This window comes from Actinomyces sp. ZJ308, from assembly GCF_011752065.1.
GTDB lineage: Bacteria > Actinomycetota > Actinomycetes > Actinomycetales > Actinomycetaceae > Actinomyces.
On sequence record NZ_JAAIJY010000026.1, the window covers coordinates 1 to 50,896 of the forward strand.

The 50,896-nt window shown below is 70.4% G+C and carries 35 protein-coding genes; 11 read left to right on the forward strand and 24 right to left on the reverse strand.

Annotated features, from left to right (window positions below):
* Window positions 1-123 precede the first annotated feature (123 nt).
* Window positions 124-2,202, reverse strand: a complete 2,079-nt coding sequence (locus HCR68_RS10790; protein ID WP_167149359.1) for a serine/threonine-protein kinase — start codon at window positions 2,200-2,202, stop codon at window positions 124-126.
* A 371-nt stretch (window positions 2,203-2,573) separates the two neighbouring features.
* Here HCR68_RS10790 and ugpC point away from each other — a divergent pair, with 371 nt between their 5' ends.
* The 3 genes from ugpC to HCR68_RS10805 all read left to right on the forward strand — a co-directional run bounded on the left by ugpC (window position 2,574) and on the right by HCR68_RS10805 (window position 6,527).
* Window positions 2,574-3,701: a sn-glycerol-3-phosphate ABC transporter ATP-binding protein UgpC gene (gene ugpC, locus HCR68_RS10795; protein WP_010613314.1), complete on the forward strand. Its 1,128-nt coding sequence runs from the start codon at window positions 2,574-2,576 to the stop codon at window positions 3,699-3,701.
* Between the two features lie 251 nt (window positions 3,702-3,952).
* Entirely contained in the window at window positions 3,953-5,329 is a 1,377-nt protein-coding gene (locus tag HCR68_RS10800; protein WP_167149360.1) for a DUF4032 domain-containing protein, read from the forward strand.
* Window positions 5,330-6,065: 736 nt separating this feature from the next.
* On the forward strand, window positions 6,066-6,527 hold the full coding sequence (locus tag HCR68_RS10805; protein WP_167149361.1) for a hypothetical protein: 462 nt from the start codon (window positions 6,066-6,068) through the stop codon (window positions 6,525-6,527).
* A 97-nt stretch (window positions 6,528-6,624) separates the two neighbouring features.
* On the opposite strand, the gene HCR68_RS10810 is transcribed toward HCR68_RS10805, so the two are convergent.
* The 4 genes from HCR68_RS10810 to ispF form a co-directional block, all read right to left on the reverse strand.
* The gene (locus HCR68_RS10810) at window positions 6,625-7,866 is read right to left on the reverse strand and encodes a hypothetical protein (RefSeq protein ID WP_167149363.1); all 1,242 of its coding nucleotides are present in this window, start codon (window positions 7,864-7,866) and stop codon (window positions 6,625-6,627) included.
* Window positions 7,867-8,010: 144 nt separating this feature from the next.
* The gene (gene rlmB / locus HCR68_RS10815) at window positions 8,011-9,009 is read right to left on the reverse strand and encodes a 23S rRNA (guanosine(2251)-2'-O)-methyltransferase RlmB (protein ID WP_167149365.1); all 999 of its coding nucleotides are present in this window, start codon (window positions 9,007-9,009) and stop codon (window positions 8,011-8,013) included.
* A 108-nt stretch (window positions 9,010-9,117) separates the two neighbouring features.
* Window positions 9,118-10,761 (reverse strand): cysteine--tRNA ligase, encoded by a 1,644-nt coding sequence (gene cysS, locus HCR68_RS10820; protein ID WP_167149367.1) that lies wholly within the window; start codon window positions 10,759-10,761, stop codon window positions 9,118-9,120.
* A 207-nt stretch (window positions 10,762-10,968) separates the two neighbouring features.
* The gene (ispF, locus tag HCR68_RS10825; protein WP_243859065.1) at window positions 10,969-11,625 is read right to left on the reverse strand and encodes a 2-C-methyl-D-erythritol 2,4-cyclodiphosphate synthase; all 657 of its coding nucleotides are present in this window, start codon (window positions 11,623-11,625) and stop codon (window positions 10,969-10,971) included.
* A gap of 700 nt (window positions 11,626-12,325) precedes the next feature.
* On the opposite strand from ispF, the gene HCR68_RS10830 reads away from it, so the two are divergent.
* Window positions 12,326-13,213, forward strand: a complete 888-nt coding sequence (locus HCR68_RS10830) for a DUF559 domain-containing protein (protein WP_167149369.1) — start codon at window positions 12,326-12,328, stop codon at window positions 13,211-13,213.
* Window positions 13,214-13,547: 334 nt separating this feature from the next.
* Here the strand turns inward: HCR68_RS10830 and HCR68_RS10835 are convergent, their stop codons facing one another.
* Window positions 13,548-14,225: a uracil-DNA glycosylase gene (locus HCR68_RS10835; RefSeq protein ID WP_167149371.1), complete on the reverse strand. Its 678-nt coding sequence runs from the start codon at window positions 14,223-14,225 to the stop codon at window positions 13,548-13,550.
* Between the two features lie 126 nt (window positions 14,226-14,351).
* Between HCR68_RS10835 and HCR68_RS10840 the strand changes: the two genes are divergently transcribed.
* From HCR68_RS10840 to groL, 3 genes are all read left to right on the forward strand, one after another.
* A complete protein-coding gene (locus tag HCR68_RS10840) occupies window positions 14,352-14,993 on the forward strand; it encodes a LytR C-terminal domain-containing protein (protein WP_167149374.1) in 642 nt (213 codons plus the stop codon).
* A 16-nt stretch (window positions 14,994-15,009) separates the two neighbouring features.
* Window positions 15,010-16,497 (forward strand): glycoside hydrolase family 15, encoded by a 1,488-nt coding sequence (locus HCR68_RS10845; protein ID WP_167149376.1) that lies wholly within the window; start codon window positions 15,010-15,012, stop codon window positions 16,495-16,497.
* A 294-nt stretch (window positions 16,498-16,791) separates the two neighbouring features.
* Window positions 16,792-18,414 carry a chaperonin GroEL gene (gene groL / locus HCR68_RS10850; protein WP_167149377.1) on the forward strand — a complete coding sequence of 541 codons (1,623 nt, stop codon included), beginning with the start codon at window positions 16,792-16,794 and terminating at the stop codon, window positions 18,412-18,414.
* 197 nt (window positions 18,415-18,611) lie between these two features.
* Here the strand turns inward: groL and HCR68_RS10855 are convergent, their stop codons facing one another.
* From HCR68_RS10855 to HCR68_RS10885, 7 genes are all read right to left on the reverse strand, one after another.
* Window positions 18,612-18,971 carry a WXG100 family type VII secretion target gene (locus HCR68_RS10855; protein WP_167149379.1) on the reverse strand — a complete coding sequence of 120 codons (360 nt, stop codon included), beginning with the start codon at window positions 18,969-18,971 and terminating at the stop codon, window positions 18,612-18,614.
* Window positions 18,972-19,187: 216 nt separating this feature from the next.
* A complete protein-coding gene (locus tag HCR68_RS10860; RefSeq protein ID WP_167149381.1) occupies window positions 19,188-20,585 on the reverse strand; it encodes a hypothetical protein in 1,398 nt (465 codons plus the stop codon).
* 171 nt (window positions 20,586-20,756) lie between these two features.
* Window positions 20,757-22,355, reverse strand: coding sequence for a HAMP domain-containing sensor histidine kinase (locus HCR68_RS10865; RefSeq protein WP_167149383.1), 1,599 nt, complete (start codon window positions 22,353-22,355; stop codon window positions 20,757-20,759).
* Window positions 22,355-23,092, reverse strand: a complete 738-nt coding sequence (locus tag HCR68_RS10870; RefSeq protein ID WP_003785315.1) for a response regulator transcription factor — start codon at window positions 23,090-23,092, stop codon at window positions 22,355-22,357. The genes HCR68_RS10865 and HCR68_RS10870 overlap by 1 nt, the downstream gene beginning before the upstream one ends.
* A gap of 242 nt (window positions 23,093-23,334) precedes the next feature.
* A complete protein-coding gene (locus HCR68_RS10875) occupies window positions 23,335-23,937 on the reverse strand; it encodes an NYN domain-containing protein (RefSeq protein WP_167149385.1) in 603 nt (200 codons plus the stop codon).
* 242 nt (window positions 23,938-24,179) lie between these two features.
* On the reverse strand, window positions 24,180-25,028 hold the full coding sequence (locus HCR68_RS10880; protein WP_167149387.1) for a PspA/IM30 family protein: 849 nt from the start codon (window positions 25,026-25,028) through the stop codon (window positions 24,180-24,182).
* Window positions 25,029-25,252: 224 nt separating this feature from the next.
* On the reverse strand, window positions 25,253-27,445 hold the full coding sequence (locus tag HCR68_RS10885; protein WP_167149389.1) for a TPM domain-containing protein: 2,193 nt from the start codon (window positions 27,443-27,445) through the stop codon (window positions 25,253-25,255).
* A 112-nt stretch (window positions 27,446-27,557) separates the two neighbouring features.
* Between HCR68_RS10885 and HCR68_RS10890 the strand changes: the two genes are divergently transcribed.
* On the forward strand, window positions 27,558-28,466 hold the full coding sequence (locus tag HCR68_RS10890; RefSeq protein WP_167149391.1) for a type 1 glutamine amidotransferase: 909 nt from the start codon (window positions 27,558-27,560) through the stop codon (window positions 28,464-28,466).
* A 184-nt stretch (window positions 28,467-28,650) separates the two neighbouring features.
* On the opposite strand, the gene HCR68_RS10895 is transcribed toward HCR68_RS10890, so the two are convergent.
* The gene (locus tag HCR68_RS10895; RefSeq protein WP_167149393.1) at window positions 28,651-30,333 is read right to left on the reverse strand and encodes a DNA repair helicase XPB; all 1,683 of its coding nucleotides are present in this window, start codon (window positions 30,331-30,333) and stop codon (window positions 28,651-28,653) included.
* A gap of 309 nt (window positions 30,334-30,642) precedes the next feature.
* Between HCR68_RS10895 and HCR68_RS10900 the strand changes: the two genes are divergently transcribed.
* Window positions 30,643-33,150 carry a helicase-associated domain-containing protein gene (locus HCR68_RS10900; RefSeq protein ID WP_167149395.1) on the forward strand — a complete coding sequence of 836 codons (2,508 nt, stop codon included), beginning with the start codon at window positions 30,643-30,645 and terminating at the stop codon, window positions 33,148-33,150.
* A 469-nt stretch (window positions 33,151-33,619) separates the two neighbouring features.
* Here HCR68_RS10900 and HCR68_RS10905 read toward each other — a convergent pair whose 3' ends face one another.
* The gene (locus HCR68_RS10905) at window positions 33,620-34,288 is read right to left on the reverse strand and encodes a zinc transporter (protein ID WP_243859069.1); all 669 of its coding nucleotides are present in this window, start codon (window positions 34,286-34,288) and stop codon (window positions 33,620-33,622) included.
* Between the two features lie 146 nt (window positions 34,289-34,434).
* Window positions 34,435-35,181 carry a DUF6318 family protein gene (locus tag HCR68_RS10910; RefSeq protein WP_167149413.1) on the reverse strand — a complete coding sequence of 249 codons (747 nt, stop codon included), beginning with the start codon at window positions 35,179-35,181 and terminating at the stop codon, window positions 34,435-34,437.
* Window positions 35,182-35,571: 390 nt separating this feature from the next.
* Between HCR68_RS10910 and HCR68_RS10915 the strand changes: the two genes are divergently transcribed.
* Complete coding sequence (locus HCR68_RS10915) at window positions 35,572-37,308, forward strand: DUF3027 domain-containing protein (protein ID WP_243859066.1); 1,737 nt, start codon at window positions 35,572-35,574, stop codon at window positions 37,306-37,308.
* Window positions 37,309-37,324: 16 nt separating this feature from the next.
* On the opposite strand, the gene HCR68_RS10920 is transcribed toward HCR68_RS10915, so the two are convergent.
* Window positions 37,325-42,517 (reverse strand): DEAD/DEAH box helicase, encoded by a 5,193-nt coding sequence (locus HCR68_RS10920; RefSeq protein WP_167149396.1) that lies wholly within the window; start codon window positions 42,515-42,517, stop codon window positions 37,325-37,327.
* An 84-nt stretch (window positions 42,518-42,601) separates the two neighbouring features.
* Window positions 42,602-43,732 (reverse strand): DUF418 domain-containing protein, encoded by a 1,131-nt coding sequence (locus HCR68_RS10925; RefSeq protein WP_208320588.1) that lies wholly within the window; start codon window positions 43,730-43,732, stop codon window positions 42,602-42,604.
* 161 nt (window positions 43,733-43,893) lie between these two features.
* Here HCR68_RS10925 and HCR68_RS10930 point away from each other — a divergent pair, with 161 nt between their 5' ends.
* Window positions 43,894-45,387, forward strand: a complete 1,494-nt coding sequence (locus HCR68_RS10930) for an NCS2 family permease (RefSeq protein ID WP_208320589.1) — start codon at window positions 43,894-43,896, stop codon at window positions 45,385-45,387.
* 102 nt (window positions 45,388-45,489) lie between these two features.
* Here HCR68_RS10930 and HCR68_RS10935 read toward each other — a convergent pair whose 3' ends face one another.
* The 6 genes from HCR68_RS10935 to HCR68_RS10960 all read right to left on the reverse strand — a co-directional run.
* The gene (locus HCR68_RS10935) at window positions 45,490-46,119 is read right to left on the reverse strand and encodes a hypothetical protein (RefSeq protein ID WP_167149402.1); all 630 of its coding nucleotides are present in this window, start codon (window positions 46,117-46,119) and stop codon (window positions 45,490-45,492) included.
* Between the two features lie 43 nt (window positions 46,120-46,162).
* Window positions 46,163-46,648: a Tox-REase-5 domain-containing protein gene (locus tag HCR68_RS14545; protein ID WP_167149417.1), complete on the reverse strand. Its 486-nt coding sequence runs from the start codon at window positions 46,646-46,648 to the stop codon at window positions 46,163-46,165.
* A 293-nt stretch (window positions 46,649-46,941) separates the two neighbouring features.
* Window positions 46,942-47,475 (reverse strand): DUF6301 family protein, encoded by a 534-nt coding sequence (locus tag HCR68_RS10945; protein WP_167149404.1) that lies wholly within the window; start codon window positions 47,473-47,475, stop codon window positions 46,942-46,944.
* A gap of 13 nt (window positions 47,476-47,488) precedes the next feature.
* Window positions 47,489-48,880: a hypothetical protein gene (locus HCR68_RS10950; protein WP_167149406.1), complete on the reverse strand. Its 1,392-nt coding sequence runs from the start codon at window positions 48,878-48,880 to the stop codon at window positions 47,489-47,491.
* Between the two features lie 125 nt (window positions 48,881-49,005).
* A complete protein-coding gene (locus tag HCR68_RS10955) occupies window positions 49,006-49,635 on the reverse strand; it encodes a hypothetical protein (protein ID WP_167149408.1) in 630 nt (209 codons plus the stop codon).
* A gap of 50 nt (window positions 49,636-49,685) precedes the next feature.
* A partial coding sequence (locus HCR68_RS10960; protein ID WP_243859067.1) for a Tox-REase-5 domain-containing protein occupies window positions 49,686-50,896 on the reverse strand: 1,211 nt, incomplete at its 5' end.

The window sequence follows — 50,896 nt, forward strand, 5'->3', positions numbered from 1 at the left end:
CACGCAGCCAGGACTCAAGCACCTCCAGGTCACCCTCACGCACAACCAGTCCAGGAGCAGGTCTATTCGCCATACCCCCATCATCCTAAGCACCAACCACAAAACAACTAACGACACGCGACACTAGCCGCCGAGGAATGGGGAGGAGTCGGGTGGCGGCATCAGACCGGCGAAGGTCAGCAGAAGCGCGATGACACCAATGGTGAGCAGGATCGTCATCGTGCGCCGTCTGCTGTGCTCACTGGGGACGAGCATGTTGACGATATGGGCGCCGCCCCGTCGGGTCGCCGCGCCCCACGGCACCAGCCACATAACAAGAAGACAGGTGGCGATCTCCACCAGGAAGAAGAGAACGAAACGGGTAAGGAGCGGAACCGAGCTCAGAGTCGAGGAGTTCTCCCCTATCAGTCCAGACGAGGAGGAGACCGATAAGATGAGGGCGCCGATCGCCAGGGCGATGAGAAAGGCGAAGCCGACAGACACCAGCGAGCGCAGGAGGTACCACGGGGTCGCCGCCCACATGCGAGAGGTGTCGCCCGGCGAGGTGGAGCCGCGCTGGAGCCGGTTCCAGCGCCGAGCATCCTGAGCTCTCCCCACGGTGCCGGCAATGACCGCTAGAAGCGCTGCGAAGATCGCCATCCAACCCGGCCTTGTGATGCCCGTTGCGGACATCGCGAACCAGAGGGCCATCATCACCTGCGGGCGGCGTCGCGGCTCCTGCGCCCACTCCGGTAAGTCTCCTGTTCGGGCGGGAGCGCTGAAGCGACGAACCTGCGCGGGTCGCGCACCGGTCATCATCGGCCCCGTCATCGCGCCGGTCGCCGGCGCGGCCACAGGGCGGGGGGCGGACTGGGCGTAGCCGGCCGGGGAGGCGGTCGGCTGGTACCCCGAGTAGGGGAACATCGGTACCTGCCCGGATGGCGCGGGCCGCGGATAGGCTCCCGACGGCGTCACAGGGGCGGGGCTCCCGACGCCGTACTGCATCGACTGCGCCTGACCGATCGGCATTGAGGCGCTGTTCCGGTACCACGAGCGAGGAGGAATGGCCGGTGGGGGCTGAACCGACGCGGTGGAGGACGCCGACGGCGCGCCGTAGCCGTACCCGCCCTCAGCGGCCGAGCCTGCGGAGACGGGGCTGCCGTACGCGGCCGGAGACGCGGAATGTGCACTGCCGGCGCTCTGCTGAACGCCGTAGCCCGGTGCGACGCCGTAGCTCGGGCCGGCGCCGTACCCGGGGACGAAGGTGCTGGTACTCGTCTCCGACTCCTCGGAGCCGTCTTCCGGCTCCTGCGGCCCCAGGAGACGGTCGACGGCCTCCTGGCCGGTGCCGCCCTCGGCGATCTCGTCGAGCACCTCCAGCAGGCCGTCCGGGCTGAGCCGGTCCTCCGCCTCCGGGGCGAGCGCCGCCGTGAAGGCCCGCGCCAGCGCAGGATTCTCCTGCTCCAGATTGCCCAGTTCCGGAGTGCCCGCGTAGACGCGGCGGAAGACCACCTGCCACGCCCCCGAGCCGAAGGGCGCCAGCCCGGTGACGGTGAACAGGAGCACGCCCGCGCAGGCGTACCAGTCGACCTCGGCGGTCGGCTCCCCGCCGTCGAGCATCTCCGGCGGGATGAAGCCGGGCGTGCCCGTGACCTGACCGGTCTGGGTGAGTCGGACGTCGTCGGCCACCTGGGCGATGCCGAAGTCGATGAGAACCGGGCCCTGCGCGCCGAGCATGACGTTGGAGGGCTTGAGGTCGCGGTGGATGACGCCGGCGGAGTGGACCGCGCGCAGCGAGTCGACCAGCCCGTGAGCCAGGTCGGCCAGGTCCCGGGCGTCGGTGGTCAGGTCGTAGACGCCCTCGTGCTCCACCTCGTGCTGCAGGGTGGGGCCCTCGACGAGCTCGGTGATGACGAAGGTGATGCCCTGGGACCCGTCCCCGGTCTCGATGTCCAGGATCCGGGCCACGCGCGTGTCCCTCACCCGGGCCAGGACGCTGGCCTCGCGGTCCAGGCGACGTCGGGCCGTGGGGTCCGCGGCGATCTGGGGGTGGAGGATCTTCATGGCCACGTGGCGGCCGCCCTCGTCGGCGGCCTCCCACACCACGCCCATGCCCCCGGCGCCCAGGCGACGCAGAAGCCGGTAACCCCCTACCAGGGTGCCGGCGCGCAACTTGCTCAGGGTGACCGGCTCGCCCGGCTGCGCGTCGAAGTTCTGCGTCATGACCCCCACAGTACCGGGCTATATCGGCTCGCGGGCTCCCCGCCCCTGTGGGGCTCTTCGCCCGACTGTGGGCCATATCGCGGGACAAAAGCCAGCGCTGGAGCCGCATTCCCGGCGGTCGGGGAGGCCGTCGGCGGCGGCCGGGATGGGGAGGGCTCCACCCGCCGGCGCGGGGCCTTTCGCCGCCATCACCGCAGAAGATCATGCTGAAAGTTCGCTGTGAATCGCTGGTCAAAGCCGGGAACGTGTGTCAAGATGAGCCCGTCCACGGTCGAATGGCTGACCGCGGTACGTGTCAATGCGGACACGCATCGGCACCTTTCACGACGGATCGTCCGGCACGTACCTGCCGGTGAAGGGAAGCACCACCCATGGCAACTGTTACTTTCGAGAACGCCACGCGCATTTACCCGGGCAATGACCGCCCCAGTGTTGACGCTCTCAACCTCGAGATCGCCGATGGCGAGTTCCTCGTGCTCGTTGGCCCCTCCGGCTGCGGTAAGTCCACCTCCCTGCGCATGCTCGCGGGCCTGGAGGACGTCAACGCCGGTCGTATTCTCATTGGTGACCGCGACGTCACCGACGTTCAGCCCAAGGACCGTGACATCGCCATGGTCTTCCAGAACTACGCGCTCTACCCGCACATGACCGTCCACGACAACATGGGCTTCGCCCTGAAGATCGCGGGCACCCCCAAGGCCGAGATCGACAAGCGCGTGCGTGAGGCCGCCAAGATCCTGGGCCTGACCGAGTACCTGGACCGCAAGCCCAAGGCGCTCTCCGGTGGTCAGCGTCAGCGTGTGGCCATGGGGCGCGCCATCGTGCGCAAGCCCAAGGTCTTCCTCATGGACGAGCCGCTGTCCAACCTGGACGCCAAGCTCCGCGTCCAGACCCGCACCCAGATCGCCTCGCTCCAGCGCTCGCTGGGCGTCACCACGGTCTACGTCACCCACGACCAGACCGAGGCCCTCACCATGGGCGACCGCATCGCGGTCCTCAAGGACGGCGTGCTCCAGCAGGTCGGCACCCCGCGCGAGATGTACGACCACCCCGCCAACGAGTTCGTCGCAGGCTTCATCGGCTCGCCGGCCATGAACCTGGGCCAGTTCACGGTCAAGGGGGACGTCGCCACCGTCGGCGCCGCCAAGATCCAGCTGTCCAAGGCGACCCTGGACGCCATCACCCCCGAGGACGGCGGCAAGGTGACCATCGGGTTCCGGCCCGAGTCGCTCGACGTCGTCTCCGCCCAGGACGAGCACTCCATCCCGGTGCGCCTGTCCTTCGTCGAGGAGCTGGGCTCCGACGCCTACATCTACGGCGAGCTCGTGGGTGCCGAGGAGTCCGAGGCCAAGCTCGGCTCGGGTGAGGACTCCAGCCAGATCATCGTGCGCGTGCCCCCGCGTACCGCCCCCGAGCCGGGTGAGACCGTCTACGTGCGGATCCGTCCCGGTCAGGAGCACATCTTCTCCGCCTCCACCGGCAAGCGCCTGCCTGCCTGAGGATGCTGACGACGACGGCGCCGTTCCCTCTCGCGGGGGCGGCGCCGTCGTCGCGCTCACCGGGGCGGGGTCGGTCCGGGGCACCGGACCGGCCGTGCCGACCGGCGGGCGGCCGCGCGGCGCCGTCGGACACCGGACTGGAGACCGCCCCGCTCGGTGAGAAACGGATCGCCCCCCGACGCCGTGAAGGGTGTGGGCTGCCGCTCACGCCTCGAAAGGCGAAGGGGGCCCTGGCCTGAAAGAATGACGTCATGTCCCAGTCCATGAAGATCACGGCGGCGACGATTGACCCGGCGCTGCTTGACCTCCCTTGGGAGACGGCCCTGGAGGAGTGGCCCACCGAGGTCCTCGCCGCGCTGCCCCGTGGTCTGTCCCGCCACATCGTGCGCTTCGTCAACCTCTCCGAGCGCGTCATCGCGGTCAAGGAGATCGGCGAGTCCGTGGCGCACCGCGAGTACGAGCTCCTGCGCGACCTGCTGCGGCTGGGGGCGCCCTGCGTGCAGCCGACGGCGGTCATCACCGGCCGGCGCAGCGTCAGGGGGGAGGAGCTCAACTCCGTGCTCATCACCGAGCACCTGTCCTACTCCCTGCCCTACCGGGCGCTGTTCAGCCAGTACATGCGGCCCGAGACCGCCACCCGGCTCATCGACGCGCTCGCCGTGCTGCTGGTGCGCCTGCACCTGCTGGGCTTCTACTGGGGGGACGTGTCCCTGTCCAACACGCTCTTCCGCCGCGACGCCGGCGCCTTCGCCGCCTACCTCGTGGACGCCGAGACCGGTGAGCTCCACCCCGAGGGGCTCACCGAGGGCAAGCGCCTCTACGACATCGACGTGGCCCGCACCAACATCATCGGCGAGCTCATGGACCTGCAGGCCGGCGCCCTGCTGGAGCCGAGCGTGGACACCATCGAGGTCGGGGACCGCATCGTCAGCCGCTACACCGAGCTGTGGGACGTCCTCACCGCCGAGGAGTCCTTCTCCATGGATGAGCGCTGGCGCCTGCGCCGCCGGGTCCAGCGACTCAATGAGATGGGCTACGACGTCGCCGAGCTGACCATGAACACCGATTCCCAGGGCGAGCACATCACCATCCAGCCCAAGGTCGTCGACGCCGGCCACTACCACCGTCAGGTGATGCGGCTGACCGGCCTGGACGTCCAGGAGCGCCAGGGGCAGCGCATGCTCAACGACCTGGAGGCCTACCGGGCCATGTCCGGGCGCAGTGACGACCCCATCGAGCTCGTGGCCCACGCCTGGCTGGCGGAGGTCTTCGAGCCCACCATCCACGCGGTCCCCATGGAGATGCGCCGCAAGCTCGAGCCGGCGGAGATCTTCCACGAGATCCTGGAGCACCGCTGGTACATGTCCGAGGCGCAGGACCGCTACGTCACCACCCAGGAGGCGGTGGACGACTATGTGGCCACGGTGCTGCCCCAGCACCGTGACGAGCGGGCCTACCTCGGGGTCGGGGACACCCAGGAGATGGAGGCGATCGTCGTCGACGACGAGTCCGAGGAGCCCCTGCCCGAGGACGACGCCGAGTTCGCCGCCCGCGACGAGCAGACGCTGGCCGACTACGCGGCCAACCCCTTCGGCTTCACCGCCGGCATGAAGTTCAAGGGGGAATAGAGACGGGGGAGCGGCAGGCAGGGAGCGAGTGCGCCGTCGGGCCTCCCGCTTCAACCGTAATCCGGGAGTGCTGACGTTCCAGAAGCTCGAGGGCCCCACGCCTTCTGAGCGCAGGGATGCCGCCACGATGAAAACCATGTTCATCGTCCTTCTTGGCGGGATGCTTCTCACGATGATCCCTATCGCATTGCTCGCGTGGTTCGTGAGCAGCCTGGGGCCGCCGTAACCTGATGAGAGAGAGTGTTCGGCCCGGTTAAGGACTTGGAGACAGGCGGAGTGATGACGAGAGAGGCATCGGTGTGACGGCGAATGTCCCCGCTTTTCAGGCCCTGACCGGGGTGTCTGTTGGCCGGTGCGATGGATGTCGTAGCGGAGGCAGGGGCTTGACCCCTGCGTTCACATGGTCGTCGAGGCCGCACCTCGAAGGCTCGAACCGGAGAGCCATGGATACGGCACTGGGACAAGGGCTCGGCGGCCTCGGATCACCAGGAAGCCCGCGTCACGTCGCCGGGGTGTCCACAGGAATGACATTGGACCCCCAGCCCACAGATTCGATCCGGCGGATCGGCGTGATTCCAACGATCTGCCCGCCCCTCGCGAGCCGGGATCCTTCTAATGTCATTTCTGTGGACACCGAAGGACTGGCGCGCTCACCGCAGGTCGAGGAATACGGCAACCATGCAGCGGACACTCCAATGAATAAGCCTTACGGAGTGACGACGAGAGAGGTATCGATATGACGGCGAATGTCCCCGCTTTTCAGGCCCTGACCGGGGCGACGCCGGAGAACAGTGCCTTCATCGACCTGTACTTCGACCCGTCCGTCTCGCTGCCAGGGAAGAGCACCGTGTCCGTCACGATCAACAGTTGGCAGCTGCGCCTGTCCGCGGGCCAGTCCGTGAGGATCGCGGTACCGCCGGGGTCGGTGAGTGTGGTCGTCGACTGTTTCACAGCATTCCTGAGCCCTAAGCCGCGTCTTCAGTTCGCGGTGCAGCCCGGTCAGATGGTCCCGGTGTTCTACCGCGCTTCCATTCTCCGAGGCGATCCGGGCGCCCTGAGCTTCGGAAAGCTCCGCGGTATGTCCCGCTCCGAGAAGGGATCGCTGATCTTCGTTCTCGTTGTGCTGCTGATGATCCTGATGACGGCGTTGCCTATAGCGTTGGTCAGCTGGTTCACGATGCGTTCGGTCGCTCCGTAGGTCACGCGGTGCGTCCAGTCTGCCGCCCTGGCGGCAGTCATGACGACGAGCTCGTGAACAGGCCCCTCCATACGCTCGAGCCGGCTGGCTCGGGCTCTCAGGCGCCGAGCTCCTCGGCGACCAGGGCCATCTCCTCGTCGGCGCGCCGACGCAGCTCGCGGTGACGCGTCCAGGAGGCCAGGGAGACCTCCGTGATGGCGTCCACGAGGAGGAAGGCGCCCACCGCGGCCACCCCGCCCGGAAGGTTCCCGGTCGAGCGGCGACGGCGCACAGCGGCCCCCAGGAGCGCGCCGCCCAGGCCCGCCTCCAGGAGCGCGGCGCCCCGCACGGCCCACGGCTTGTCCGTCACGGTGCGCACGTAACCCTGCCAGAAGGCCGATCCCGGGGTGGAGGGGTCGGCCAGCAGCAGGCCCACGCTGCGACCCACGGCGTTGGACAGTCCGCGCGGCTCGTGCACGACGACGCCGGGGACCTCCACCGGGGCCAGGCGGCCGGTGAGGACCTCCAGCACCCAGTCGGGCAGCCCCAGGGCCTGGAGCATCGCGGCGAAACCGTCGATGCCGGGTTGAACGATGGCGGCGGTCGCGGCCTCCAGGTCCGCTCCCGGGATGGCGTCAACGATCCCCGAGGCGTCGGTCAGGTCCGCCAGGAGCTCGTCGACCAGGGACCTCAGGGCCGGCCCGGGCTCGTCGACCCCGCCCCAGACGTAGCGCGAGGTCATGCCCCAGGAGAAGACGGCGTCGTCCTCCGGGTCCCCGGTGGGGATGGCGCGGATGGACATGTCCTCGGCGTCGGCGGTCAGCACCAGGGCCGGCAGGGACTCGTCGTCCCAGCCGAAGGTGCCCAGGTCCGTGCCCTCACCGGAGTACATGACGATGCGGCGGTCCAGGCTCGGGGTCGAGGCAACGGCCAGCGGACGCTCCAGCAGCGTGGCCTGCAGGGGCACCATGTAGGCGCTCATCGGGGAGACCACCACGGTGCGGGCGCTGGCCGAGCCGTGGCTGGAGATCGTGGGCAGCTCGACGTCGTCGGGCAGGGCGTTGAAGGTGGCCGGCCCCACGGCGACGTCGGCCGTGAACTCCCGGGCCAGGGACTCCACGAGCTCGCTGACGCGCGGGCCGGGCACCACACCCCCGCGCGAGGGGGGCGTCACCGCGACCCGGCCCTCGACGTCGGTCATGAGGGTGAGGCTGAGCAGGTGGGTGGTGGCCGGGAACCACTCCAGACGCACGACCACCCCGCGCGCGGCGAAGGCGTCGGCGACGGCCTCCGGCGTCGTGCCCGGCGCGATGAGTACGCCGTCGGTGCGGTTCCAGCGCTGCGAAGCGTCCTGGGCCATGGGGACCTCCTGTGGATCGGATGCGGCCCATTGTGTCAGCAACGGGGCCTTCATGGGGAAGTGTTCGGGTAATGCCGGGCGTTTGTGACCAGGTCAGCCGGAGCGATTGGGGCAGACGGCCCGGCCGGATCGGTCGGGCCGGGGTCAGCCGGCGCTGCCGGCGGCCCTGCGCCGCAGGCGGTCGACCTCGTAGAGGCTGATGCCCGTGGCGACGGCGGCGTTGAGGGACTCCACGCTGCGGCTGATCGGCACCGAGGCCAGTACGTCGCAGGTCTCGCGCACCAGGCGGGACAGGCCCGTCCCCTCCGCGCCGGTGACGAGTACCAGGGGGGAGTCGGCCAGGGTGAGGTCCTCGATGGCGGTGCTGCCCGAGCCGTCCAGGCCGACGACGAAGCAGCCCTCCTTCTTCAGCTGCTCCAGGGCGCGCACGAGGTTCGTCTCGCGGGCCACGCGCACCCGGGCGGCGGCGCCGGCGGAGACCTTCCAGACGGTGGCGTTGACACCGACCGAGCGGCGCTCGGGGATGATGACGCCGTCGGCCCCGAAGGCTCCGGCGCTGCGCAGGACCGCGCCGAGGTTGTGGGGATCGGTCACCTGGTCCAGGGCCACCAGCAGCGGCGTGCGGCCCAGCGAGCGGGCGCGGCCCAGCAGGTCACGGGCGGTGGTGTACTCGTAGGCGGGCACCTCGATGGCCACGCCCTGGTGAGCGGCGGAGTCGGTCAGGGCGTCCAGGTCCAGCTTGGTGGTCTCCAGCACCGGGGCGCCCAGCAGGGCGGCGCGGCGCACGACGGCGCCCAGGCGCTCGTCGGACTGGGCGGAGACCGCCATGAAGACCCGGGTGATGGGCACCGAGGCGTAGGCGGCCTCGGCCACCGCGTTGCGCCCGCACAGGATCTCGTGGTCCTCGGGCACGTCGAAGCGGCGCTTGAGCTTCTCGAGCTGCTTGGCCCGGGTGGGCTGGGAGGCCCTGGCCTCGGCGCGGGCCCTCGCCCGGGCCTTGGGGTGGCCGACGCGGTTCTCCGCGCGCGGGGTGGGGCCCTTGCCCTCCAGGCCCTTGCGGCGCTGGCCGCCGGAGCCCTTCGTGGGGCCCTTCTTCGAGCCGGGGCGGCGCTTGGCGCCGGGGTACTGCTCGTTGCCGGGCATCCGGGGCCTCCTGTTCGTGATGGTGCTGAGGTGATTCAACGTGGGCGGGGAATGTGCGGGGAGTGTGCGGGGAGACGGTCGCCGCGGGGCGGCGAGGTGCTGGGCCGCTCAGGCCAGGTGCCAGCGGGCGCCCGACGGCGAGTCCTCGACGACGACGCCGGCCTGGGTCAGCTTGTCCCGCAGGGCGTCGGCGCGCGGCCAGTCCTTGGCGGCGCGGGCCCGAGCCCGCTCGTCGAGGTCGTGCTGGATGAGCCGGTCGAGGGTCTCCATGGCGGCGCCTCCCTGGGAGGAGCCGACGCCGTCGAGGACGTGGGTGCGCCAGGGCTCGGCCAGCGGGTCCAGGCCCAGGACGTCGAGCTGGGAGCGCAGGTCCAGGGCCAGGCCGGTCACCGTCTCGCGCAGGTCTGCGTCGGCCCCCTCGCTGCCGCCCGACCCGGCCTCGGCCTTGGCGAGAGCGACGTTGAGGGCCTTGAGGGTGGCGTGGACGACCGCCATGGCGCCGGCCAGGTTGAGGTCCTCGTCCATGGCGGCGGTGAACTCACCGGGCAGGGCCCGGGCGCGCACCTGCTCGGCGGGGGCGTCGACGGGGCTGGGCCCGCCGGACGCGCCTGGGGCTCCGTCGTCGGAGCGGGGCTCGGTGAGCTCATAGGCCCGCAGGATCGCGCCGGACAGGCGCTCCCACAGGGCCTCGGCGTCGGCGAGGGTCTCCTCGGAGAACTCCACGGTGGAGCGGTGGTGGACGGTGCCCAGGGCCAGGCGCAGCACGGCGGCGTCGTAGCGCTTGAGCAGCTCGGCCACCACCAGGGAGTTGCCCAGCGACTTGCTCATCTTCTCGCCCTTGATGGTCACCCAGGCGTTGTGGACCCAGTGGCGGGCGAAGCCCCAGCCGGCGCCGTGGGACTGGGCCTGCTCGTTCTCGTGGTGAGGGAAGCGCAGGTCGATGCCGCCGCCGTGGATGTCGAAGGTCTCGCCCAGGTAGCGGCGCGACATGGCCGAGCACTCCAGGTGCCAGCCGGGCCGGCCCCGGCCCCAGGGGGCGTCCCAGGCGGCGTCGGCCGGCTCGGTGGGCTTGGCGGCCTTCCACAGGGCGAAGTCGCGCGGGTCGCGCTTGTCGGCCTCGACGTCGTCGTCCAGCTGGGACTCGTCCTCGGTGGTGGCCAGGTCCTCCAGGCGCTGGTTGGTCAGCGACCCGTAGCCGGGCAGGGAGCGCACGTCGTAGTAGACGTTGCCGGACTCGCCGATGTAGGCGTGGCCGGCGTCCAGCAGGCGCTGGACCAGGTCGATCATCTCGGGGACGTGGCCGGTGGCGCGCGGCTCGTAGGTGGGGGCCGCCACTCCCAGGGCGCGGTAGGCGGCGTCGAACTCCCGCTCGAAGCGCTGGGCCCAGGCCCACCACGGCACCGGCGGCTCGGCGTCGGCCGACTTGCTGAGGATCTTGTCGTCGATGTCCGTGACGTTGCGGATGAGGCGGACCTGCTGGCCGCTGCGCTCGAGCCAGCGGCGCAGGACGTCGAAGGCGATGCCGCTGCGCATGTGGCCGATGTGGGGAGAGCCCTGGACGGTGGCACCACACAGGTAGATCGTCACCAGGCCGGGGGTGGCCGTGGGGGCCAGCGGCACGACGGCGCGGGCGGCGGAGTCGTACAGGCGCAGGGCCGGCTCGGCCGCGCCCACGGGCGAGGCGGGCGCCGCGGGCGCGATGGGCTCGGCGGGCTCGGCGGACCGAGTGGGCTCAGTGGGTGTGGTGCTCACGGGCACAGGCTACCTGGCCGCGTGCTGTCCACCGGGTCTCAGGGCCTTTCCCCGAGGCTCGTGCCAGGGCGTGCTGAGAGGCGGGCTCGCGCGGGGCGCGCGGGTCCTCGTGTCCGGGACCGTGCCGTACGGGGCCGGGGCCGGTCCGGGAGCCCCGGGAGCTCAGACGCCGGCCCGTCAGGTGCGGTCGCGCGCCTCTCCGGTGGGTCAGTCGCGCAGGGCGGCTCCGGGGACGGGGTAGACCAGGGCGGTGGCGACGGCGAGCAGACCCTCGGTGCGGCCCAGGAATCCCAGGTGGTCGGTGGTGGTCGCGGTGAAGGAGACCCGGGCCGACGCCGCGTCGGACAGGGCCCGGGAGGCCTCAGCGGTGCGGGCGGCCACGCGCGGGCGCTCGCCCACGAGCTGGACGGCGATATTGCCGATCTCGAAGCCGGCCTCGCGCACGCGGCGGGCGGCCTCACCCAGGAGCGCGGCCCCGGAGGCGCCCTTCCACCGCGGCTCGGCGGTGCCGAAGTTGGAGCCCAGGTCCCCCAGCCCGGCGGCGGAGAACAGGGCGTCGCAGCAGGCGTGGGCGACGACGTCGCCGTCGGAGTGACCGGCCAGGCCCACCTCGCCGGGCCACTCCAGGCAGGCCAGGTGCATGGGGGTGCCCGAGTCGGGGGCGGCGAAGGCGTGGACATCGGTGCCGATGCCGGTGCGCGGCAGGTACTGGGCGATCTTGTCCAGGTCGATCGTGGCCGGGCCGGCGGCGTGGCGCGCCCTGGGGCGGGTCGGGGCCGGCGTGGCGGGGGCGCCGTCGGCGGGCGTGGGCTGAGCCGGGGGCTGAGAGGGCTGAGGGGACTGCTCTGAGTGGCGTTCGGACATGGGCCGTGTCTACCAGACGGCTTCCGGTTGAGTGTCACGCGGAGGTGTCTGATCGTCGTCGGCTATCTGGGGAATATATGAGGGGCTTGGGGTGCAGGCGACATCTGCGGCCGCGCCGTCAGCCAGTCGGAGAGTGCACTGCACGGGGTCTGGGTGGTACTGGAGGACGGTTAGCGGTAATGCACGAACCCCTAACCGTCGTGCAGTGCCGCTAACCGTCCTCCATTGGAGTCTGAGCGTCGTGGAGCAGGGCGGGAGAGAGAAGGCCCGGGCCCAGTGGCGTCCGAGCCGCCAGAGCAGCCCGACGTAGCTGGCGTACGACGTCGTTACGAGCCAGTTCCGAAGTTCCGAGGAGGACGCGGAGCCACAGCTCCCAGTCGTGCACCCTTGGTCCACAGAGCTCGTTGCGAGACGTGCCTGGCGGCCTCGCGGTGCGCAGTCTTGAGTCATGACACCGCGATCACCGTCCCCCGGATCCGATATCGATCTGCGACCACGCCTGGTACGCACCTCGAGCCGGTCTCCGGGAGGCTGTCTTCCTTCACTCGCCTACGTCCGTCTGGCGCGTGGTTACTACTGGCTGCCGAATCGTGATGCTGAGCGCTGGCAGCACCGTCACACGCTGTCGCTGGCGCGAGCCATAGTCGCTCAACTCAGCCAGTTCTCGGCAGTCTCCCTCTCGCACGCCTCCGCTGCCCTGGTGCTCGACCTTGACATGTTCTCCCAGGAGCCCGATGTGTACCTGGCGGTGTCCAGTACCCCACGTCAGGTCCACGTCACTCTGCCCCGCATCTGGGTGCCGGACCACGGCACACCTATGCCGATTCCGGACAGCTCCGCAGACTCCTCTCCCTGCCGGGACATCACCCTGTGGCGACGACATCTCACCCTGGCCCCAGATGAGGTCGCACCGGTGGGGCAGGTGGCGGCGACGACGGCGGTGCGCACCGCCTATGACTGCGCCTTCGACGAGCCGGCGCACAATGCGCTGTCCATCGCCGACTCCGTGCTGCGCCGCTACTGCCACCCTCATAGGGAGCGGCCCGAGCTCTGCACGACGACGATGACCCGAGTGAGGCGGGAGTGGGCGCGCATGCTCGAGCGCGAGCCGAGGCGCCGTGGGATGGCGCAGGCTCGGGCGGTGCTCAGTCTGGCGACGCCATTTGCCGAGTCCGCGCTCGAGAGCGCGGTGAGGTGGCTGGTACTGGTCCTTGGATTATCGATTCCTCAGTTGCAGTACCCCATTGACACGTCCGAGGGGTGCTGGTGGGTAGATCTGTGCTGGCCCGGACAGAGGCTCGTCCTGGAGGCCGACGGCAGGAAGAAGTACCGGAGCTCCGCGGATCTGTGGAAGGAGAAGCGTCGTCAGGATGCGCTTGAGGCTCAGGGATGGACGGTGCTGCGCGTGTCCTACGGCGACATGATGCGACCGGACCGACTTGGCGCGAAGGTCTTATCGAAGCTGTCGCCTCAGGAGATCTCGGGTCTACGTCCTCGCCAGGAGCTGGCCTGGACAGGGATGCATCTGGACGCGGGGCTGCGCGAGGCCTCGATGCTGGGGCGCCGGCTTCCCCGGGGAACAGGATGAGGATGTTTCGCGGGACGAGGCCGTTCGTCGTCGGCTGTCTCGGAGGTGCGGGACCCCGCGGGGCGATTGAGGGGACCGACGACGCCCGGGCCCACGCGATCGGCCAGTGGGAGAGTGCACTGCACGGGGTCTGGATGGCACTGGAGGACGGTTAGCGGTACTGCACGACGGTTAGGGGGTCGTGCAGTACCGCTAACCGTCCTCCAGTAGAGTCTGAGAGTCGTGGAGTAGGGGCGGGAGGCCGAGGATCAGGTGGCGGAGAACAAGAGGACACCGGCCGTGGAGGCACCGGCGGCCCGGAGGCTGCTGCACGACTCGAGGGACTCTAAAGACTCTAGGGCAGGCGCCAGTCCACGGGAGCGGCCCCCATCTCCGTGAGGATCGTGTTGGCACGGCTGAAGGGGCGCGAGCCGAAGAACCCGCGCGAGGCGGACAATGGGGAGGGGTGCGGTGAGGCGATGATCGGCGTCTGACCCAGCATCGGGGTCAGGGACTGCGCCGGCCGCCCCCACAGGATCGCCACCAGCGGGGCGTCGCGCTCAACCAGGGCCTCGATCGCGCGCTGCGTCACCGTCTCCCAGCCCCAGCCCTTGTGCGAGGCCGGAGCCCCCGGGCGAACGGTGAGAACCCGGTTGAGCAGCATGACGCCCTGCTCGCACCACGGCGTGAGGTCCCCCGACGTCGGCTGGGGCACGCCCAGGTCGCTGACCAGCTCGCGGAAGATGTTCTCCAGGCTGCGCGGGGGCCGCACACCGGGGGCCACCGAGAAGCTCAGTCCCATGGGGTGACCCGGCGTGGGGTAGGGGTCCTGGCCGACGATGAGGACACGCACCTTGTCCATCGGGTAGGTGAAGGCGCGCAGCACATCCGTTCCCGCCGGAAGGTACCCGACGCCGGAGGCCACCTCCTCACGCAGCCGTTCCCCGATCTCATGGATCGTGGGCTCCACGGGCGCCAGGGCACGCGCCCAGGAGGGGTCGATGAGCTCGGACAGGGGCTTGGCAGTTGTCACGCTGAGAGCCTAACGGCCCAGTGACGGCGCCTGCAGGATCTTGCCGACCCCGATGTCACGGTTCTGTGAGCCGGACGTGGCGAGCAATACCCGACGAACGACGCTCGGACCGGTATCTTGTGAAGGGTGAGCAACTATGACTACCCCGAGGACGAGTTCGACGTCGGCGAGGATGACGGTCCGGTTCCGGTGGGCGTGCACCGCGCTCAGGCGCCCCGGTGGCGCAGCTGGGTGCCGCTGCTGGCCATCATCATCATTGTTCCGGCACTCGCCTGGGGGGCGGTGACGCTGTTCCTCAACGGTTCGGGCTCAGGCTCATCGGGTGCGGCCTCGTCGGCCCAGCCCGCCCAGAGCGGACAGGCCAACAACCAGGCCTCGGGCGGGAAGTCCACTGAGGCCTCCAAGCCCGCAGATGACAAGTCCGCCGACGCCTCTGCCAGTCCCAGCGCCGGCGCGTCGGCAAGCGCCTCCGGCAACGTCGACTTCAACACCGGGGTCACCGTGTCCAACGGGACGGAGACCAGCGGTCTGGCCAAGGGCGCCAGCGACAAGCTCACCAACGGTGGCTTCACCGCGGTGGAGGTCACCCCCGGGATCTATGAGAACGCGGAGCCGACCAAGTCGACGGTCTACTTCAGCTCCCCGGAGAACCGCGCCGCGGCCGAGGAGGTCGGCAAGAAGCTGGGGATCACCAACGTGGTGGAGAGCGCTGAGAACGCGCAGTCCAACCCGATCGTCGTCATCCTGCGCGATGACTACAAGGCGTAGCGGGTAGTACAGGCCCATGAGGCCGCTGGCGCGTCTCGGACGTCGTCGGGTCCTGGCTCTTGCCGCAGCGGTTCCGCTCACCGCCGCCGCGGCCCTCTGGGCCGGCCCCCGTCTGGAGGGCCTGGCTCGCCGTAACCCGACCCTGCGGAGCAGCGGCCTCGTTGTAGGCGGGGGAGGGGCTCTGTATCCCCTGCCCCCGGGCGGCCCGGTCTCCTACGTGCCGGGAACCCGCCTGCCCGAGGACCCCACGCGCTGGGGGCTGACGACGCCGGAGCGCGACGCCCTGGCGCATCAGGCGCTCGCCCGTCGCGAGGCGGCCCGCCTTCCCGCAGGCCGGTGGAAGGAGCTGGCCGACGGCGCCCTGACCGACCTGCTGGCCCTGACCGGGCCGGTCCTCGCGGCGGGACCGCCCGTTGCTCCGCAGACGGTGTCGACTCAGAGCTCCGCGGTCAGTGAGGGTCCCACGAGCGGCCCCACGGCCGGAGCGACGTCCGAGCAGCTCGGGGCCGCCCCCGAGCAGCAAGGACGGCCGCAGGACGCGGAGGTCTTCCCTCCGGGCGCGGTGGTGGCCGCGCCGGTCGGCAGCTGGCGCTACGTCTGGCCGCGGGACGCCGCCTTCGCCGCGGCCGCCCTCAGCGCGGTGAGCCTGCCCGGAGAGGCCCTCGGCGTCCTGAGGAACCTGGCCTCCTGGCAGCGGGCCGACGGCGGCTTCGAGGCCCGGTACACCAGTAGCGGCCAGGTACCGGACAACCGCCCGGCCCAGTCCGACGGCGCCGGGTGGTTCCTGTGGGCCGCGGCCCGGCTCCTGGCCGACGGTGCTCCCGCTTCCGAGCTGGACGGCTCGGTGGGAACGCATCTGGCGCGCGCCGCCTCCCGGCTCCTGACGATCACGGACGCGCCCTCGCACCTGCCCGCCCCGGCGCCCGACTACTGGGAGGTCGCCGAGACCGTGCTCACCCTGGGAACGGCGGCGCCGGTGCTCCTGGGGCTCGAGGCTGCGACGGCGCTGGCCGGGGCCGGAGTCGACCTCGGCGTCCCGCCCCGGGATCTGGCCGACCGGACCACGGTGGTGCGCAGCGCCATGGAGATGCGCTTCGCCCCCTCCTGGGGGCGCCACGTACGGCGTGACGACGTCGACGCCGCCATCGCGCTGGTCCTGCCGCCCTTCACCGAGCCGCTGGCGGGAGCCCGTGAGATCAGGCGGACGGCCGCTGCGCGCATGCGACGCCCCGCCGGCGGCCTGGCCCCGGGCTCCGGCTGGCGCGACGACGGCGTCTCCTGGACACCGGAGACCGCGCTCATGGCCTGGTCGGCCCTGTCGCTGGGGATGGAGGACGAGGGCGCCCGGCTGCTGTCGTGGCTCGAGACGCACCGCACCGGCGTTGGAGCGCTGCCGGAGAAGGTCCTGGCCGACGGCGCCCCGGCGGGCCCCGCGCCCCTGGCCTGGACCTGCGCGCTCATCCTGCTGGCCACTGCGGCGCCGGCCGCCGACGAAGGCGCGTGAGCCGGGCAGCACGGCTGAGGGGAGGGACTGCTCGGAGGGCTGCGGCGATTCCCTGCTTCGCCGTCGGAGGATTCGACGCCGATCAGATCTGAGCGCCTTGCACTCAAGGGCCGAGAGTGCCAGCATTGCGGTTAGCACTCGGGGTCCTCGAGTGACAATGCATCCACGAATGCACCAAGTTCATCCAGGCTGGAACGTGAGGGCCGGCGTCGGGCGTGACGTGAACGCCCGGGGACCGATCCGTCCGTCGCGGGCACGAGCCGGCCGCCCCTACCACGCAGTGGAGGAAACTCAATGTCCAAGATCATCGCCTTCGACGAGGAGGCCCGCCGCGGCATGGAGCGCGGCCTCAACACCCTCGCCGACACCGTCAAGGTCACCCTGGGCCCCAAGGGCCGCAACGTCGTGCTCGACAAGAAGTGGGGCGCCCCCACGATCACCAACGACGGCGTGACCATCGCCAAGGAGATCGAGCTCGAGGAGCCCTACGAGAAGATCGGTGCCGAGCTCGTCAAGGAGGTCGCCAAGAAGACCGACGACGTCGCGGGTGACGGCACCACCACCGCCACCGTCCTGGCCCAGGCCCTGGTGCGCGAGGGCCTGCGCAACGTCGCCGCCGGCGCCAACCCGATCGCCGTGCGCCGCGGCATCGAGAAGGCCGTCACGGCCGTCGTCGAGCGCCTGCTCGCCGACGCCAAGGACGTCGAGACCCAGGAGGAGATCGCGGCCACCGCCTCCATCTCCGCCGCTGACGAGCAGATCGGCGCCTTCATCGCCGAGGCCCTGGAGAAGGTCGGCCACGAGGGCGTCGTCACCGTCGAGGAGTCCAACACCTTCGGCCTCGAGCTCGAGGTCACCGAGGGCATGCGCTTCGACAAGGGCTTCATCTCCCCCTACTTCGTCACCGACCCCGACCGCCAGGAGGCCGTCCTGGAGGACGCCTACGTCCTGCTGGTCGAGTCCAAGATCTCCAACGTCAAGGACCTGCTCCCGCTGCTGGAGAAGGTCATGCAGACCGGCAAGCCGCTGGCCATCATCGCCGAGGACGTCGAGGCCGAGGCCCTGGCCACCCTCGTCGTCAACCGCATCCGCGGCACCTTCAAGTCCGTGGCCGTCAAGGCCCCCGGCTTCGGCGACCGCCGCAAGGCGATGCTCCAGGACATGGCGATCCTCACCGGCGGCACGGTCATCTCCGAGACCGTCGGCCTCAAGCTGGAGAACGCCACCCTGGAGGACCTGGGCCAGGTCCGCAAGGTCGTCGTCACCAAGGACGAGACCACCCTGGTCGAGGGCGCCGGCGACAAGGACGCCATCGATGCCCGCACCTCGCAGATCCGCCTGGAGATCGAGAACTCCGACTCCGACTACGACCGCGAGAAGCTCTCCGAGCGCCTGGCCAAGCTGGCCGGCGGCGTGGCCGTCCTCAAGTCCGGTGCCGCCACCGAGGTGGAGCTCAAGGAGCGCAAGCACCGCATCGAGGACGCCGTGCGCAACGCCAAGGCCGCCGTCGAGGAGGGCATCGTCGCCGGCGGTGGCGTCGCCCTGCTCCAGGCCGCCGAGGTCCTCGACTCCCTCAAGCTCGAGGGCGACGAGGCCACCGGTGCCGCGATCGTCAAGGTCGCCGTGGAGGCCCCGCTCAAGCAGATCGCGGCCAACGCCGGTCTCGAGGGCGGCGTCGTCGTGGACCGCGTGCGCAACCTGCCCACCGGTGAGGGCCTCAACGCCGCCACCGGTGAGTACGTCAACCTGCTGGCCGCCGGCATCGCCGACCCGGTCAAGGTGACCCGCTCCGCCCTGCAGAACGCCGGTTCCATCGCCGGTCTGTTCCTGACCACCGAGGCCGTCGTGGCTGACAAGCCCGAGCCCCCGGCCGCTCCGGCCGAGGGCGGCGCCGGCGACATGGGCGGCATGTACTGATCGACTACCGATCGACATGACTCGACACGAGCCAGTCACACTCCGGTAGCCCCGGCCGCCACGCGGCCGGGACCGGGACCCGGCGGCGGGCCGTCTCTCACGCGCGTGAGGGGCGGCCCGCCGCTTTCGCCTGCTGCTGGCGCTGCGCAGGCCGCAACGGCGGGAGCGCTCAGGTCCTCGGGCCGTCAAGCAGCCGGCTACCAGCCTGCCACGGGCCCTGGGCTCGCGGCCTGGGCCGGGGCGGGCGCCGGGGCAGGAGCCGGCGTGGGGGTGGCGAAACGGCCCTGGTTGGTGGTCTCGGCGTCGTCGTAGCACACGGCGGCGTTGTCCAGGGCCAGACTGATCTGGTCGAGGTTGGACTGCACCTGCAGCTGGGTGAGGTGCCAGTCGGCCGCGCAGGTGGCCATGGAGTCCGACGCCGTCCCGGTCCAGGAGGACTGGAGCAGGCCGATATCGCCCTGCATGGCATCGACCTCGGTCTGGATCGTTGAGATGCGGGTGCGAGTCCGGGCGGCGGTGTCGGCCACCGCGCTGGTGTCGACGGAGTAGACGGGCATGACGGGGTCCTTTCGTGAGAGGCGGACCGATGACCGGGCAGGGTCGTCCGCCGGGGTGCACTGCGGTGCACGGGGGTGCACGCTGTGCCTCTCACGGTAGGGGCAGGACCCGGGTGAGCGTCGGGCCGGCGGTCGGCCCTGTGGACTGGGCCTGCCGATGACGGCCTGTGGCCCCGGAGGACCCGCGGCGGCCCGGGCCCTGGCAGGCGGGCCGCTTCAGAGGTCCCTGGCGCCGTCGTCGATGATCTCCTCGGTGATGGGGGTGATCTCGCCGGTGCGGGCCTCGCGCAGCTCCTTGGCCTCCTGGGTCTTGGCCCGCAGCTTCTCGGCGAGCTTGTCCCGCTCGGCCTGGACCCGGGCGCGGCGGTCCTCGGACTCATCGGCGCGGTTGCGTGAGCACATGAGCAGGTCCAGGTCGGCGATGCAGGACTCCATCGAGGCCGTGTGGGCCATCGGCTCCTCGCCGTCCTTGTCCTCGCGGGCCTCGCCACGCTCAGCGGGCGCCTCGCCGGGCCGACGCGCGGGGGAGGCGGCCGAGACGGCCGGAACGCCCCGGGCGGGGGTGAGCGGTGAGGACGCACTCGATGGCGAGGGCGGCAGCGAGGACGATGAGGCGGCCGGCGCCGGAGTCGTTGCCGAGGCCGTGGGCCTGAGGGCCCTGAGCTCAGCGGTGTCGATACGCAGCGTGTTCCCGTCCTGGGACGGTCCGGGCGCCGGCTGCCCGGCCGCGGTCAGTGCCCGCAGGCCCAGCGGAGGAGTGCGCGGAGCGCTCCCGGCGACGTCGTCGAGCCGCTGAGGCGCCGAACCGGCGGCACCGGCCGCGGGGTCGGCCGAGGCCGCCGTGAAGAGGCGCGTCGGTGTCGGAGCGGCCGGGGGCTCGGGCGCCGCCTGATGGCCCTGGGGGTCCTGCCCGTCCCGCTCGGCGGCGAGCTTGGCGAGCTTCTCCTTGAGCCGTCGCTGCTCGGCCGACAGGTTCTCCCGAGCCGCGTGCTCCCAGCGCTCGCCCAGAGGGGAGTGGAAGAGGTGCTCGCGGTCCAGGAGCCGCGAGACGATCGTCAGGCGCCCGCGCAGGTACTCCTCCATGGGGATGTGGGAGTACTCCTCGCGCAGCAGACGCACGTACTCGGCATAGGTCTGCGGGTCCACGGCCAGGGTCCCCAGGTCGGCGTCGATGAGCGCCTGGGCGTCGATGTCGTTCTCGTCGAGCATGTGCCGCTTGAGGTTGACGATGAGGCAGCACACCCGTTTGACCGTCTCCATCGGGACGCCCAGGTGGTGCAGGTCCGCCTCGGCGAAGGCCGCCGAGGCGGTCTCGTCCTCGCCGCCGTTGCCACGGCTGACCTCCTCGGCGTCGGAGGAGAAGACGCACCCGTGGTACCAGCAGGCGACCCGCATGATGTCCGGGTTGTGGGACTCCTCGGCCAGCTCGTCGACGCGCGCGAGCATGTCGATGAGGTGGCGAAGATTGTGGAAGCGGCGGTCCGGTGTGGACCAGCGCTCAATGAGGAGCTCGCCGGCGGAGCGGATCGCCTCTGGGGGCTGCGTGGCGCCGAGCGCCTTCACCGAGCGGGTGAAGGCCGGCAGGAGCCATTGCGGTGCATCGATGACACCCATGGGTCAGTCTCCGTGTTGGAAATGGAACGCGTGCCATCGTAGGACTGTCCTCGCCACAACGTCGACGTGACACAGTGTCTCGCGCACCACTCTTGCGAGGCGGTCGGCGGAACGCTCGGGGGACGGCACGGCGGGCTCTGGTCGATCACTGAAGGCACGGGACTCGCGGGCCTACCAGGCCGGCGCCGGTGGCAGCTCGATGTGGACGGTGGCGCCGCCGCCCGGGGTCTGGAGCATCTGGACCGTGCCCTGGTGGGCGGCCACGATGCCCAGCACGATCGCCAGTCCCAGGCCGGAGCCGCCGGTCTCCCGGTTGCGGGAGGTGTCCGAGCGGTAGAAGCGCTGGAAGACCTTCTCGGCCGCCTCCGGCGGCACCCCGTGCCCGTGGTCGCGGACTTCGACGACGACGACCGGCTGCGCCGTCGGGTTGGCGCGCGGGGGAGCCATGCCGATGGCGATCTCCACCGGCGTCCCGGCCGGCGTGTGGCGCACCACGTTGCCCAGCAGGTTGGTGAGGATCTGGGAGAGGCGGTCGCGGTCCCCGATGACCTGGAGGGAGGGCGCCTCCAGGCCGGCGGTCTCGTCGTGGGGGTCCAGGGGGATGAGGCCGCAGTCGCGCTCGGGGGCCAGGACCATCATGTCGCTCAGGGCTCCGGCCGCCAGCTCGGTGAGGTTGACCGGTTCCATCGACATCTCCCGGCCCTCGTCGATCCGGGCCAGCTGGAGCAGGTCGTCGACGAGGCGCCCCATGCGGTTGGACTCGGTCTCGATGCGCCCCATCACCTCGCCGGTCTTGTTCGCGGGCACCCCGCCCATCCGGTAGAGCTCGCCGTAGCCGCGGATCGCGGCCAGGGGCGTGCGCAGCTCGTGGGAGGCGTCGGAGACGAATCGCGTCATCCGCTCCTGAGCCACGACCTGGGCGGCGAAGGCGTTCTCGTTCTGGGTGAGCATTGCGTTGATCGCCCGCTGCAGCGAGCCGACCTCCGTGGTGCGCGGCTCGGTGACCAGGATGCGGGCCGACAGGTCGCCGTGGGCGATCCGTCCGGCCACGCCCTCGATCTGGCGCAGGGAGCGGAAGGAGCGGTGAACCAGATAGGTGGCGAAGAGCGCGCCCACCGAGATGATCGAGACGTCGGCCAGGGCCACCACCAGGCGGGTCCTCTCCACGGTCTCCATGACGTCGCTCAGCGGGAGGGCCAGGGCCACGGCGCCGGTGTACTCGCCCGTGTCCTGGTCCTGGATGAGCAGGGTGATCATCCGCCACTGGTGGCCGGGCTGATCGGAGTTGACCGTCGTGATCGGGTAGTCGCTCTTCTCGGCGTGGGTCAGGGCCCGCTGGTAGTCCAGGCCCTTGATCTGCGGCCGGCCGTACTTCGCCGCGGTGTCGGCTGAGATCCACTCCCCGTTGCGGCTGGCATCGAGGTACTCGGCCTTGACGTAGTAGTTCGAGGGGAAGGTGGCGCTGGTGGTTCCGCCCTCGCGGATCTGGGCCAGTCCCTGGCTCCCGATGGCCACCGAGGTGGTGCGCAGCTGGCTGTCGATCTGCCCCATCATGTGGCTGTAGAGCAGCGAGGTCACCACGAAGGAGACGACGATGAGTCCGATGGCGAGCAGGCCCGTCGTCATGAGGGTCAGGCGGGTGCGCAGCGGCATCGCCTGCCAGGGCCGCTGGATCGCGGTGATCGGGTGCCATCGGCCCCGCTTGATCGGCCGGTGCTGCTTGCCGGACGACTTGGCCGGGCGCGTGCTCCCCCCACGCGCCACGACCATCACTCGGCCTTGGGCTCGCGCAGCATATAACCCACTCCGCGACGAGTCTGGATGAGCGGGGTGACGGGCTGGCCGTCAGCCCCCTGGATCTGGTCCACCTTGCGACGCAGGTAGGAGATGTAGGACTCCACGATCGCGGCGTCGCCGTTCCAGTCGTACTCCCAGACATGGTCGAGGATCTGGGCCTTGGACACGACGCGTCCGGCGTTGAGCATGAGGTAGCGCAGGAGCTTGAACTCGGTGGGGGACAGGTCCACCTCGACCTCGGCGCGGTACACCTCGTGAGCGTCCTCGTCGAGAACCAGGTCGGCCACGCGCACGACGCCGTCGTCCTCGTTCTCGATGGCGTGGGTGCGGCGCAGGATGGCGCGAATACGGGCGATGACCTCCTCCAGGCCGAAGGGCTTGGTGACGTAGTCATCGCCGCCGACGGTCAGGCCCTGAACCTTGTCCGCCATGTCGTCACGGGCGGTCAGGAAGAGAATGGGGGTGGTCACGTCGCGCTCGCGCAGGCGCCGGGCCACGGTGAAGCCGTCCATGTCGGGCAGCATGACGTCGAGGACCACCAGGTCCGGGGACGTCTTCTCCACCGTCTTGAGGGCGCCGTTGCCGTCTCCGGCGATCGAGACCTCGAAGCCTGCGAAGCGCAGGGACGAGGCGAGCAGGTCGCGGATGTTGGGTTCATCGTCGACGACAAGGAGGTGAGCTTCGGTGCGGGACTGCTGGGAACGCTCCATGCGCCACACCATCCCTTCAGTTTCTGGTCGTTTCCTGAATGAGTTCCGAATGGTCGCTGTTGACGAGTCAAGCGCCTGGTGTGACCCAGAGCGCGTGACACGGCTCGGAAGCCTTGGGATTCCCACAAAAACGCGGGTGCTGTGTGGTTGCTGCTGAACAGAAGCGACTGCCGCAGCTCTTCGGCGAGTCGGATTGTGACATGAGGCGGGGCGACGACGTCGGTCCTCGCCCCGCCGACGGATCAGAGGAAGGCCAGCGGGTCGAAGTCCTCCAGCGGGATGATGCACACGCGCGGCAGCGGGATGGTGAAGGCCTTGACGTCACTCTCCAGGTCGTAGACCGTCAGCCCCTCGCCCTCCATCCCGGCCAGCTGGGCGTTGAGGAACTCGCGGAAGCACAGGATCCCCACCTTGGCGCCGGCATGCAGGAGCCGCTCGATGTGAGGGATGTAGTCGCCGTCGTGGCTGCCCAGCAGGATGTGGGCCTCCTGACCGGACTCGACCCGCTCGGCCAGCGCCTCCAGGGTGCGCTGGATACCGATGTCGACGACCTTCTCCTCATTGCTTCCCGAACCGGCCAGCGGAACGGGGCGGTAGTCCATGGCCAGCAGGGCCTGGATGAAGCTCATGGGCATGTGGCCGCTGGTGGCGTTGAGGAAGAACAGGGCACGGGCCTCGTCCCCCTCACCCTCGGCGGCGTCGGCGGAGGACAGCTCATCGCAGTATGCGAGGACGCGGTCCCAGCGGGGCCGCTCCTCAGGTTCGGGACGCCGCCCCAGCACGCTCATGCCGAGAGTGGCGTCAATGTTCTCGCCATCGACGAGAAGATAAGTCGGTACGCTCATGGGCTCCATGCTACCGGTCCCGGTGTCCAACAGCCTCCGACGACGCCCGGAGAAGCCCTACCGATATCAACCTTATCCGGGGCTGCCGGTGAGCGATCGGCACGTGATCCCGGTCCTCCGATCCGGGCCGGTCTCAGCAGGCTCGGCGGACACGAGGGGCCGCTCGGTTCTCGTCATCGCGGCGAGAACCGAGCGGCCCCCAGGGCTGATGCGTGCCGCGCCGACCTCGCGGCGCGGCCGGCTCAGTAGGAGGACTTCTCCTCGCCGACCGGCTGACCCTGGTTCTTGAGGGCCTCGAAGGCGGCGTTGATCGCGGCCTCGTCGCCGTCGGTGATCTGGGCGGGCGCCTGCTGCGGGGAGGCCTGCAGCGCCGGGTTCTGCCCGGACTTGAGGGCGGCCAGGCGGGCCTCGGCCTCCAGCCCGGCACCGGAGGCCTCGAGCTCGGCGAACTGGGACTCCAGGGAGGAGCCCGCCAGCTCCATCTGCCCGGCGGCCTGGGCCTCGACCCGACGCACCTGGTCCTCGTAGCGGGACAGCTCGCTGGTGGGGTCCAGGACGTTGATGGAGCGGATGGCGCCCTGCACCTTGACCTGGGCCTCGGCGGTCTTCTGGCGGGCGATGAGCTGGTCGCGCTTGGAGCGCAGCTCACCGAGCTTGACCTCCATCTGCTGCAGGCCGGTCTTGAGCTGCTCGACGACCTGGCGCTGGGAGGCGATCATCGGCTCGGCGGCCTTGGCCTCGTTCTCCGCCGTGATCTGCTTGGTCAGCGCGATCTTGGCCAGCGAGTCCCACTTGTCCGCGCCGGCCGTGTCACCGCCGGCGCGCAGCTGGTCGGCCTTGCGGGAGGCGGCCAGGGCCTTGTTGCCCCAGTCCTTGGCCTCGGCGACGTCGGCGTCGTGGTCCTTCTCCGCCAGGCGCAGGTTACCGATCGTCTGGGCGACGGCGTCGCGGGCCTCGGCGATCGAGGCCGTGTAGTCCCGCACGAGCTGGTTCAGCATCTTCTCCGGGTCCTCGGCGCGGTCCAGGAGGGCATTGATGTTGGCGCGGGTGAGCTGGGCGATGCGTCCCAGGATCGACTGCTTCTCAGCCATGGTGGTTCGTCCTTCCGTCGAGGTGCGACGTCGGTATGGGCACAGTGGGTGCCGACAGTGGTAGCCGGGTGGTTGCCGGGCGATGGCCGGGTGGGCCAGGCGGAACAGGCGTCATGCTCTCAGGTTCTGGCGGCCGGCGTCACGCGGGAGGGAGCCTCATCGCTCAGGGCATGACTGGTTCACGGCCGCAGAATGGTCACGGCCGGTCGGTGCCATGGCGCCGCTCAGAAGTCGCCGCCCCCGTCGAAGAAGTCGCCGCCGAAGTCGCCTCCCCCGCCGAAGAAGCCTCCCCCGCCGCCCCAGTCGTCGTCGTGGTGGCCGCCCCAGCCGCCGTAGTTGTGGCCGCCGCCCAGCAGCAGGCCGCCCAGCAGCAGCGAGCCCAGGTCGAGCCCGCCGCCCGAACGGCCGTAGCCGCCCGAGTAGCTCTCGCCCGAGCGCGGGCTCCACGAGCTCGACGACGACCCGCGCACGTCGGCCTCGGCCAGCGCCTGGGCCTGGGCCACGAGCGGCTCGGCGGCCGCGACCTCCGCCAGGGCCGCCACCGGGTCGGTGGTCTGCACGGTCGTGGCCGCGGTGGCGTGGCGGGCCGCCTCACTCAGCGCGGTGCGTGCCGAGGGGCCCACCGCGCCGCGGTAGGTGGTGATGTAGGAGGTCACCGACTCCACCTGCGAGTTGAGGCGGGCCAGGCGCGAGCCCAGGGAGGCCCGGGCACGCGAGTCGTTCTCCTCGCGCTCGCGGGCCGGGGCCAGGGCGGCGTCGATGGCGGCCTCGGCCCGGGCCAGGTGGTCCAGGGCGGCCAGGGGGTCGCCGCTGGGCGAGCTGCCGCTGGCCTGACGGCCCTCGGCGACGGCGGCCTCGGCGTCGGCCACGAGCGGGGCCAGGGTGGCCGCCGGGACCGAGCCCTCCAGACGCTTGGCGTCCACCAGGTCCGAGGAGATCGAGGCGATGGCGGCCTCCAGGTCCTTCGCCGCGCTCTGGAGGCGCTCGCGGGCCCCGGTGACCTGGGCGGCGAGCTCGCCGGCCTGCGCGATCGAGCCCTGGGCGATGCGCACCTGCTCCACCGCCGTCGCCTCCTGGGAGGCCTCGACGCTGACGCGGGCCTGGTCCAGGGCGGTGCGCCCGGCGGTCAGCAGGCGGCGGGCCTGCTCGGGGGCCTGGGACACGCTGGTCAGGGAGGAGGCGGGGTAGGCGGCGCTGAGCGTCACCAGGATCGTCTCGGCCATGACGATGGCCTGCTCGGTCTCATCGGCCCGCTGGGTGGTCTCCGCGATCGACGTCGGCAGGTTCGCCTCGATGCCGCGGCGCTTGTTGAAGGCCTCCTCCTGGGCGCGGATCTCGCTGACAGCCTCCGAGCAGTGCTGGAGGATCTCGGTGTACATCTGCCGCTGCTGCGGCTCGGTCTCGGGGATGTCGTCGTCGAGGATCTTGCGCAGCTCGAAGCACCGCGACAGGTGCTTGCGGGCGCTGTCCAGGGCGGCGGTGAAGGCGTCCGTGGCCGACAGCCCGAACTGCGCCTGCGCGTAGGACAGCTCCTCGGCGGCGGCGCGCACCGTGTCATCGGCCTGGACCAGGGCGCTGCCGGCCTGGGTGCGCAGCTGCTCCACCGTCATCGCGGCGGGGCCTGCGGCCGGGTCCCCGGGGGCGCCGCCCGCGGCGGCCTGCTTCCTGCGCTTGCCGAACAGCATGTCGTCGTTCTCCTTGTTCTTCCTGCGCTTGTAGACCGTCCAGGCGGCGGCTCCGCCCGCCGCGACCGCGCCGCCGCCCAGCAGGAGCGGGAGTGCGGAGGAGCTCGAGCCGTTCGAGCCGCCGGAGCCGCCCGAGCCGGAGGACCCGGACATGTTCTCCGGGATCGCCGCGACGGCGTCGTCGTAGTTGCCGGCGCTCAGCTGCTCCTTGACGGCGGAGTCTATCCGCCGGTAGTCGGACTCGGAGAACTTCGAGGAGTTGCTGTGAGCCTGCAGCCTGTAGCTCTTCGATGAGCCGTCCGAGGGGATGTTGATGACCAGGAGCATGTCGTCACGCCCCAGGTTGGAGGCCTTGAAGGCCTGCTCGGCGATGGCCGAGGCCTTGCGGCTGGAGTCGGAGACGGTCAGCACCCACAGGCCCACGCCGTGCTTGGAGGACATGGTGTCCACGGCCTGCTGGGCCTTGGAGGCGTCCAGGATCCCCAGGTCGTCGGTGACGTGCTTGGTCAGGGTGGTCGACGCCGCCGGGAGGGCCCGGGGCGCGGTCGCCGTCTCGGCTGCGAGAGCCGAGACGGAGGAGACGGGGGACAGGGGCGCGCCACCCGCTGCCGCCGTCGGCGCCACCGCGGCGCTCGCGGGGGCTCCCCACAGCCCCAGGACTGCCGCCGTCGCGGCGCCGGAGGCGGCCAGGCGACGTAAGGGAGGGGGGCCGGGGATCCGTGGGTGCTTCATCCGGGCCATGGTCCCCGCAGGGCGCGGGTGTGAGCAAGTCGTTTCGCCTCAGGCGGCACGCGCAGGCCTGTCACCGGTTGCGAGGAACCGAACCACCGGCAGAATGTCACCCATGACAGACACGCTCACGATCACCGTCATCGAGCCCGAGGAGCTCGCACCCGTGGGACGCCTGGGGGAGTGGCTCTTCGCCGAGGGGGCCGCGCTGCGCATGGTGCGCCCCTGGCAGGGCGACCCCGTCCCCTCCCTGGATGAGGTCGGTGACGGCCTCGTCGTGCTGGGCGGCTCCATGAGCGCCCACGATGAGGCCGACCACCCCTGGCTGGCCGACTTGCGTGAGCTGCTGCGCGGCGTCGTCGCCGACGACGTCCCCACCATCGCCATCTGCCTGGGTGCCCAGGTGGCCGCCGAGGCCCTGGGCGGCACCACGGCCGTGCCGGCGCTGGGCAATGACGAGGTCGGCGTCGTCGAGCTGACCATCACGGCCGCCGGCGAGAGCGACCCGGTCTTCGGGGAGGTGGCCGCCGAGACCATCCGCGCCGCCCACCGCGCCGGGATCTCCACCTCCGACGGCACCCGCTTCCCCGTCATCGTCTCCCACCACGACGCCGTCACCCACCTGCCCGAGGCCGCCGTCCTGCTGGCCTCCTCCGACCGTTCCCCGGTCCACACCTGGCGGGCCGGGCGGCTCCTGGCCTTCCAGCACCACCCCGAGTCGGACCCGGCGCGCGTCGCCTACTGGCGCACCCGCGACGCCCTGAACGACCTGGCCGACGCCATGGACGCCGCCTCCCTCGCGGCCGCGCGCGATGCCCTGGAGGTGGCCGCCGGCCGCAGCGCCGCACCCGGAGCGGCCGGAACCCGCGGGGCGACGGCGGCGGACCTGCCCGAGTCGGCCGCCAGTGCCGGGGCTACCGCCCGCGAGGAGGCCGAGGGCGTCGACCCCGTCATCCAGACCTTCGGGCGCACCCTGGCCCGCGTCCTCGTACGCAACGTGCGCGCCCGCCGCCTGGCGCGCTGAGGGTGTCTGCTCCACGACACTGAGTTCTCACTGGAGGACCGTTAGCCACACTGCACGACCCTCTTACTGTCGTGGAGTATGGCTATCCCCCGGCCAGTAGTGCCTAACCGTCGTGCAGTACGCGCGGCGCAGCAGTCATGACGACGACGCTTACCAGTGTTGCTGTCGTCCGCCGCCGTCGGGCTCAGAGGTCCTCGGCGTCGGTGATGGCGTAGGCATAGCCCTGCTCGGCCAGGAAGCGCTGGCGGTGCGCCGCGTACTCCTGGTCGGCGGTGTCGCGGGCCACCACCGTGTAGAAGTGGGCCTGGCGGCCGTCCTCCTTGGGGCGCACGATCCGGCCGAGCCTCTGGGCCTCCTCCTGGCGCGAGCCGAAGGAGCCCGAGACCTGGACGGCGACACTGGCCCCGGGCAGGTCGATGGAGAAGTTGGCGACCTTGGAGACCACGAGCGTGCGGATCTCACCGGAGCGGAAGGCGTCGTAGAGGCGCTGGCGCTCGCGCACCGTCGTCGAGCCGGTGATGACCGGGGCGTCCAGGTGCTCGGCGATCTCGGTGAGCTGGTCCACGTACTGGCCGATGACCAGGGCCGACTCGCCCTCGTGGCGGGCCAGGAGGGCGTCGATGATCGGCAGCTTGCGCGGTGAGGAGGCGGCCAGGCGGTAGCGCTCCTCGGGCTCGGCGGTCGCGTAGGCCATGCGCTCGCCGGCGTCGAGGGTCAGGCGCACCTCGGTGCAGATCGCCGGGGCGATCCAGCCCTGGTTCTCCAGGTCCTTCCACGGGGCGTCGTAGCGCTTGGGGCCGATGAGGCTGAAGACCTCGTCCTCGCGGCCGTCCTCGCGCACGAGGGTCGCGGTCAGGCCCAGGCGGCGGCGCGCCTGCAGGTCCGCGGTCATCCGGAAGATCGGGGCGGGCAGGAGGTGGACCTCGTCGTAGACGATGAGCCCCCAGTCGTGGGAGTCCAGCAGGTCCAGGTGCGGGTAGACGCCCTTCCGCTTGGTGGTCAGGACCTGGTAGGTGGCGATCGTGACGGGGCGGACCTCCTTGCGCGAGCCGGAGTACTCGCCGATCTCCTCCTCGGTCAGGGTGGTGAAGCGGATGAGCTCCTCCTTCCACTGGCGCGCCGAGACCGCGTTGGTGACCAGGATGAGGGTCGTCGTCGAGCTCCTGGCCATGGCGGCGGCGCCCACGAGGGTCTTGCCGGCCCCGCAGGGCAGGACGACGACGCCGCTTCCACCCGCCCAGAAGCTCTCCACCGCCTCGCCCTGGTAGGGGCGCAGCTGGAAGGTGTCGGGGGAGTCGGTCAGGGTGATGGGGTGGGCCTCGCCGTCGACGTAGCCGGCCAGGTCCTCGGCCGGCCAGCCCAGCTTGATGAGCACCTGCTTGAGGTGGCCCCGCTCGGAGGGGTGCACGACGACGTCGGCCTCCCCCAGACGGGTCCCCAGCAGGCCTTTGGTGCGCTTGGAGCGCATGACCTCCTCCAGGACCGGCACGTCGGTGGCGTGCAGGACCAGGCCGTGGGCGGGGTCGGTGACGAGTTGGAGGCGGCCGTAGCGGCCCATCGTCTCGGCGATCTCGGTGAGCAGGGCGTGCGGCACCGGGAAGCGCGAGTAGGTGATGAGGACGTGGATGACCGTCTCCGCGTCCAGGCCCGCGGCGCGCGCGTTCCACAGGGCCAGCGGTGTGATGCGGTAGGTGTGGATGTGCTCGGGGGCCCGCTCCAGCTCGGCGAAGGCGGCGATGGCGCGGCGGGCCTCGCCGGCCAGGGGATGGGCGACCTCCAGGAGGACGGACTTGTCGGACTGGACGATGAGGGGGCCGTCGGGGGCCGACGACGCCGGTGACGCAGGACCGCTGGGCGTGGCGGACATGGGCGGGAGTATCCCAAGGAGGGGCGCCGGGCCGCCGTGACGGACAAGACGTTCCTCTTCCAGCGGGAGGGGCGGCCGGGGCCCGGTGTCAGGAGTGCACGAACGTCGGATTCAGCCGGATCGTGTCCAAATCTGCAGCAAAGGCCTGGCGCGGACTCTCGCCCGCGAAAGAGAACCGCGTGATTCCGCGGTTCGTGTCTGCAGCATGACGGGCACTCGGGTCCCTTTGCTGCAGATCTGGACATCGGCGCCTCTCCACGCGTCTCCCGGACCTGTCCGTGAGCGAGGCGGGGGCGTATTTTTGTGCGGATGAGCCCTTTCGCCTCCACTCAGGACCTCGCCGTGCACCTGACGGCGCTGCCGGACCGCGAGGTCGCCGCCTTGCTGGCGGCGCGCCCGGACCTGGCCGCGCCGCCGTCCTCCTCCTTCCTGGCACTGGCCACCCGGGCCGGGGCGCAGGGCAGCGTCGAGCAGGCCCTGGCCGGGCTGGACGCCCCGACGCTGGCCGTGGCCGAGGCGGTCGTGGCGCTGGGCGGTCCCGCGGGGACGGAGGAGCCCAGGCAGTCCAAGGGAGCCGAAGGGATAGAAGAGAGTGGCGCTGCCCCGGCCGCCGAGGGGGAGGGAGCCGGCGGAGATGATGAGCCTGCCGACGTCGAGACCGCCGACGACCTCGCCGGACTGGTCGCCGCCCACCTGCCGTTGGAGTCCGAGCAGGTCGCCCAGGCACTGGAATGCCTGAGCCGGCTGGCGCTCGTCGTCGAGGGCCGACCCGTGGCGGCGTTGGAGACGGCCTTCGGGCCGCACCCCTTCGGCCTGGGGCCCTGGGCCGCCGAGCCCCTGAGCGCCGAGGCGCTGCCGCCCACCCTGGCGGCGCTGGAGGAGCTGAGCCGGGCCGCCGACGAGCCGCCTGCTCCGGCCGCCTCGGTCGAGATGCTGCAGGCCCTCACCTGGGGGCCGCCCGCCGGCACACTGCGCGCCGGCGGCAGGGTCCCGGGGGCGGCGCCGCTCATCGAGCGCCGCTGGCTGGAGCGCAGCAGCGACTCCCGGGGCCGCACCCGCTTCATCCTGCCGCGCCAGGTGGCCCTCGCCCTGCGCGGCGGCCTGTTGACGCGCGAGGACCTGGCGGCCCCCGAGGCGAGCGACCTGGAGGCGGTGGGCGGCGACGTCGTCGCCTCCGAGTCCTCCTTCCACGCCGAGGAGACCGTCCGGCTCGTGGCCGCACTCCTGGAGGAGTGGGGCCGCGAGGGCGGGACGATCCGCCGCAGCGGAGGAGTGAGCGTACGTGCCCTGGCCCGCACCGCCGAGGCTCTCGACCTGGAGACCGGTGAGGCCGCACGCATCATCGAGATCGCCGCGGGCGCTGGGCTCCTGGGGCTCGACGACGACGGCGCCACCTGGGTGCCCTCCACCCTGGCCGCCGGCTGGCTCGCCGACAGTCTCCCCCAGCGCTGGGCACCACTCGCCCTGGCCTGGGCTGCCAGCGCCCGCACCTCGTGGCTGACCGGCACCCGCGACGATGACGGTGTCCTGCGCGCCGCCCTCGGCCCGGACCTGGAGGCCGGCTGGGCCGCGAGACTGCGCGTCCGCGTGCTCGCGCTCCTGGGCGGTCTGCCCCAGGGGGCCAGCGCGACACCGGCCTTCGTACGGGCGGCCCTGACCTGGGAGAGCCCCAGGCGCACCATCCCCGGCGGGGCGATCTCAGCGGTCCTGGCCGAGGCCGAGACCCTCGGGATCACCGGCGCCGGTGCGCTCACCGAGGCCGGCCGGATCCTCGCCCGGCGCGCGACGGCGAGCCTCGACGAGCCGGATGCCGCCAGTGACGACGTCATGGGGAGCGAGGGCGGCGCCAGTGGTGCCGGTAGTGCGCTTGGCGGCGCTGCCGGGGAGGCGCCGTCGGACGACGAGGTCTTGGGGATGCTGGAGGCCGCGCTCGCCGCGGACCTGCCGGCCGCCGTCGACATGATCCTCGTCCAGTCCGATCTCACCGCCATCGTGCCGGGTCGGCCCGCCCCCGAGCTGGGCGCACTGCTGGAGCGCACGAGCGTCGTGGAGTCGCGCGGCGGGGCGCTCACCGTGAGGTTCACTCCCGAGTCGGTGCGCGGCGCGCTCGACGTCGGCTACAGCGCCGAGGAGATCACCCAGGCCATCGGGCGCCACAGTCCCGCGCCCCTGCCGGACTCTCTGACCGTGCTCATCCAGGACGCGGCCCGCCACCACGGGGCCGTGCGCGTGCGGACCGTGTCCGCGCTGCTGCGGATCGGCGACGAGGCCACCGCCGCCGGGCTCCTGGCCGAGCCGCGCCTGAGGAACCTCGGCCTGGATGAGGTGGCGCCCGGGATCCTCGTGGCCACGGCGAGCGCTGGTCAGGTGCTGCGCGAGCTGCGCGCCACCGGGCTGGCGCCGGTGACCGAGGATGCCGGCGGGCACCTGGTGGTCGGGCCGGCCACCGCGCAGCAGGCGCGCGGGGCCCCCGAGCCGTCACGCCCCGGCAGCGAGCACTCGGTGCGACGACGCCGGCCGAGCCGGCGCGAGCTGGCGACCCTGGTGGGGCGGCTCCGCGTGGGACAGGAGGCGATGCAGGCCGCCGGCGAGGCGGCGGTGGCCACCGACCCGGTCCACGCCCTGGCGATGCTGCGTCAGGCGCAGTCCTCGCGCTCGCGGGTCCGCCTGAGCCTGGCGGGCCCCGACGGCGCCGTGCAGGAGCGGCAGGTGCGGGTCATGGCCGTCGAGCCCGGGCGGGTGCGGCTGCGCGACGTCGTGCGCGAGACCGAGCTGACCGTGGCCGTCCACCGCATCGTCTCGGTCGAGGCGGGTTGACGGGCGGCCCGCGTAGCTCCTCCCGCGGCAGGCTCGCACCGAGCGCCGTCGCCTTTGGGTGCTGTCTGCGGCCTCGCTCCAGTCGCCGGGTGTGGGGAGGTTGTTTCGGCTGCGTGACGCCCGCTCACATCCAGCCACCTGAGCTCACACGATTCCAGCAACAATCACGCACCCGAAACACTCGCCCCAGGGGCCGCCGCCGGCAAGCTCAGACAACGGGCCCGTCCCCGTCGCCGGCCCCCGTCAGTGCCCCGCCGGCCGGAACCGCGCCCAGGGGTGGCCGACGGCGATGCCTCGGAGGTGCTCTCGCCCTCGGCGGCGACTGAGGCATGTCGGCCCTCCGACACGAGTTGAGCCAGGCCAACCAAGGCAAGCCCCGTTGTCCGGGAGGGCGCCGGTGACCATGCGGTCTTCTGCGCGCAGAGCAAGGACCGCCCGACAGGCGCGCCCTCATTGAATGGAGCGGGTGCTAGTGGCCTTGGGCTTCTTCGGCGTCGTCGGTGAGGTAGGTGACGATGCGGACGAGGTCGTAGAGGGTGGAGGTTTCGGTGGTGGTGATGGTGCCGTCGATGGTGCGCCAGGTGGTTTCGCCTTGGGGGCGGTATCGGGTGGTCCAGGTGGTGGTCAGGGTGGTGGCGGTGTGCTGGTAGTGGTGGGTGACGGTTTGGTGGGGGTAGGGGTGGCCGGGGTCGGTGGTGGTTGTGGTGGTGCCGTCTCCCCAGTTCCAGGTGTAGGAGGTGGGGGTGAATTCGACGTCGATGGGGGTGTTCAGGATGGTGGTGGTTTGGTAGCGGGGGCTGGGGTTGGTGTAGACGATGAAGGCTTTGGAGATGATGACTTTGGGTCCGGGTGGTTGGCGGGTGATGCCTGAGCCTTGGGCGATGAGGGTGGCGGCTTGGCGGGTGGTGATGGTGATGGTGCGGGGTCCGCCGCCGGTGGTGGGTTCCTGGGGCTGGGAGGGGGAGCGCATCATGTTGTGCACGCAGTTGATGTCCGGGATCTGGCCCCCGTCGCTGACGCAGTCGTCGTGGGGCTGCTCGTCCCACATCGAGGGATCCGACGCCGTCACGGTCGGGTTCTCCTGAGTCGGCGCCCCACCGGGGTCCGACGAGCCTTCCTGAGGAACCTGCTCAGTCACTTCACCGTAAGCATTTACTCCCTTGTCGGTGTTTCCGGCGGATACGTTAGATTCGACGACCGTAGAATTTTCACCTCCACCTTTTGGGTATGGTGCAGGTAGAATTAATGGTGCGATGATCGCGATGGTGGCGATAGGCTTCATGATCATTTTTCAACCACCTCAACTGCTCCAACAGACCAGCGTCCGTTGACGTACCTAATTCCGAAATTAAGAACTCTCCCGTCGTCTGTGTCGGAAGTTTTCGAGGGGGTGCCGTCTCCGGGATGAGAGGTCATTTGTCCGTAGTTGATAGTGATTTTGATTCGATTGTAATTATATCCGTCTAGCTTTTCGTAGTACGTTGCATCAACAATGCTTTGTTCCCACTTATCTATCCATCCTCCTGTTGTGTGAAGCTTGGTTGTTCGATCAATTGCAGATTGACAGAACTGGCACTGGTTTTCGCTCATGGCGGCGAGCTCGGTGGTGTCGCCGGTCATGAAGGCGTAGCGGTAGAGGTCGAGGAAGTAGTAGACGCTAGCTACCGCGCCTTCTGAGGTCTCCTCGTTCATCTGAGGGGGTTTGGCGGGTGCGGGTTCGGCCAGGGCGGTGTCGCGCTGGGTCTTGAGCTCGGGGGTCAGGGCGGCCTCGCGGGAGGCGGTGGCAGACGCCTTGGCGTCGGCGAGGCCCTTCTCGGCGCGGGCGATGGCCGCCGAGGCGCTGGCACTGGCGCTCGCACTGGCCTCAGCCTTCGCGTCCTTCAGGGAGCAGGCAGCCGTGCTCAGCGCCAGCGCGCACACGGCCGCCAGGGCGGCTGCCGCACGGTGACGCCTGCGACGCACCCTGCGGCTGTGGGTGGTCGCCGACTGCCGTGGGCGCGCGGGCGCAGGGGGTCGTAGGGACGTACTCATCACGGAAGCCTCCTCGCCGCCGAAACAACTCCACATCCCGCCGGGGCGGGCAACGCTGTCCGTCCGGGCGGTGTATTGACATTACCCGCAACGACGCCGCCGCCGCCAGACTTCGGCACCACCCTGTGGAAAACCCCGGGCGGAACCCGGTCACCCGCCGTCGGTGCGCGTCGGCGCCCGTGCTCTCCGGGAGCTGCTTCCGCAGCGCTTTGACCTGTTTTAGCGCAGGCACTCTTCCCGTGGCTTGAGGCCTACCGCGGCGTGCTCAGCGGCACGGCGCCTCATCGCCGTGTCCTCGTCTTCCTTGTCATGGCGCTGACGGATGATGGTGTGCCGAGGTCGACCGGTGCGGGCCAGGGCAGTTTCAGGAGCCTCCCCTACACTGGCCGAGTGACCGACACGATCGACTCTCACACCGACGCCTCAGGCGAGCCCTCGACCGAGACCGGCTCCGGCTCCGGCTCCTCGGCGCGCACCGCCACGGCCACCCTCGAGCGCCCGGCATCCGCACCGGCCTCGCCCTACCCGACTCCGGCCCCCGTGCCGCGAGCCGGCGCCCTGCCCACTCCCAGCGAGCAGGCCCAGGCCGCCAAGGACAAGACCCTCACCTCCCCGGCCGCTGTCGAGCTCGCCCGCCGTGCGCTGGAGGAGATCACCGACCCCATCACCGTCGGCGAGTACCTGGCCGCCGCGCCCAGCGCCGAGCGCCTGGTCACCCACCTGTTCGACTGCACCCTGAGCGGCTACCGCGGCTGGCACTGGACCGTCACCCTCAGCCGCGTCCCGCGCAGCCGCACCGCCACCGTCTGCGAGATGGAGCTGCTCCCCGGTGAGGAGTCCCTCCTCGCCCCCGCCTGGATCCCGTGGGCCGACCGCCTCGAACCCGGTGACGTCACCCGCTCCGACCGCCTGCCCCGCAAGGAGACCGACGAGCGCCTCGAACCCGGCTGGGAGGCCACTGGTGAGGATGCCGACGCCGTCGCCGTGGATCAGCTCGACCTGGGCCGCCCCCGGGTCCTCAGCGCCCAGGGCGTGTCCAGTGCCGCCGAGCGCTGGTACGGCGGCGACCACGGACCCGACGCCGAGGGCGTGCGCAAGGCCCACGCCACCTGCTCCACCTGCGGCTTCTTCCTGCCCATGGCCGGGGCCCTGCGCGCCATCTTCGGCGTCTGCGCCAACGAGTGGGCCACCGACGACGGCAGCGTCGTCTCCCTGGATCACGGCTGCGGCGCCCACTCGGAGACGGACGTGCCCGACCAGGGCCCGGAATGGCCCATCAACCCCTCCCGGGTCGACGACCACCTCATGGTGCCGCTGAGCACCAACGGGCTCGACCTGCGCGAGGGCCGCACCATCGCCGAGCTCGCCGCCCAGCAGCCGGACGACGACGCCAGTGACGTCGAGAGCGACAGCCGAAACCCTGACGGCGCCCCTGCTGAAGGCCCAGCCGGCGCACCCGACGCGGACTCCGGTCCGGAGCCCTCGATGCGCTCGGCCCAGGACACCGGCACCTCGGCCGACGTCGTGAACGAGGCCCCCGACTCGGCCCCTGACGTCGACGCCGCCGCTGGCGCCACTGCTGACGGGGCTCCCGACACGGACAGCGCCGCTGCCAGTGAAGACGCCTCCGCTCCCCCAGCCGAGGCGCAGGCGGCCTCGGCACCCAGTAAGACGGGAGGGAAGACGGCCGCTAAACGCTCCCGTCGGGCATCGACCTCGACCAAGCGCCGCCGTCGCACGGCCGACGCACCGGCCGAGGCGGCGGAGGACCGGAGCAGCCGGGTACTGGACCTCGACCTTGAAGGGCTCGCGAAAACGGCGTCCCCAGCAGCCTCGGCCTCATCGGCCCCTGACGTCGCGAGCCCGAGTGCCCCGGTGAGCGCTGACGATGCCCCGTCGGCAGCCGCGGAGGCGTCGTCGGCCCCCGCCAGCGCCGGATCAGGGGACACGCCCAGTGAGCGCGCGGCCTCGGCCCGCGCTGCCGTCGCCGGCCTGTCCCTCGCCCTCGGGATCGACACGCCCCAGGACGACGCATCCGACGACGCGCCCGCTGACGCGGATACCGACGCTCACCACGCGCCGCGCACCCTCGCCGAGCTCGAGGCCATCCTGCCCAACCGCTCCTGACCGGGCTCGTAGAGCTTCAGCGAGTTCTCGCTCCGACAGGACCGACGACGAGCCGCATCCCCCGGGGGTCGGAGACGAAACCGGCCTGACGCAGCAGGTCGCTCACGGTGCGATCCAGCGCGCTGACCCCGTTGAGCGACTCCACCACTGTGCGGTGCCGTCCCGGCGGTGCGCCCTCGCGCGCCAGCGACCGTTGCCGCGTGGCCGCCAGAGCACTCAGGGCGCGCGTCAGCGTCTCCCGCTCAGGCGTGTAGGAGATGAGCGCCTTGAGATTCTCCGAGGCATGAAGCACCGGCGCGCCCTCGATGAGGACGACGCTCGCGCCCTGCCGCCGCAGCGGTGTGCCGCCCACCTCCTTGCCCGCCGGCCCGGCCTCGCCGATGCCGGTGGGCAGCACGGGCTCGGGCCACGCCAGCCCGCGGCCGACCAGACAGGCCGGGTCCTTGAGATCGAGGACGACGTCGGCCCCAGCCTCATCGGCCGGGCCTTGGCTCAGGAACCGCAGCCGGTCAATGGTCTCCCGCTCGGCGAACTGGGCGGGACCGAGCCCCTCGACGAAACCACCGCGCAGGACCGCCCCGGTGTCCTCCATGCGCCGCAGCACGGGCATCAACGGCGCCAGACCCCCGGCGCCGCCGAAGGCCAGGGCGATGTCGCGCGAGACGACCCCGTAGCGGTCCAGCAACGACTCCACCTCGGCGATCGCCCGCTCCTCCTGGGACACCGGTGCGGCCGAGAGCCGCCGCCACGAGGTCGACGAGAGGATGGAGGACAGTCGCCCGGGCGCGGTCTGCCCGGCGGCACGGGGCATCTCCATCACGGCGCGTCTGCGGCGTCGGCTGCGGACTCGACGCGTCGGCGCCCTACGTGCCTTGGGAACGGGCTCCACAGACCTGCGCACCGGCTCGAAGGAACGGCCCGTGACGGTCCCCTCCAGCACCAGCCGCCAACGCGCCGGCTCAGTGCCTCCCTCAGGGCCTCCTTCAGTGTCCCTCTCAGCGCTCACCGTGACGTTGTCATCACCGTTGCCGTCCTGCGGTCCCCGGGGCTCAGACCATGCAAGCGTCTCCCCGAGCACCGGGGCGAGGGCCGAGTCCGTGGGGAAGAAGGCGATCTCTCCCGGCGCGGCGACGTCGTCGGATCCGACTGGCGTCTCCGAGCCCCGCCGGCCGGAGCCGGCCCCGCCCCGGGCCGTCTCCCCGTTGGGGCGCGCCTGCCAGACGACCTCCCCGGCGGCGATGAGCTCATCGAGCATGGCGGGACGGTAGTCGGCCACCCGCGCGGGCAGCACCACCGACTCCCACAGGTCGGCCGGCAGCCACACCCCTTCCAGTGCGGCCAGTGCCTCCGCCAGGGCGTCGACGCCGCTGCCCGCCTCGCCCATCCCGGCCCGCTCCAGCACCAGGCGCTGGAGGATCGCGGGCTCCACCGGAGCGACGGCGGCCCGCGCCCTGGCCAGCGAACGGTTGCGCACCCGGGTCAGGACAGAGGCCTCCATCCAGCCCGCCTCGCCGAGGCTCACCAGCGAGCCGTCCTCGACGAGCTCGCTCAGGGCCGCCTCGGCCACCGACACCCCCACACCGAAGGTCTGCGCCACCCGCTCGGGCGTGACGGTCGCATGCACCCTGGCGTATCGCAGGACGAGTCCCGCCAGGGGAGAACGGGCCGCCGCGGCCCGTACCGCCACACCGCCGACGTCGTCGAGGGCAGCCTGCTCCGAGGCCCGGTCGGGGATCTCCGTCCCCAGCGCCAGGTTCAGGTCTCGGGCGTCCTCGATCCGCGCCCAGTGCTCGCGCCCGCCGATACTCACCGCCATGGCCCGGCCGGCACCGGCGAGCTCATCCATGGCCTCCCGGACGGCTGCCTGGACTGCTGCGGCCGGCTCCTCAGCGCCTCCACGAGCCTCGTGGCCGACGCCGGCGCCCCCGCCGTCCCCGTCGGTCTCACCGTCGTCGGTGCACCGCTCAACCAGGTCCGTGAAGGTCAACGGACCGAGCTCGCGCAGCAGGTCGGCCAGGCCCTCGGTATCGGCACGCACCCGCCGCCCGGGCGCCAGGTGCTGGAGCTCGGCCTCGACCTGCGCCATCACCTCGCTGTCGAGCAGCTCGGCGATGCCCCCGTCCCCCAGCAGCGCGTCGAGCGCCCGGGGGTCCAGTGACAGCAGCCGGGCCCGCTGCTCGGCATGCGGCAGGTCCTCCTGGTACAGCAACGTGCTGGTGTACCCGAACAGGAGCGGGTGGGCGAAGGGGGAGGGCTCAGCGGTGACGGCCTCGACGATCCGCACCCGACCGGAGCCCAGGCGCTCCATGAGGGCCGTGAGCGCGGGCAGGTCGTAGAACTCCTGGAGGCACTCGCGCGCCGCCTCCACGCTGACCGGGAAGTCCTGGAACTGGCGGGAGGCCTCGAGCAGCTGACCCGCCTTGACCCGTTGCAGCCACAGCGGCGTGCGGTGCCCCGGCCTCGTGGAGGGCATGAGCAGGGCGCGCGCGGCGCACTCGCGGAACCGGGCGGCGAACAGAGCCGTCTCATCGATCCGGCCGCGCACCAGGGAGGAGATCTCAGCGGGATCGAAGACGACGAGCTCGGCACCCGGGACGCGCCCCTCGATCGGCGGGATCTGCAGGACGATGCCGTCGTCGGCCGCGACGACCTGCGGCCTGACCCCCAGGACCCGGTGCACCCGCTCCCGGACCGCCATCGCCCAGGGCTCGTGGACGCGCCGCCCCAGCATGCTGTGGACGATGAGCCGCCAGCTGCCGGACTCGTCCCGGTTGCGCTCCAGGACCAGGGTCTCGTCGCTGGGCAGTACCCCGGTGGCCTCCCGCTGCTCGCGCAGGAGCGCCATGAGGTTGTCCCGGGCGTAGCCGTCCAGGCCCGCCTCCGTGAGCCGGCGCCGCAGCGCCCGCTCGGCCTCCGCCTCTCCCGTGCTCGACTCGGTGCCCGGCCCGGCCTTTGCACCTTTCTCTCCCCGCGGCGGCAGCCCGGTCTGCGCCTCCCGCAGGAAGACCCCCTTGGCGAGCCCGGTGGCCGCGGGCCTCCCCAGGCCCTCGCCCCGCCAGAACGGCAGGCGGGCGCTGCGCCCCTGAGCCGGGTCGACGACGACGCGGTCGCCCGTGATCTGCCGGATCCGCCAGCTCGAGGTCCCCAGGGTGATGACGTCACCCGGGCTGGACTCGTTGACCATCTCCTCGTCGAGCTCCCCGACCCGGCGCCGCCCGGCGTCCTCGGCCCCCTCGGGCAGGACCACCGGGAACATGCCCCGGTCCGGGATCGTGCCCGACGCCGTCACGGCCAGCCGCTGCGCGTTCGGCCGGGCGCTGAGGCGGCCGGTGGCGCGGTCCCACACGATCCGGGGTGAGAAGTCGGCCAGCTCCGCCGACGCGAAGCCGCCGGACAGCAGCGCCAGCACCGACTCGAAGGCCCGGCGCGGCAGTGAGGCGTAGGGCGCCGCACGCGTGACGGTGGCGAACCAAGCCTCCGCCGTCAGGTCCTCCGCGCTCACTGCTGCGACCGTCTGCTGGGCCAGGACGTCCAGCGCATTGGCCACCAGGGCCGTGTCCTCAATGGCCCCGGCCCGCATCCTCTCGGCGGCGACGACGGCGTCCACCAGGTGGGTCCTCTCCACCGGGTAGATGACGCCACGGGGCCGCCCGCCCACCCGGTGATCGGCCCGCCCCACCCGCTGCAGGCCCGCCGCGACCGACGGTGGCGGCGCCACCTGGAGCACGAGGTCGATGGAGCCGATGTCGATGCCGAGCTCCAGCGAGGCCGTGGCCACCACGCACCGCAGCTCGCCCGAGGCCAGCAGGCGCTCCACGGCCAGGCGCTGCTCCTTGGAGACCGACCCGTGGTGCGCCCGGGCGATGACGGGCGCGCCCTCCGGCGTCGGCTCCGTGCGCGCGCCGGTGCCCATCTCCCAGGACTCGCGGTGAACCGGCACCGGGGCGGCTGTATGGGGCTCCGACTCTGCATCTGACTCTGGATCAGACCCCGACGCGGACTGCGACGCGAACTGCGCCGCCGGTCCCGGCCCGCGGCGTGCGGCATAGGCCTCGTTGAGGCGGGCGGTCAGGCGCTCGCAGGCTCTGCGGGAGTTGACGAAGACCAGGGTCGTGCGGTGGGCGAGGACCTGGTCGAGGATCGCGTTCTCCAGGTGTGGCCAGATGGATCCCGAGACCCGGGCGGGCCCCGCCGCTCCCGAGCCCCGAGCCGTGCCAGTCCCTCCGGCCTGCTCCGGCGGCTCTGTCTGTCCCGTCGCCATGGCTCGGCGCAGCGCCCGGTCCGATCGCCACGCCTGGTCGCCCCCGGCCCGTCCGAGCCCAGAGGATCGCCCCGCGCCGCCGGACGCGGATGGCCGCAGTGCCCGCTCCATCCGGGTGCGCCGGTCCGCGATCGCCGGGATACGGGCCATGTTCTCCACCGGAACGCTCACCGTCACCTCCGGCGTCGCCCGGCCGTCGTCGACGACGACCGTCACCGGGTGCGGCCCGCCGAGGAACCTCGCCACCTCCTGACGGGGCGATACCGTCGCAGACAGGCCCACGCGCTGCGCCGGGCGCTCCAGGAGGTCGTCGAGGCGCTCCAGGGACAGGGCCAGGTGCGTGCCGCGCTTGGAGCCGGCGAAGGAGTGGATCTCATCGACGATGACGGTCTCCACCGTGCGCAGCGTCTCGCGCGCGGCGCTGGTGAGCATGAGGTACAGCGACTCCGGCGTCGTGATGAGGATCTCCGGCGGATGCGTGCGCAGCCGGCGACGCTCCCGCGCGGGCGTGTCCCCCGAGCGCACCCCCACCGAGATCGGACGGGTGGGACCGACGTCGGCGATCCCCGCCAGCGGTCGGCGCAGGTTGCGCTCGACGTCGGCCCCCAGGGCCTTGAGCGGCGAGACGTAGAGGACCCTCACACCGCGGACCGGCTCCTCACCAGTGCCGGTTCTGTCATCCCTGTCCTGGGCGCCGTCGAGCCGGCCCAGACGGTCAATGGCGGACAGGAAGGCCGCGAGCGTCTTGCCCGAGCCGGTGGGGGCGATGACCAGCGCGTTCTCACCCCGACCGATCGCGGCCCAGGCCCGCTCCTGCACACTGGTGGGCCCGGTGGGAAAGGCGCCGAGGAACCAGGTCCGGGTAGCCGGCGAGAAGCCCGACCACCCGGGCCCGCGGGCACAGGCCGCATCGGTCCCGCCGCGGTCCGTCGTCGTACCCGGTGCCATGGCCCGTCACCCCCGTTCGCTCCTCATCAGCCCTTGGCCTCGGCGACCATCTTTCCACGGGGGTGTGACAGCAATCCGAGCCTCTTACGCCTGGTTTCGTGAGATGCCCGGGCGGCTGCGGTCGGTGGCCAACCGGATGAGCCGGCGCATCGTCCACTCCAGGGGGCCGTGCGCGAATCGCAGGCGGATGAGCGTGGCCAGCGCCAGGCCCAGCAGGACCGTCGCGGTCCCCAGGACCGGCAGACGCTCCGGCGCGTCTTCGAGGAGGAAGGGCCCGGCGCTCAGCACGTGGGCGACGTAGACGGTCAGAGACATCGAGCCCATCGCCTGCAGCGGGAAGGACCACCAGCCACCCTTGAAGACCAGCAGGCACAGCGCGATGACGGCCAGTGCCCCGCTGATCGAGGCCACCATGTCGATCAGTCCGCCGGAGTGGGCGGTCGGGTCGATGATGCTGGTGAGGGCCAGGGCGCCCAGGTCCCCGGACTCGAAGAGCGCATCAAGGTCGACGTAGCCGCGCAGCATCGTCCCCACGACGGCCAGCGGCGTACCGATGAGGACGGTGAGCAGCTGTGCGCGGGTGCTGCGGGTCAGGAGCCGGTGGGCGATGAGGCCGATGACCATGTAGGCGGCCCAGACGACGGCCGGGTAGGGGCCGGACATGACGGGGACGAGGGAGGCCGGCTCCCCGACCGTCATGTTGAGGACGTGGCTGAGCGCGCAGGCCGCCACGAGGACGCCCGCCACCACAGCCAGGGTGGAGGTGCGCCAGCGCGGTGCGCACGCCAGGGCGACGTAGCAGATGCCGAAGGCGGACAGCACCACCTGGATGGTGCCGGCGAAGGGCTCGATGAGCGCGCCCAGCGCGATGAGGACGGCGCCCCGCACGATGAGGCCGTGCCGCGAGCCCGCCAGGGCCCCTCCGCCCTCACGCACCCCGCGTGCGCCCATGATCGACAGGGAGAACCCGGCCATCACCGCGAACAGCGCCGAGGGAAACCCTCGGAAGATCTCAGCGGTCCACCCGTCGGGCTCCATGAGGTGGTTGACCATCATGCCCAGCAGGGCCAGGGCCCGGGCCACGTCGAGCCCGATGATGCGTGTCCTGGAGGGCGGGGCGGCCGACGACGCCTCGCGACTCGTTCCCGCATCCGTATCCGGGGGCGCGGCTGGAGACTGGCCCGGAGAGGTGAGGCTCGACGTCGTCGGTGTCATGGTCTGTTCGGTTGCGTCAGCTGTGAGCACGGGACAGAACGGTAGGAAAGGCGCCGTTATGGCGGTGTAAATAGCGGCATCAATGGAGCAGGGCGACTCCAATAAGGCCGATAGCATGATTCATCTGGGCGGTGTTCCGGGTTGGTTTCGCTCAGCGCGTGATGATCTGGAAGAATGCCGCCGTGAGCACACGTACTCCCACGAAGTCCTCATCGTCTTCGTCCTCTCCCAGCATCGCATCCTGGCTGGACCGCTACTTCCACATCACCGAACGCGGTTCGACCATCTCCCGCGAGGTCCGTGGTGGCATCGTCACCTTCTTCTCGATGAGCTACATCCTCGTCCTCAACCCGGCGATCCTGTCCAAGGCGAGCCCTCCGGGAACCGAGGCCCAGCTCGCGGCCGGCACCGCCTTCGTCGCCGCGATCATGACGATCCTCATGGGCGTCGTCGCCAACTACCCGATGGCCCTGGCGGCGGGACTGGGCATCAACGCGATGGTCGCCTACACCCTGGTGGGCACCCAGGGCATGACCTACGCCGACGCCATGGGGCTCATCGTCATCGAGGGCGTCATCATCCTTGTCCTGGTGCTCACCGGCTTCCGAGAGGCCGTCTTCAAGGCCGTCCCCGACCAGCTCAAGACCGCGATCTCCGTGGGCATCGGCCTGTTCATCGCGTTGATCGGCCTGGTGGACGCCAAGATGGTGCGCCGCGGCGGCACCCCTCTGGAGCTGGGCCTGGGCGGCTCCCTCCAGGGCTGGCCGGTCATCGTCTTCCTCTTCGGCCTCTTCCTCATGGTCGTGCTCTACGTGCGCAAGGTCCGCGGAGCCATCCTCATCGGCATCGCCTCGGCCACGGTGCTCGCCATCGTCATCGACGCCTTCGCGCACCTGGGCCCCTTCAATGACGACCCCAGTAACGGGCCCCTCAACCTCACCGGCTGGTCCCTGTCCGAGCCGCACCTGACCGGCTTCCCCGTGGACCTGCCGAGCCTGTCGACGCTGGGCCACTTCAGCCTGCTGGGCAGCGTCCAGAAGGTCGGGATCGTCTCAGTGATCCTCCTGGTCTTCTCCCTGCTGCTGGCCGACTTCTTCGACACGATGGGCACCATGGTCGCCATTGGCGCCGAGGGTGACCTGCTCGACGAGCACGGCAACCCGCCCAGGACCCGCGAGATCCTCGTCGTCGACTCCCTGGCGGCCATCGCCGGTGGTGTCGGCGGCGTCTCCTCGAACACCTCCTACGTCGAGTCGGCCGCGGGCGTGGGGGAGGGGGCCCGCACGGGCCTGGCCTCCGTGGTCACCGGCTGCATGTTCGGGTTGAGTATGTTCTTCGCCCCGCTGGTCAAGATGGTCCCCTACGAGGCGGCCACCCCGGCGCTCGTCGTCGTCGGCTTCCTCATGATGATGCAGGTGACCGACATCGACTGGACGTCCCCGGAGATCGCCCTGCCGGCCTTCCTGACCATCATCATGATGCCCTTCTCCTACTCGATCACCAACGGCATCGGGGCCGGCTTCGTCTCCTACCTGGTCATCGAGGTGGCTCAGGGGCGGGCCCGCAGGATCCACCCGCTCATGTGGGTGGCCTGCGCGATGTTCATCGTCTACTTCACCCTCACCCCGATCAAGGCGATCCTCGGCGTCTCCTGACAGAGGCCTTTCCACTCCCGCGTCGAGCCGGGCATTTTTCGCGTAGCCCTACCGTTTTTCTGTGGGGCTACGCGAAAAACGCCCGGCTCGACGGCGGTGGTGTCACCATTGGTTGAGGATGGTGGGGTAGGTGTCGGGGGTGCCGAAGGTGAAGATGGCGCCGTTGGCGACGGGGCTGGTGGTGGTGGCCAGCTGGGTGGCGCGCTGGTAGTGGGGTGAGTCGGTGGCGAAGAACATCTTCCAGCCGGGCAGATACTGGTAGGGCGGTGGAGCAGGGGTGACTGGGCGGTCCTCGCGGGTCAAGGCTCCGATGCTGTCCGGGTTGAAGATGGTGGCGGTGGTGTGCATGAGGGCGTCGGCCAGGCCCTCGCTGGTATCCAGTCCTGTCCCGAGGGCCTCTCCGATCATAAGTGTGATGGCAGCGTCCCCGGGGTTAGGCGTATTGAAGTACAGTTCGAGCTTGTTGCCCTGGTTGATCTGGCCGGAGAAGGCCGGGGTGAGGCCGAAGTCTGGGTATTCGGAGATGGTTTGCACGCCGTGGATGTAGTTGAGGAGGTAGTCCTGAGTGATGGGCGGGGCCTGCTCGGCTTCCTGGGGGCTGTCGGCGGTGGGGCGCCATAGGTCCAGGGAGGGGTGCAGGGGCCTGACCCGTTGGATCCACTCCCACACCCGACGCCCCTCCGAGACCGGGTCACCAAGAGCCCGCCACCTAAATGCAAGACCCCATTCCATGATTGTCATCCTTTCTATGATGGCTACTTTCTTGTCAAGCATGTTAGTTGGGAGGAGTGTAAATGAGTTCAATTTCCATGGGGAACTCACCCCATTCCTGTTTTTCTCTGAGGATATCGAGTGTGTCTTTTTCGGCGATGTGCCATTGGATGGGGGTGTCGGTGCCGGTGGCGCGTACGGCTTCGACCTGTCGTTCGGCGGTGTTGAGGAGACCGTACTTACCTCCGGGTTCTTCTGACCAGCTGCCTTTGATGGGGTTGGCCAGGCCGGGGCCTTTGGCGTCGACGAGGGCGAAGCCGTCGTAGCCGTCGAACTCGACGCCGCCAACATAGTAGGAGTGCTCGATGGGGACTCCGGTGACTTGTTCCTCGTAGGCCTGGGAGCGTGGTGACCCGTAGTTCCTGCTCGGTCCTGATGGCTGGGTTCGACGGCGTCTCGTCCTTTTCCTTTTTTGTGTCGAGCTGGGTATTTTTCGCGTAGCCCTACAGAAAAACGGTAGGGTTCCGCGAAAAATGACCGGCTCGATGATGGGGGTGTCTGGAGTGCGTGGTGTTTCTCGGACAGGGGCAAGGCATTATGCCCACAGCGGCTGGCCCGGCCCCGGACCGCCCTGGACCACCAATAAGGTAACGGGTGCTGCTGGTTGAGAGTGGTGGGTCCTTAGGTTCCGCCGCCTGTGAGGGTGATCTGTGTGATCGCAGGGTAGGGGCGTGTCGAATGTGTTGTTGTGCCGGCTGGTGAGTTCTCAAGACCGAGGAGCCTACAAAGGGCTCTGGTGAGAAAATTTCAGTGACGTATGTGTGAGTGAGATATGAGGGGCTCTTACAGTTCTCCACCCTCATCGAAGTAGCGCTGCTCAGCTTCAGTTAGATCAGTCATCGCGGGGGACTCAACAGTAGCGGACACGAGCCCTCTGGTGGCTGCGATAGTCACGCTTGCTCGTGACGGCAGGATCCACTGAGTTGACGCAACAATCTGATCGGATTCAGAGTCCCCGGCCCTATACAGGGAATTGAGGGCATTGACGTAGGAGGCGTAGGCGTTCTGGACAGCGATCTGTATCTCGGGTGGGGCGTCCGGAGGGAAGTGGGTGCTCAAGTTGAAGCCGATCTCGGACACAAAATTTCTGTTGGTAAAGTCAAGACCGATATTTCCGTCTTCGTTGCCGCTACTGACTGGTGTAACAAAATATCGCCCGTCGTCTGGAGCTGGTTTCCAGCCGAACTGGTCACGCAGGGTGAAGGCCTCGTTAATAGTCATGGGCCATCTGTGCTCGGCGATGGCGCGGATGATGGCAACTGCCTGCTCGGTGGGGTAGGCTCGGAATCCTGGGTTTGTGGTGTGGGTGCTGCTCATGGCTGTCCTTTTGCTAGAGACTGTCGATGGCTTGCTGGAGTGCCTGAGTGACTTCTGGGGTCAGTGAGAACGGTTGGTCCCCAACCTCTGTGAGCTCAGGTGTTCTGGTGTAGATCGTTTTTGCGTTGAGCTTGATGCTACCGTCCTTGACTCCCTCCCACACCTCGGGGTGATCGTGAAAGTACTGCGCGAATCGCGGATCGGACAGCATGTGGTCGCGAGCGTAAGCCGGACTTCCCTGGAGGGCCTTCCCCTCAAATCGAGTGTTGACCGGTGTTGTATTGAGTTTTGCGGACACTCCCTTGTACTCTGACACAACCAACTCGCTACCATCGGGCGATAGGGCCATGCCGTCAGCCCAACCGCCTGGGGCGGTCCCGCCGTTCACTCCGACATTATCGGCACGGAACTCATCCGGGATATGGTAGCCCTGCTCAGTGAGGTACTTCTCTCCGCCGGCCTCCCCGATCCTCGCCCCCGAATCATTCAGTTGTTTATGAGTTGTCGAGGCGGCTTTGGCTTTGTCTCGGAGTTGATCAATTTCGCGGGGGCTGTGGCCGGCGGCCCTCAGCTGTGGCACTGTTTTCCTCTCCATTTTTCGTCGGCTGAAGTCGCTGGGCGAGTAGCCTTCCGGGATCGAATCGGCCAGATCTTTTCTCGCTGCCTGCTTCGCCGCCTTCCTTGCTTCGTGTTGCCGGAAGAGCTCTGGAATGTCTTTAGCGTACCGGCTGGCGGGTTTGGTGGTTCGTCGTGCTTTAGCGGCGGTGCGGGCGGTGGTGCCGGCGGCCCTGCCACCGGGTATGACGGCGGCTGCGGCTAGGGCGGCGTCGGCGGCTATCTCAAGATCGCTGTGGGTGGCCAGGTAGCGGCCGGTAGCGCCCCGGGGGTCGCGTGCCAGGGAGGCGGCGGGGCGGGCGGCGTCCATGACGGTGGCGATGCCGAATCCGACTTCCAGGGCCAGGCCGAGGGTGCCTCCGGACAGGAGGACGGCGGCGGTGCCGATCAGGGCCAGGGCGGCCTTCTCGGTGGGGGACATGGACTCCCACACGGTGGCCAGCATCTCAAGGATGCCGGCGAACCAGTGGTGGGGTGGCAGGCCGGTCAGGCGCTGGTTGAGGTCGGCTACCAGTGGGGGCACGACGGTGAAGAAGATCCACAGGCTGGTGGCGGCGGTGGCGGCGGCCAGGGCGGTGACGACCCAGCGGCGGGGTCCGGCGTCGAGCTGGCTGCGTGCGGCCATCTCGCGGGCGGCGCGGTGCTCGGCCAGGACCCGTGCCGGGGCTCGCAGCAGGCGCAGGGGCCCGCCGGAGTCACCCGCCTGGGTCAGGGCGAGCCTGAGGCGGTGGGTCCGGGCCCCGGCACCGGCGGTGGTCTCGATGAGGTCGGCGCCCAGGCGTCCCAGCACCCCGCTGGGCAGACCCGCCAGGGCCCGCGCCCGCCACGACCCCCACCAACCACCACCATCCCTGGAGTGCGTGCGAGGCGGATGCTAGTAGCTACGACGACGGCGTTGTGGGTCCCGGTGGGGTGTCACCATTGGTTGAGGATGGTGGGGTAGGTATCAGGCGTGCCGAAGGTGAAGATGGCGCCGTTGGCGACAGGGGCGGTGGTGGTGGCCAGCTGGGTGGCGCGCTGGTAGTGGGGTGAGTCGGCGGCGAAGAACATCTTCCAACCGGGCAGGTACTGGTAGGGCGGCGGAGCAGGGGTGACTGGGAGATCCTCGCGGGTCAGGCTGCCAACAATATCGGGGGCGAAGGTGCTGGCGGTGGTGTGCATGAGGGCGTCGGCCTGGCCCTCGCTGGCATCCAGGGCGGCTCCGAGGGCCTGGCCGATCATGAGTGTGATGGCAGCGTCCCCGGGGTTGGGCATGTTGAAGCTGAGTGTGAGTTTGTTGCCCTGGTTGATCTGGCCGGAGAAGGCCGGGGCGACGCCGAAGCGTTCACTTTCCCAGTCAGTTTGGGCCTGGCGTATATCTTGAAGGAGGTGGTCCTGGGTGATGGGTGGTGACTGTTCTGCTTCCTGGGGGCTGTCGGCTGTGGGACGCCACAGGTCCAAAGAGGGATGTAGGGGCCTGACCCGTTGGATCCACTCCCACACCCGACGCCCCTCCGAGACCGGGTCACCAAGAGCCCGCCATCTGAGGCTGAGATCCCATCTCATGATTAATGTCCTCTCTAATGAATGTTGGTTGCTGGCAGTTCTATAGATTTTCAGTTGGGGGGAGTGAATATCAATTCGATCTCAGGAGGGAAGTCTCCCTTTCCTTGCCGGCGCCAGAGTTCGTTAAATGTGTCTTTTTCGGCGATGTGCCATTGGATGGGGGTGTCGGTGCCGGTGGCGCGTACGGCTTCGACCTGTCGGTGGGCAGTTCTGAGGAGACCGTACTTACCTTCAGGTTCTTGAGACCAGCTGCCTTTGATGGGGTTGGCCAGGCCGGGGCCTTTGGCGTCGACGAGGGCGAAGCCGTCGAAGCCGTCGAACTCGACGCCGCCAACATAGTAGGAGTGCTCGATGGGGACTCCGGTGACTTGTTCCTCGTAGGCCTGGGAGCGTGGCGACCCGTAGTTCCTGCCCTCACCCCACAGGCCGGGACCACCGTCAGATCGGGCGGGTCTGGGGGTGCGCAGCCCGGGCTGGTGGATACCGGCACGAGGGTTGAGACCCCTGGCGGCCTGGGCCCTGGCGAACGGTTTGGTGGTTCGTCGTGCTTTAGCGGCGGTGCGGGCGGTGGTGCCGGCGGCCCTGCCACCGGGTATGACGGCGGCTGCGGCTAGGGCGGCGTCGGCGGCTATCTCAAGATCGCTGTGGGTGGCCAGGTAGCGGCCGGTAGCGCCCCGGGGGTCGCGTGCCAGGGAGGCGGCGGGGCGGGCGGCGTCCATGACGGTGGCGATGCCGAATCCGACTTCCAGGGCCAGGCCGAGGGTGCCTCCGGACAGGAGGACGGCGGCGGTGCCGATCAGGGCCAGGGCGGCCTTCTCGGTGGGGGACATGGACTCCCACACGGTGGCCAGCATCTCAAGGATGCCGGCGAACCAGTGGTGGGGTGGCAGGCCGGTCAGGCGCTGGTTGAGGTCGGCTACCAGTGGGGGCACGACGGTGAAGAAGATCCACAGGCTGGTGGCGGCGGTGGCGGCGGCCAGGGCGGTGACGACCCAGCGGCGGGGTCCGGCGTCGAGCTGGCTGCGTGCGGCCATCTCGCGGGCGGCGCGGTGCTCGGCCAGGACCCGTGCCGGGGCTCGCAGCAGGCGCAGGGGCCCGCCGGAGTCACCCGCCTGGGTCAGGGCGAGCCTGAGGCGGTGGGTCCGGGCCCCGGCACCGGCGGTGGTCTCGATGAGGTCGGCGCCCAGGCGTCCCAGCACCCCGCTGGGCAGACCCGCCAGGGCCCGCGCCCGCCACGACCCCCACCAACCACCACCATCCC

Coding starts and splice junctions, on each gene's coding strand:
- HCR68_RS10790 (WP_167149359.1), bottom strand. CDS start 2,202: ATGACGCAGAACTTCGACGCGCAGCCGGGCGAGCCGGTCACCCTGAGC.
- ugpC (WP_010613314.1), top strand. CDS start 2,574: ATGGCAACTGTTACTTTCGAGAACGCCACGCGCATTTACCCGGGCAAT.
- HCR68_RS10800 (WP_167149360.1), top strand. CDS start 3,953: ATGTCCCAGTCCATGAAGATCACGGCGGCGACGATTGACCCGGCGCTG.
- HCR68_RS10805 (WP_167149361.1), top strand. CDS start 6,066: ATGACGGCGAATGTCCCCGCTTTTCAGGCCCTGACCGGGGCGACGCCG.
- HCR68_RS10810 (WP_167149363.1), bottom strand. CDS start 7,866: ATGGCCCAGGACGCTTCGCAGCGCTGGAACCGCACCGACGGCGTACTC.
- rlmB (WP_167149365.1), bottom strand. CDS start 9,009: ATGCCCGGCAACGAGCAGTACCCCGGCGCCAAGCGCCGCCCCGGCTCG.
- ispF (WP_243859065.1), bottom strand. CDS start 11,625: ATGTCCGAACGCCACTCAGAGCAGTCCCCTCAGCCCTCTCAGCCCCCG.
- HCR68_RS10845 (WP_167149376.1), top strand. CDS start 15,010: ATGAGGCCGCTGGCGCGTCTCGGACGTCGTCGGGTCCTGGCTCTTGCC.
- groL (WP_167149377.1), top strand. CDS start 16,792: ATGTCCAAGATCATCGCCTTCGACGAGGAGGCCCGCCGCGGCATGGAG.
- HCR68_RS10855 (WP_167149379.1), bottom strand. CDS start 18,971: ATGCCCGTCTACTCCGTCGACACCAGCGCGGTGGCCGACACCGCCGCC.
- HCR68_RS10860 (WP_167149381.1), bottom strand. CDS start 20,585: ATGGGTGTCATCGATGCACCGCAATGGCTCCTGCCGGCCTTCACCCGC.
- HCR68_RS10865 (WP_167149383.1), bottom strand. CDS start 22,355: ATGGTCGTGGCGCGTGGGGGGAGCACGCGCCCGGCCAAGTCGTCCGGC.
- HCR68_RS10870 (WP_003785315.1), bottom strand. CDS start 23,092: ATGGAGCGTTCCCAGCAGTCCCGCACCGAAGCTCACCTCCTTGTCGTC.
- HCR68_RS10875 (WP_167149385.1), bottom strand. CDS start 23,937: ATGAGCGTACCGACTTATCTTCTCGTCGATGGCGAGAACATTGACGCC.
- HCR68_RS10880 (WP_167149387.1), bottom strand. CDS start 25,028: ATGGCTGAGAAGCAGTCGATCCTGGGACGCATCGCCCAGCTCACCCGC.
- HCR68_RS10885 (WP_167149389.1), bottom strand. CDS start 27,445: ATGAAGCACCCACGGATCCCCGGCCCCCCTCCCTTACGTCGCCTGGCC.
- HCR68_RS10890 (WP_167149391.1), top strand. CDS start 27,558: ATGACAGACACGCTCACGATCACCGTCATCGAGCCCGAGGAGCTCGCA.
- HCR68_RS10895 (WP_167149393.1), bottom strand. CDS start 30,333: ATGTCCGCCACGCCCAGCGGTCCTGCGTCACCGGCGTCGTCGGCCCCC.
- HCR68_RS10900 (WP_167149395.1), top strand. CDS start 30,643: ATGAGCCCTTTCGCCTCCACTCAGGACCTCGCCGTGCACCTGACGGCG.
- HCR68_RS10910 (WP_167149413.1), bottom strand. CDS start 35,181: ATGAGTACGTCCCTACGACCCCCTGCGCCCGCGCGCCCACGGCAGTCG.
- HCR68_RS10920 (WP_167149396.1), bottom strand. CDS start 42,517: ATGGCACCGGGTACGACGACGGACCGCGGCGGGACCGATGCGGCCTGT.
- HCR68_RS10925 (WP_208320588.1), bottom strand. CDS start 43,732: ATGACACCGACGACGTCGAGCCTCACCTCTCCGGGCCAGTCTCCAGCC.
- HCR68_RS10930 (WP_208320589.1), top strand. CDS start 43,894: ATGATCTGGAAGAATGCCGCCGTGAGCACACGTACTCCCACGAAGTCC.
- HCR68_RS10935 (WP_167149402.1), bottom strand. CDS start 46,119: ATGGAATGGGGTCTTGCATTTAGGTGGCGGGCTCTTGGTGACCCGGTC.
- HCR68_RS10945 (WP_167149404.1), bottom strand. CDS start 47,475: ATGAGCAGCACCCACACCACAAACCCAGGATTCCGAGCCTACCCCACC.
- HCR68_RS10955 (WP_167149408.1), bottom strand. CDS start 49,635: ATGAGATGGGATCTCAGCCTCAGATGGCGGGCTCTTGGTGACCCGGTC.